Origin of the sequence: Runella salmonicolor (assembly GCF_024158025.1) — a bacterium.
Lineage (GTDB): Bacteria > Bacteroidota > Bacteroidia > Cytophagales > Spirosomataceae > Runella > Runella salmonicolor.
In genome coordinates this window covers 1-48,163 of sequence record NZ_JAMZEL010000023.1, presented here as the reverse complement: position 1 = coordinate 48,163, position 48,163 = coordinate 1, and the positions used below count along the sequence as shown (strand labels likewise).

Annotated in this window: 40 protein-coding genes; 15 read left to right on the top strand and 25 right to left on the bottom strand. The window is 41.4% G+C overall.

What is annotated here, in order from left to right; genetic code table 11:
- The 12 genes from NCI00_RS28355 to NCI00_RS28300 form a co-directional block, all read right to left on the bottom strand.
- The coding region (locus NCI00_RS28355; RefSeq protein WP_253533224.1) for a DUF8486 domain-containing protein at positions 1–706 on the bottom strand (706 nt) is incomplete at its 3' end.
- Positions 703–1,380: a response regulator transcription factor gene (locus tag NCI00_RS28350; RefSeq protein ID WP_253533223.1), complete on the bottom strand. Its 678-nt coding sequence runs from the start codon at positions 1,378–1,380 to the stop codon at positions 703–705. The genes NCI00_RS28355 and NCI00_RS28350, both read right to left, overlap by 4 nt.
- Positions 1,381–1,405: 25 nt before the next feature.
- Positions 1,406–3,838, bottom strand: coding sequence for a TonB-dependent receptor domain-containing protein (locus tag NCI00_RS28345; RefSeq protein ID WP_253533222.1), 2,433 nt, complete (start codon positions 3,836–3,838; stop codon positions 1,406–1,408).
- A 479-nt stretch (positions 3,839–4,317) separates the two neighbouring features.
- Positions 4,318–5,619, bottom strand: a complete 1,302-nt coding sequence (locus NCI00_RS28340; protein WP_253533221.1) for a hypothetical protein — start codon at positions 5,617–5,619, stop codon at positions 4,318–4,320.
- Positions 5,620–6,062: 443 nt separating this feature from the next.
- Complete coding sequence (locus NCI00_RS28335) at positions 6,063–6,713, bottom strand: ribbon-helix-helix domain-containing protein (protein ID WP_253533220.1); 651 nt, start codon at positions 6,711–6,713, stop codon at positions 6,063–6,065.
- Between the two features lie 20 nt (positions 6,714–6,733).
- On the bottom strand, positions 6,734–7,723 hold the full coding sequence (locus NCI00_RS28330; protein ID WP_253533219.1) for a DUF6371 domain-containing protein: 990 nt from the start codon (positions 7,721–7,723) through the stop codon (positions 6,734–6,736).
- A 206-nt stretch (positions 7,724–7,929) separates the two neighbouring features.
- Positions 7,930–9,312, bottom strand: coding sequence for a DUF3987 domain-containing protein (locus NCI00_RS28325; RefSeq protein ID WP_253533218.1), 1,383 nt, complete (start codon positions 9,310–9,312; stop codon positions 7,930–7,932).
- Positions 9,309–9,590: a hypothetical protein gene (locus NCI00_RS28320; protein WP_253533217.1), complete on the bottom strand. Its 282-nt coding sequence runs from the start codon at positions 9,588–9,590 to the stop codon at positions 9,309–9,311. The genes NCI00_RS28325 and NCI00_RS28320 overlap by 4 nt, the downstream gene beginning before the upstream one ends.
- A 61-nt stretch (positions 9,591–9,651) precedes the next feature.
- Positions 9,652–10,584: a hypothetical protein gene (locus tag NCI00_RS28315; protein WP_253533215.1), complete on the bottom strand. Its 933-nt coding sequence runs from the start codon at positions 10,582–10,584 to the stop codon at positions 9,652–9,654.
- A gap of 470 nt (positions 10,585–11,054) precedes the next feature.
- Positions 11,055–11,312 (bottom strand): hypothetical protein, encoded by a 258-nt coding sequence (locus NCI00_RS28310; RefSeq protein WP_253533213.1) that lies wholly within the window; start codon positions 11,310–11,312, stop codon positions 11,055–11,057.
- 1 nt (position 11,313) lies between these two features.
- Entirely contained in the window at positions 11,314–12,330 is a 1,017-nt protein-coding gene (locus NCI00_RS28305; protein WP_253533211.1) for a PDDEXK nuclease domain-containing protein, read from the bottom strand.
- Between the two features lie 464 nt (positions 12,331–12,794).
- Complete coding sequence (locus tag NCI00_RS28300; protein WP_253533209.1) at positions 12,795–12,992, bottom strand: hypothetical protein; 198 nt, start codon at positions 12,990–12,992, stop codon at positions 12,795–12,797.
- Between the two features lie 617 nt (positions 12,993–13,609).
- Between NCI00_RS28300 and NCI00_RS28295 the strand changes: the two genes are divergently transcribed.
- From NCI00_RS28295 to NCI00_RS28245, 11 genes are all read left to right on the top strand, one after another.
- The gene (locus NCI00_RS28295) at positions 13,610–15,103 is read left to right on the top strand and encodes a replication initiation protein (RefSeq protein WP_253533207.1); all 1,494 of its coding nucleotides are present in this window, start codon (positions 13,610–13,612) and stop codon (positions 15,101–15,103) included.
- Between the two features lie 204 nt (positions 15,104–15,307).
- A complete protein-coding gene (locus NCI00_RS28290; protein WP_253533205.1) occupies positions 15,308–15,910 on the top strand; it encodes an AAA family ATPase in 603 nt (200 codons plus the stop codon).
- On the top strand, positions 15,907–16,176 hold the full coding sequence (locus tag NCI00_RS28285; RefSeq protein WP_253533203.1) for a hypothetical protein: 270 nt from the start codon (positions 15,907–15,909) through the stop codon (positions 16,174–16,176). The genes NCI00_RS28290 and NCI00_RS28285 overlap by 4 nt, the downstream gene beginning before the upstream one ends.
- Positions 16,177–16,404: 228 nt before the next feature.
- Positions 16,405–17,112 carry an FHA domain-containing protein gene (locus NCI00_RS28280; protein ID WP_253533201.1) on the top strand — a complete coding sequence of 236 codons (708 nt, stop codon included), beginning with the start codon at positions 16,405–16,407 and terminating at the stop codon, positions 17,110–17,112.
- Complete coding sequence (locus NCI00_RS28275; protein ID WP_253533199.1) at positions 17,054–18,133, top strand: hypothetical protein; 1,080 nt, start codon at positions 17,054–17,056, stop codon at positions 18,131–18,133. Before NCI00_RS28280 ends, NCI00_RS28275 begins: the two co-directional genes overlap by 59 nt.
- Entirely contained in the window at positions 18,133–18,732 is a 600-nt protein-coding gene (locus NCI00_RS28270; RefSeq protein ID WP_253533197.1) for an FHA domain-containing protein, read from the top strand. The genes NCI00_RS28275 and NCI00_RS28270 overlap by 1 nt, the downstream gene beginning before the upstream one ends.
- A 6-nt stretch (positions 18,733–18,738) precedes the next feature.
- Positions 18,739–20,307, top strand: a complete 1,569-nt coding sequence (locus NCI00_RS28265) for a caspase family protein (protein WP_253533195.1) — start codon at positions 18,739–18,741, stop codon at positions 20,305–20,307.
- Positions 20,308–20,642: 335 nt separating this feature from the next.
- A complete protein-coding gene (locus NCI00_RS28260; RefSeq protein ID WP_253533194.1) occupies positions 20,643–22,649 on the top strand; it encodes an SBBP repeat-containing protein in 2,007 nt (668 codons plus the stop codon).
- A gap of 25 nt (positions 22,650–22,674) precedes the next feature.
- Positions 22,675–24,321, top strand: a complete 1,647-nt coding sequence (locus NCI00_RS28255) for a serine/threonine-protein kinase (protein ID WP_256498328.1) — start codon at positions 22,675–22,677, stop codon at positions 24,319–24,321.
- A gap of 2 nt (positions 24,322–24,323) precedes the next feature.
- Positions 24,324–25,412, top strand: a complete 1,089-nt coding sequence (locus NCI00_RS28250) for a tetratricopeptide repeat protein (RefSeq protein ID WP_253533192.1) — start codon at positions 24,324–24,326, stop codon at positions 25,410–25,412.
- A 2-nt stretch (positions 25,413–25,414) separates the two neighbouring features.
- A complete protein-coding gene (locus NCI00_RS28245) occupies positions 25,415–27,553 on the top strand; it encodes a hypothetical protein (RefSeq protein WP_253533191.1) in 2,139 nt (712 codons plus the stop codon).
- Here NCI00_RS28245 and NCI00_RS28240 read toward each other — a convergent pair whose 3' ends face one another.
- From NCI00_RS28240 to NCI00_RS28230, 3 genes are read right to left on the bottom strand one after another with little or no spacing between them, the layout of a single operon-like run.
- Complete coding sequence (locus NCI00_RS28240) at positions 27,554–28,138, bottom strand: anti-sigma factor (RefSeq protein ID WP_253533190.1); 585 nt, start codon at positions 28,136–28,138, stop codon at positions 27,554–27,556.
- Positions 28,135–28,746 carry an RNA polymerase sigma factor gene (locus tag NCI00_RS28235; RefSeq protein ID WP_253533189.1) on the bottom strand — a complete coding sequence of 204 codons (612 nt, stop codon included), beginning with the start codon at positions 28,744–28,746 and terminating at the stop codon, positions 28,135–28,137. Before NCI00_RS28235 ends, NCI00_RS28240 begins: the two co-directional genes overlap by 4 nt.
- An 18-nt stretch (positions 28,747–28,764) precedes the next feature.
- Positions 28,765–29,190 carry a hypothetical protein gene (locus tag NCI00_RS28230; RefSeq protein ID WP_253533188.1) on the bottom strand — a complete coding sequence of 142 codons (426 nt, stop codon included), beginning with the start codon at positions 29,188–29,190 and terminating at the stop codon, positions 28,765–28,767.
- 556 nt (positions 29,191–29,746) lie between these two features.
- Between NCI00_RS28230 and NCI00_RS28225 the strand changes: the two genes are divergently transcribed.
- A complete protein-coding gene (locus NCI00_RS28225; protein WP_253533187.1) occupies positions 29,747–31,456 on the top strand; it encodes a tail fiber domain-containing protein in 1,710 nt (569 codons plus the stop codon).
- A gap of 54 nt (positions 31,457–31,510) precedes the next feature.
- Positions 31,511–32,290: a hypothetical protein gene (locus NCI00_RS28220; protein ID WP_253533185.1), complete on the top strand. Its 780-nt coding sequence runs from the start codon at positions 31,511–31,513 to the stop codon at positions 32,288–32,290.
- A gap of 99 nt (positions 32,291–32,389) precedes the next feature.
- Here the strand turns inward: NCI00_RS28220 and NCI00_RS28215 are convergent, their stop codons facing one another.
- Positions 32,390–32,857, bottom strand: coding sequence for a hypothetical protein (locus NCI00_RS28215; RefSeq protein WP_253533183.1), 468 nt, complete (start codon positions 32,855–32,857; stop codon positions 32,390–32,392).
- Positions 32,858–34,846: 1,989 nt separating this feature from the next.
- Here NCI00_RS28215 and NCI00_RS28210 point away from each other — a divergent pair.
- Entirely contained in the window at positions 34,847–35,794 is a 948-nt protein-coding gene (locus NCI00_RS28210) for a bile acid:sodium symporter family protein (RefSeq protein ID WP_253533181.1), read from the top strand.
- A gap of 335 nt (positions 35,795–36,129) precedes the next feature.
- Here the strand turns inward: NCI00_RS28210 and NCI00_RS28205 are convergent, their stop codons facing one another.
- The 6 genes from NCI00_RS28205 to NCI00_RS28180 all read right to left on the bottom strand — a co-directional run bounded on the left by NCI00_RS28205 (position 36,130) and on the right by NCI00_RS28180 (position 44,807).
- The gene (locus tag NCI00_RS28205; RefSeq protein WP_253533179.1) at positions 36,130–37,101 is read right to left on the bottom strand and encodes an FAD:protein FMN transferase; all 972 of its coding nucleotides are present in this window, start codon (positions 37,099–37,101) and stop codon (positions 36,130–36,132) included.
- 41 nt (positions 37,102–37,142) lie between these two features.
- Positions 37,143–40,259, bottom strand: coding sequence for an efflux RND transporter permease subunit (locus NCI00_RS28200; RefSeq protein WP_253533176.1), 3,117 nt, complete (start codon positions 40,257–40,259; stop codon positions 37,143–37,145).
- 88 nt (positions 40,260–40,347) lie between these two features.
- Positions 40,348–41,394, bottom strand: coding sequence for an efflux RND transporter periplasmic adaptor subunit (locus NCI00_RS28195; protein WP_253533174.1), 1,047 nt, complete (start codon positions 41,392–41,394; stop codon positions 40,348–40,350).
- Between the two features lies 1 nt (position 41,395).
- Positions 41,396–42,652 (bottom strand): TolC family protein, encoded by a 1,257-nt coding sequence (locus NCI00_RS28190; protein WP_253533171.1) that lies wholly within the window; start codon positions 42,650–42,652, stop codon positions 41,396–41,398.
- A gap of 107 nt (positions 42,653–42,759) precedes the next feature.
- Positions 42,760–44,130, bottom strand: a complete 1,371-nt coding sequence (locus NCI00_RS28185) for a HAMP domain-containing sensor histidine kinase (protein WP_253533169.1) — start codon at positions 44,128–44,130, stop codon at positions 42,760–42,762.
- Positions 44,127–44,807: a response regulator transcription factor gene (locus NCI00_RS28180; RefSeq protein WP_253533167.1), complete on the bottom strand. Its 681-nt coding sequence runs from the start codon at positions 44,805–44,807 to the stop codon at positions 44,127–44,129. The genes NCI00_RS28185 and NCI00_RS28180 overlap by 4 nt, the downstream gene beginning before the upstream one ends.
- A 57-nt stretch (positions 44,808–44,864) precedes the next feature.
- Between NCI00_RS28180 and NCI00_RS28175 the strand changes: the two genes are divergently transcribed.
- Positions 44,865–45,662: a hypothetical protein gene (locus tag NCI00_RS28175; protein WP_253533165.1), complete on the top strand. Its 798-nt coding sequence runs from the start codon at positions 44,865–44,867 to the stop codon at positions 45,660–45,662.
- A 39-nt stretch (positions 45,663–45,701) separates the two neighbouring features.
- Here the strand turns inward: NCI00_RS28175 and corA are convergent, their stop codons facing one another.
- From corA to NCI00_RS28160, 3 genes are all read right to left on the bottom strand, one after another.
- Positions 45,702–46,766 (bottom strand): magnesium/cobalt transporter CorA, encoded by a 1,065-nt coding sequence (gene corA / locus NCI00_RS28170; protein WP_253533163.1) that lies wholly within the window; start codon positions 46,764–46,766, stop codon positions 45,702–45,704.
- A gap of 319 nt (positions 46,767–47,085) precedes the next feature.
- Positions 47,086–47,499 (bottom strand): EamA family transporter, encoded by a 414-nt coding sequence (locus NCI00_RS28165; RefSeq protein ID WP_253533161.1) that lies wholly within the window; start codon positions 47,497–47,499, stop codon positions 47,086–47,088.
- Positions 47,500–47,507: 8 nt separating this feature from the next.
- Positions 47,508–48,163, bottom strand: a 656-nt coding sequence (locus NCI00_RS28160) for a sensor histidine kinase (protein ID WP_253533159.1), incomplete at its 5' end; no start/stop codon positions are given.

Sequence of the window (48,163 nt, the reverse complement as noted above, 5' to 3'; positions counted from 1 at the left end):
CCTCCAATTGACTCATTCGGTCCAATTTGGATTGAATAATTCCCAACGGAGTTTGAATTTCATGCGAAGCATTCTCCGTAAATTCCCGTAGTGCCAAATATTCGCGGCGACTGCGCTCGGTGAGGTCTTTGAGCGAGTACTGCAATTCTTTAAATTCGGTGATCGTAGAATCATGCCAGTGCAGCGGTTGAGCCGAGCGAACCGAGAATTGTTTTAAATTTTCCAAGTTCATGAAAAACGGTCGCCAAATTTTTCGATTGGAGTAATAATTGATCAAAACGCCAAAGAAAGCCATCCATAAAGCCACGCCTAAAAAGGAGATAAAAATGGTCTTGTAATACCTTTCCCAGCCAATGTAAGAGGTCATGACCAAAATCCGATAATTACGTTGGTTGACATTTTTGACGAGGGTCAAATAATAATAGCCTTCGTTTTTATGCTGCAAACGGTCGAAAATCAACGTATCTCCCAAACGCTTGTTGGCAGCAAATGCAGCGGAAACTTCAGAGACTGAGGTAAGGGGAAAATTAACTGTTTTGCCTCGTGCCACTTGGTCAGCGATTAATTCAGCCTGTAATTCAAGCTGTTCTTTGATTTCATCCGTTACTTCTTGCCTTAATAACAGATACAAAGCAATGCCCGCAATAGATAAAATGACGGCCATTGCCAGCAAAAAATTTTGCGTGGTTTTAGAGAGCAGTTTCACGCCGAAGTAAATTTATAACCCATTCCATAGACTGTTTTGAGGTAGTCGATTCCCGTATGTGCCGCGATTTTTTTACGCAGATTCATCGTATGCACATAAACGGTATCGAAATTATCGGCCATGTCATAATGATCTCCCCACAGGTGCTCGGCGATGGATTGCTTGCTGACCACGCGATTTTTGTTGACAATAAAATAGAGCAGCAGTTCATACTCTTTTTTGGTAAGATTGACGAGCGCTCCCTGATAGAAAACCGTTTTTGCAATGGGGTCAATGATCAGGTCGTCCACGATAATTTGCGCATTTCCCTTGAATAATTTTCGTCTTACCAGCGCATTGACCCGCGCATTCAGTTCTTCCAAGTGGAAAGGTTTGGTGATATAATCGTCGGCTCCGAGATTAAGCCCAGTTAATTTATCGTTCAATGAATCTTTGGCTGAAACGATCAGGACGCCGGCTTCGCTATGCTGCTTTTTGAGCATTTGCAGCAGATTCAGGCCATTGCCTCCAGGCAATGTAATATCCAGAATAATGACATCATACTCATACAATGCTATTTTATCCTCTCCCGCTTCAAAGGACATCGCTTTTTCACAACGATACCCCTGCTCCGTCAGATAAGCGTCCATTTCATCCAGTAGCAACGGTTCATCCTCAATCAGCAATAGTTTCATAGATAAGCCTCGCGTTCAGGTTCCATTAAAATTTATAGTTATAGCTTACTCTAACCACCTGGGTTTCGTAATAGTCTGTACTAATATAGTTAAAACCGGCACCTTGGATATTTTTTTTGATTTGCATCGTGTTCAGCAGGTCGGTGGCATTGAAGTAAAACTCCCGTTTACCGTTCTGCATTGACTTTTTTATACCCATATCCAACGAAAAACGCTGCCCTATTTTTCCCTGCGGAATCAAATCGGGGGCTAAGTAAACGGCGGTTATTTGCAGATCAATTTGTTTTGGTAAACGAAACAGGCCATTCCATTTTACATTGCCCGATAGAAGTTGCTCGGTAGGGGCGGTAAATGTATTGAGCGCAGGATATTTGTTTATTACACTGAAAGCGTTAATTTGATTACGGTAACCGTTAAGGTTCAGGTTAAACGAAAACCATTTAGACATTTCCTGCGACCACATCAATTCCAAGCCTGTATTGTAGCTTTTGCCGGCGTTTTGCATAATGGAATAGATTAATGTACTACCAGAAACGATGCTCGCAATGCGGGTAATGGTGCCCTTTGCCATACGATGATAGGCAGCCATGTACAGGTAGCCTTTTGCTAGATTGGTTTTGTAACCCAGTTCCAATGTGTTAGTAAACTGTGGCGCTAAAGCGGGATTTCCCACTTTGATGATTTCGGCGTCATCGTACTTGGGGAATACCCGAATATCTACTTCATTGGGTCGATCTACGCGGCGATTGAAAAATAGAGAAATTTTGTTGCTTTCATTGATTTTATAAGCCATTCGTAAGTTAGGAAACGGCTGTGTGTAGTGATAACCGTCACTTTTATAGGTGTTGTGATTGGGGTCGACAAGGTAGCGAACATCCACGTATTCCATACGAAGTCCCGCCTCCAGTTCTACCTTTGTGTTCTCATAGACGTAATTGCCATACAGTGCTGGAATATTTTCTTCGTAAGTAGCCTTTCCTCCCGCGTTGACATCTAAGGGTGAATTTTGCCCTGGGAAAAACTGCATATTGGTGGGAATTTGTCGCCAACGATATTTCATTCCCCCTTCCAAACGACCGTATCGTAGTGGACGTACATAATCAACCGTAAAGTCGATAACGTGCTCATCTGACAGCAGTTTGAACGCATCCAAACCCGTGAAGGTAGGCATGATATTGGTAAAAAAATACTTTTCATCTTCACGGTGAAAAGTATAGTTAAGTCCAAAGTTAAGTAAGCGCCCAGGCTGATTGAATTTGTGCTGAAAGGAAGAGGCCGCAGTAACGGTGGTTTTTAATTCATCTTCCAAAAATTGCCACAGACGTTTGCGCTCCGTCAGGGTTTGATTGAAAAAAGGCTCATCGCCATCATCCAATATCTTTTCACTGCTGAACAGTCCCGAAATGGTAAATAGGTTATTGGGATTGATCGTCCAATCCATTCCTGCGCGTAATGTGCTGATGGTCGTTTTTCGGTTGCGTTTGGTTTGTTGGTTGATCACTTCGCCTGTATCGTAGGTACGCGTAACAAACTCGTTTTTGCTGAGGGTGGGCGTGTATAACACATCGCCCTGAAAAAAAGTGTTGATATTCTTTTTACGGTAATTCAGGGCCAGCGACGGATTAAGTTTTGGGGTATTTTGAAATTGAGAACGAATACCGGGCAGGTTGCCTCTTTTTATCCACAACGCCCCTAAGCCCGCCATCATTCCCACTTTGCCGTTGAATCCTTCCTGCTTATTTTTTTTGAAAATAATATTGATGATTCCCGCATTGCCGTTGGCGTCGTATTTGGCGGAAGGATTGTTGATGATCTCAATTTTGTCGATGGCCGAGGCGGGAATGTTGTCCAGACTCGTCTGATTGCCAAAACCCGTCAGTGCGGTTTGTTTGCCATCGACCAACACCGCTACTTTATCGCTTCCCCGAAGCATTACCTTGCCTTCCTGCACCGTAATGCCCGGCAGATTTTGCATTACCTGCAAGACCGAACCGCCGCTCTGAGAAATATTATTTTCCACTGAAAACGTCTTTCGGTCTAATTTCTCCTGAATTTCATCGGCCTGTCCCGTAACGACCACTTCATTGAGCATACGGGTATCGGTTTGCAGTTCAATAATGCCTAAATCAATGAATTCCGATAAATTTCCGACAAAAAGCGGTTGCTGCCCTGAAACATAGCCTATGGAAGAAAATTGCAATGAATACTTTCCGGGTTTGATTTTTACCAGTGTAAAACGCCCGTCATCGCTGGTGATGGTTCCTGCGGCAAAAGAACTGTCTTGGGCATTTTTGATAATGACATTGACGAAAGGAACAATGGCCTTGGTTTGGTAATCTTTGACTATTCCCGAAACAGTAACGGCGCTATATTGGGCAAAAAGCGACGTTTGACTCATCAGGAATAAGCCAAGCCAAAATGTACATTTCAATGAAATCAATTGGGGTCTCTGTGCCATATTGTTAAGATTTATGGCTTAAAGGTGATTCCCAATTTTAAAGAAATTTTAAATTTTATTTCCGTGAAGGGGCCTTGCACATAAACTTTCAGTCTCAAACCGTATTTTATTGAACATAAAATTCATTAGAAAACTGCATTGCAGGTCGCTTTTGCGGGAGGTATACCTATTGAAACACTGGTTTATTTTGGTACATTTTGGGTGGCAGGGGTTAGAAATCAGGAACGGTCATTCCAGAAACGTAACCCCTATTATATTTGGGTAAGTGTCCCTCAATTCACGAATAGTTTCAAACATGAGATTTTCATAAGCGAGTCAAGAGAAAGTTAGTAATGAAAAGTTTTAATCTCTGGATTTACCAAGGTTGTTTCAATCTTTTTGTCAGTTAAAGCCTTGATTTCTCTAGTATATCACAAAAATTATTTAATCTTGATTTTATAAAAAAGCCCAGATAAATGCGGAGGGTTACTAAAAGGTAGCTAAAAAGGAATAGTATACGCATTTACAACAGCGTCTGCTGAATAATCGGAATAATACAAATTGAGTGTTTTATAGTATTCATTCCATTGTAAACCATGAACCACAATCGGGCTGTTACTTAATCGTTTGGTCAGTGGCCGGGCTTTTCGGGCTACCATGTCATACAACCACACGGAAGCATATCCAGATACCTTATCGATATATGCTATTTTTGAGGATTCCTGATTTACGGGTGTTAGAAAACCCATTTCATGTAATTGGGAATGCTCGGGCAAGCTTTCATAAATGCCTTTTGGTAAGTTGTAAGTAATGGGTTCGGTGGAGCTTGAAGTTGCCGCCACAACATCACTTCTGTAATTATAGACGCCTCCATTCAAACTGGTAAACCCTCCAAGTAGCAGGCGATTGTCATCAAGCCATACAAAACTATGCTTGTTATATCTTGTAGGGGCACCCAGTACGACAAGACTGTCATTGGAAATAAAAAGTTGGTGGATGGGTGATGGAGAGGGAATGGGTATATTCAGAAGGATTGACTTCTCATCCCTACTCCAAATATAACCTGCCAGCCATGAACTCGGAAGTTGGATACTTTTCATCAATGCAATGCTGTCCTGCCACTTACTATAATCAAAAATATCAATAAACGCGGGGGTAGATTTGAAGTCCCCATAATTTCGGCCAATAGCCACTTTTTTATTCGACCTATCCCAAGCTGGGTATCCTGTTCGTTCAGTTAGTTTTACCCATCGATTTGTTTTTAAATTGTGGAAATAGGTACCTGCGTCCCAATAGCTGACCAGTAACTTCGTGGTATCTGGAAAGTAAGCTATGTATATCAGATAATTTTTGTTAAACGTGCTGATGTCCTTGGGCAAATGTATCCGTTTCAACGGATTGAATTTGCTGGGAATTGCCATTACCCCTGACGCTGAAGAGCGAAAAGCGTTGTTAACGATCAATCGGACACTAAAGTAGTAGGGCTTGCCCGTAACCAGCCCCGTAAACTGAAGTAAAGAGTCGGTCTTTTCAAGTGTTTTGTAGAGCGACAATTCCGTGGGAGACTCGCCAAAATATATTTCTATATGTTCAGGTTCAACTAACGGTATGGTTGACGGCTCGTTAGGGGTTGAGGAGTAATCATATTTCCATTGCAGAGTAATGGAGGACTCCGACGGATCAGCCCAGATACGGGTTATTTTTGGGTAAGGATCGGGCTCGGGTTCGCGTTTGAAGCACCCTGAGAACAGAAGGCAGAGTATCAGTCCAATAAAGATGTATCGCTGTAATGTACTGTTCATCTGTTGCCGCATTTTCCCGTATTCAGATCGTAGTCCAGGGAGACCTAAAAACTTTTGTGTAGAGCCGCTCAAATCTTTCTGCATTATCAATCTGTTCGTCGTTGGAGATGATGGATAGATTCAAATTTCATCATTTTTTTACAAATCAAATGCAGAATCCGAGATTTTATACCTGGTTTCTACACATTAAGTATCTGACAGCATTTCTTCATCGACTTGTTAAGAAAGTATGTAGTTTCAAGAGCTTTAGAACTGCCGATATAATCGTAGTTCTACACTGTATTTTTTCTTCACACCTTTACAAAACAACATCTGTACATACACTGCGTACACACATCCTGTACACACATAAATTTTAAAGCGTTTTCAAAGGCTTCAACCCAACAAAAAAGCGCCAAAAAGCGACGAAAAAGCGGCTTTTTGGCGCATATAGACCTATTGTCCTAGGCGATTGACTGTCTGCCAAATGAGCGTACAGCTGTACCTGCACTGTCCTTGGACACGGGCAATTGTTCCTCGTTTTTTTGCGATTTACCGATTATCGTTGTCCATCGCCAGAAAAAAACAGCACCCAGTAACGTCGCAATCCCGATGAGCCAAATCCAATGACCTGGTAACCAACCAGAGACATTCGGGGACGTGGGCACCTCCTCCGAAAGCGGTGATTGACTCAGAGAGACTGGGGTACTGGCTTTTAATTGGACCGTCGGCAAGAGCTCTTTGGTCTCAGTATCTTTGGTTTCTTTGCTCAATTCCACCATTGTTTGATTGGCCATCAGGTGTACCAAATCGGCTTTATGACGAATCAGGGTTCCCTCCATAATTTGGCCTTTGTACCGCTCAAAAAGTTCGGTCAACTTGGGCTGCTCCTCATAGCGTTTCAGCAACTCTTCCCTCTGGTCGATGTATTTCTCCATCTTAACCAGTTGTTCCGCGTGGTTTTTGGCGGTGGAGGCGTCTTTTTTGAGGCTGGTGTACTCCAAAATGACACTGCGTATCCATTCACTTACGTTCATTTTTTGTCGGCGGGCCAATTCGTCCAACAGGTTACGGGTAATGCCGTCGAGGCGTAATTGCAATCGTTCGTCTTTCATGGTTGTGTTACAATTATTGGTTAAAAATTAGTGTTCCAAAAAACAGGGTAATCATTTTCTGTCAGCGCCCAACCGAAACCAGGGTCGCGTTGAATGAGATAATCCGCCAAATCAAATCCCTGTTGGCGTTGGATTTCCGTGGCGGCTAGTTCTACCAGCGTAGAAACACTGACATCATAATCCGCTTTCTGCAAGGCTTCGGCTTTGATTAGCCATTTTTCATAGGGTGTGCCCTGTCCTCTATCAATACCCGCATCTGGGAACAGAATAATCTTCCGTTTTGCCAAAGGTTCAAATTTGTCTTCCTGAAGTCCCATGCCCCCCGAGGCCAACCACACGTATTTTGGAAAAATCAGGGTCATTAAAATGGCCGTTTTTTCGCTTTCGACGACCGCTATGGGTTGATTTGTAGGCGCATTTGCCAATTGATGCAGGCCAAAAAAGCATTGTTGCAGCCTAAAATCGGGCCATTTCTGAAGGGCATGTACCCACTGGATATGGTCGTACGGCTTTTTAACCCTTTTTCCCGAGGAGGCATCGTACAGCATCACCTTTCCCGCATGAATCTGCCCCTTTGCATTGATTTGCCAAAAGATGACCGCCCCAGGCCAGTGTTTAGAAGTACCGATTTGAAACTTTTCGGCTAAGTAGCCTGCTGGTTCGGGCCCGAAAAGGGTCTTTAGGTAACTTTTAAAGTGATTATTCGCGTTGGCCGAAAGCGTTCTTTGCATTAAACCCTTGTCAATAAACGTTTGTGCGGGCGGTTTTCGGGGAAGCTGTAAAATGGCATTGGGAGGCCGCTCAGGAAGGGGAAAATGATCGGAAAAATAGTGTTTGGGTGTAAAATGATACCCACAATTAACTTCCCGATTGCACCTTCCTACGTCCTGAGGCAGATATTGATTATTCTCCTCGTCCACATAGCGTTTGAGGGTCTTATGGTTACAGCTTGGGCAAGTGAATAGCCTGTTTGGACGCGTGTCGTCCAAATGAAAACGATAGTGATTCATGATTGAATGAAATGGGTAAAGTGTGTAATTGGTAGGGTGTGTAATTTTTTACACGGCGGTGTTTTTACACACTTCAGTATTGTTTAATCAGTTACGGATGGTTTTGTGTTTGTCTTTATCGCCTAAAAACAATACCGCAATTTCACGCGTGAAATGGGTAAAGTGTGTAATTGGTAGGGTGTGTAATTTTTTACACGGCTATGTTTTTACACACTTGGGTTATTGTTTAACCAGTTGCTGATGGTTTTATGTTTGCCTTTATCGCCTAAAAGCAATTCCGCAATCTCACGCGTTTTTTTACCATTTTGAGTCATTTGGATGGCTTCCCTGATTTTCGCGGCTTTGATTTCCTGACTACTGAGAACAGAGGGCTTCTTTGCCAAGGCGTGATACATCTTTACGGCATGACCAATCAGGACTTCTGAAAGAGTAAGGGCAGTCATAAAGTCATCATCTTGACAAATCACTTCCGATTTGCCGAGTTGATCATTTTTATTCCGAATCATGGTAAGAATCATTGCGATCCGAAACGTAATCAGCCCCAATCGACGGATGGAAGCAATCAGGTTATCCCCTATTTCATCCACTAATTCTAGCTGCCAGCGTTCAAAAGTTTGGTTGAAAAGCGCCTCCTGAGCGGCTGTCAGACCGAAAAGCAGAGGGTTTTGCGCACGTGTCTGAAGGTTATCGTACAGCATCAGCAAGTCCAAAGCGTATTCATCCACTTTGTCATCGTAGGAGCCGTGCGAAGTTTTGGCAAAAACAGATTTCCAACTTAATTCGTACTCGAAGGAATAAAAGCAAAAGCGGGAAAAAAGCCCATTCTCCGTGTTGGGAATCAGTTTTCTGACTTGGGCGGGGGTGCCAGATAAAATCACGGAAAGAAAAGGGTGCTCCATTTCACTGAATTCATCGTTGGTTTTGCGGAGTTGTGAAATGGCTTCGTGGTGAAATGCTTTACGGAGCATATCGGAGTAATTGCCCCAATCCTGATTGAGCGTGGCAGAAAGCGTATCGGCTTCGCTCTCAAACATCATACCCCGCCCCTGATTGTCGTTCAATGCCTTCAGTACGACAGCCGCGCTGCTGTTGGCGGGAATAAAAAGCATCTTATTAACGGGAGGCGAAGGCTTTTCAGGCGGCTCTTCTTCCTTGTTTTTCATGGCTTTTTGGTACTCCCGTTCGTCTTGTTTAAACGCCTCCAGCTCATTGGCCGTCTGCAACCTGAGTAACCGGTGAATACCAGCGGCCAGTTGTTTGGCCCACTTCATCGGGCCTTTGCCCGCAGCGGGCGGGGCGGAGATAAACAGATACAAATTTGCGCCTACTTTGGAGTTGTCGTAAAGGCCGTAAACGTTAGGCAGACACCCGCTGATAACCCCTAAAGTGGCAATGAGAAAAACATCTCTTTCCGTCCTGTTTTGAAAGATGTTGCAGGCGCTTGCCAAATAAGGCGGCAGTTTTTCATATACGGAATCAGGAATAGCCACTGCATCGGTTAGCTTGGGCCGCTGAAATGAATTCAGTTCAGCTTCCAGGTCGGTAGGGCTTATCTGCCCTGCCGACAAAGTCGTTGCATCCTGATTCATTGACCTAAGAGGTTAGAAGATGAACAAACGTCTAAGTCAATCGTCAAAAAGTAACCGCGAGAATTCTGCCTGTGATCATGATGATGCGCATGACGATAAATCGTTTTGATGAGGCCCGTGATACCAGTTGGACACTTGGCAATGGCCAACTGGTGGCGGCATTCGGGGGCGGTGTGGAGGTGGCTTTGGCGTGGGCCTTTTGTGAGTTCCCTGAACTCATGCTTGGAGAAGGCTACCATGATGGTCTTTGTCATGTCTTTGTTTTTTATTTTTGACATGCCAAAGTTGGATTATAAAAAAACAGCAAGTGATACGAAAACCCATACGGCGTATTTCGTACTACTTAACTTGCTGATTCTTAGTGTTGCTCTTTATGTTTTCAAAGTGGGGTTCGTATTCTTCTGAATACAATTTATCATACATGTCTATCTTTGTTTTTTTGTCGGTACATGGCGAGAGGGGTTGTTCAATACTATTTGACTGAGTAAAATAAGCTTTAATCAGTTTAGTTGGTATTTGATTTATAAATTTCTTACGTTTAAGTTCAATGAACAATTCAGCCAATTCCTTTTGTGTACCTCGCCACTCAATCTTTTCAAGACTATTATTAGTTACCTGAATTGATTGGGTTTTGTTTAACTGGTCAATTGCTGCTTTTTTTAACTCAATCAGTAAATTAACATACAACAACTCATAATGATATTCGATGGCTCCGGGCGCTTTTGCAATGATAAACTGCTGCAATTTCTTCCCTAACTTTTCCCCTCTCCGCGCTAAATTTTCAAGGTACTCAACCGAGTCAATCAATCTTTTTTTCTCAGCGGGTAACAATTGTAGGCTGTAAGGCTGTAAAGGATGGGCAGATTCATCCTCTAATGGCTCTCCCAGTAAGTCCAGATACATTTCAAGCTGATCAAAAAAATCAACATACATTTCCTGACATACACTGTACAGTTTTCGCAAGGACTGATTTTGAATTACTTTATTTGATTCGTGTAAAGCCGTTTCAATGACCGCCATTTCGGACAAATCTAGTTTTTGAGCCTGCTCCAGTTCAGCCCTCAGGGCTCTCATTTTGACCGTATTATTCAGTCTGTGTTTCTCGGCAATACTTTCTCCAATCTCAAGCAGCACATCTATGACTTTCTTCTCCATTAAATATCTCTTTTTTGATTCCCTTGTTTGGTCAATCTCATGTAGTATCTGATTGACTTCATCGGGTGATTCTCGACGCATAATGCTAACGAGTTCCTTTATTTCTTCTTTGGTCATATTCATTTCTTGTGATTTTGCAGTGTCAAACTATTGAAAAATTGAGAAAAATTTCGTGGTTTTTATTTTAAAGTGCTCAATTTGAGTTAGTAATGGTGAATTTTGCATCAGCTTGCGTATTTATATAATCTTATTTTATTTTACTAGCTATTCGTGCCCAATGGTTGATTCAGATATGCCTAAATCTGCATCTTTATAGGTAAGATTCGCATTGTTTTTTACAGTGTTAATAATGAAAGTGATAGTGTTTTAATTGATTCTGAAAGTTTTAGATAGCTAAAACAGTTATCGAGACCCATCACTAAAACGCTTAGGGGCTTCAAACCCTAGCTTTTTTCGGAACATTTCTGACCGTTCTTACTATTTTACTGAACTTAAAATGGTACTAAAACTATTCTGGGGACTGGTTCATCTCCTACCCCCTCACCACAATGCTCTCACCCACCGCATCATAATGGTACTTCACCACCTCACCCGTCCGAATCAATTGTATGGCTTGCTCTATGATGGACAGCGGCGGAATAAACCATTCCTGGGGCGTGCACCAGTTTGTCCAACGCAATAAACATCAGCGCCCGGGACTTTCCCGAGGCCGGCGGAGCTTTGAGCAGCAAGAAGCGGGCATCGCGGGCCTGATAGGCTTTTTCCTTCATTTCGCGCATTCCCAGTGGATTGGTGCGGGAACTTTGACCCGTTTGGGCATAACTGACGTGGACTAAATCGGGCATTTTACTTACTGTTTTTAAGCTCGGTTTCGATTTCTTCGATGGTGGGCAAACTGCTTTTGAACTCTTCGGGAAAAAGGCGGGTCAATTGATACTCCGTCACACCAATGGGCTGATTGATGTTTTTCAGGGAATATTCCGCAATCACGTTGTTTTTGTTTTTACAAATCAACAGTCCTATCGTTGGGTTGTCGGTCGGATGGCGTAAAATATCGTTGGCTACCGACAGATAAAAACTGAGTTTGCCAGCGTATTCGGGAATAAAGTCGGTTACTTTCAGTTCTATGACTACATACGCCCGCAGTTTGAGGTGATAAAACAACAAATCGATAAAATATTCCTGATCACCTACCTGCATCGGCACCTGCTTGCCCACGTAGGCAAAACCAGTACCCAGTTCGAGCAAAAACTTGGTTACATTATCAATCAGGGCATTTTCCAGTTCCCGCTCTTTGTAATTTTCGGTCATGGCCAAAAAATCAAAATTGTACGGGTCTTTGAGCAACTGAGTGGCTAAGTCTGACATAGGATTGGGCAGCGTGTCTTTGAAATTGGTGATGGCTTTGCCCTGCCGTTCGTACAGATTACTCTTGAGTTGCATTCCGAGTACATCACGGCTCCAACCGTTTTCAATGGTTTTTTGGATGTAAAAACCCGCTTCATCTATGTTACCTGACTTGGTGAAAATCAAAATGTTATGTCCCCACGGAATTTGGTCAACAGGCTGTTGACCAAATGAGGATTGATAGAAAGTATAGAACCGTTTACAGTATTTAAGGTTTGAATTTGACAAGCCAGCCATGTCCGGAAACTCTGTTTTTAAATCTCTTGCCACTTGGTCAATTAACTTATCTCCCCATTTTGTTTGGGACTGTTTCTCCGTTATCATTCGGCCCAATTCCCAATAAAATTCAATCAGCGCACTGTTGACTGCAACGGCCGCTTTCAACTGCATTGACCTGATTTTTGATTTCAGACCCAAGAGCCATTCTTTGTATTCATCATCCAATATCATTTCCATACGCTACATCTTTCGAGTTCATAAAACATTTTTTTCTCCCTTTACATTGGGCAACAGGCTGTTGACCAATTTGCCCTCATTTTTTCTTCCTTTTGGCTTTGCTCTCGGACTCAAACACCGCGCGGGTTTATTCTTCGGCGATCATCTGCTCGTCGCTCTCAAATGGGCGACCGCCCAGCCTACGGCAGAAAGAAATCGAAATATTTGGGGAACTCGCACAGGGGTATGTCGAGAGCATCAACGTTTTTGTGGTCGAGTTGGGCAATATTCATATGTTGGTAATCAATTTCAAAAGCGAATTATTCATAAAAATGGGACTTTGCCCGAAGGTACAATTTTAAGTTGTTTTCCTGATTTTGGCAGTAAATAAACGCTCCCAAAATCTGAGGGGAAATTTTATGATTGAATTCCGGCTATGGAGTTGTTTTAAATTGTGGCCTTTATTTTAATTTTAAGCAAACTTATTAGTTAAATGACTTGGAGTGCGTCAGGTAGCAAATAAATTGCTGTACGTGGCTAAAAATGACCTTTTTTGAGCTGTAGCCGATGTTTGTTGGGTATTGTAGTTCATTTTTCGACAAAACGTCGTTTTTTAATGCCCATTTGGACAGCGATTGGCTTGAAATGGGGACGATTCGCAGGTCTGTTAAATTTGCTGGCATGGTTATTTTGTGGACAAGTTTTAAAATAAAACTAAATCACAATTTAGCGAATGGCCAAATTTGATTTTTACTAAGACCAAAACTGGAGTTAATTCTACCGAAAAATCCCCAGTTAGTTATCAAACGGTCGCAAGAATAGTTTTTGTAGTTTGTGATTTTTGAAAAAACATAATAACGAAATAATAACGTTAAAAAATTAATAAATACAAAACACATACTTTTTTCATCTTCGAATCGACTGTTTTGATCTGCAAGCAAGTTTGGCAAAAATTAATTTTTTTAGGAGAAATGGGACCTATTTTTTTTAAAAAACACACAAAGAAAAATTTGTTTTTTCTTTGTGTGAAATTTGGAGTTAAAGTTTGTAAAAAGTTTGTAATAGTTTGTAGGGGGGCGTAATCAACTGAAAACCAAATTTTTATAGCAATAAAGCGGGACAGATTTGGGAAGCAAGCGGGACAGATTTGGGAAGCAAACGGGACAGATTTGGGAAGCAAACGGGACAGATTTGGGAAGCAAACGGGACAGATTTGGGAAGCAAACGGGACGCAAAATAATATTTGTCCCGCTTTTGTTTTTTTTATAGTTTTGTCCATCACTACCCTTTTTCCATTCCCATGACCGATGACCGAGTGCTTGAGCCCTTTAAGGATGATAATTTAGTTATTCTCAAAAATCCCATTGCCAATGCTCGCTTCGGGCTGTCTGTTATGCAGACCAAGGTGTTGTTTGAGGCCATTGCTTTTTTTAAGTCCAATCAGGACCTCCGGACCATGCGGCTCTACATCAAAGAGTTTCTGAAAAATGTCGGTGCCGAAACCAACAACTACGAATACATAGCCAAAGAAATTGACCAAATGACTGAAATCCCGTTGAGGATTCAGCGCACTACCAAAAAAGGCAGGTTGGACTATTTGAAAGTCCAGTTGTTTTCAAGTGCAGATTACAAAATTGATGCTTCAGGCTTTGGTTTCGTAGAAATTGAAATTTCAGATAAGCTAAAGCCCTATTTTTTAGAAATTGCAGAGGGAGAGTTTTTCTACTATCACATTCTCAATACAAGGGTTTTAAAGAGTAAATATTCAATCAAGCTTTATCTGTTTCTCAAATCGTGGAAACGTAAAGGTCAGGTGGAGATAAGCGTCATGGATTTGCGCTCTTTGGTTGAGGTCGAGCCTAACGAATACACCGAGTACAGGTACTTCAAAAAACGAATTATTGAATCTGCGAAGAAAGAACTGAGCGAAAAATGTGATATTACCTTCGAGTACCAAGAAATCAGGGCCATACCTGGCAACACCAAAAGTGAGGTAGTAAAAATCCGCTTTTTTATCCGTGAGAACAAAGAGACCTGGAACAAATTCCGAGAAAAACGGGAGCTTGAAATCGGCAAGCCAGAACCAGTAAAAAGGCAGATACCCATCAAGTCGGTAGCTGTACCTTCGATAAAGATTGAAACCGTTCCCCAAGAAATAGTACAAGATTCGGCGATTGATAAACGAATTTTTGAGCTGTTCCGAATCTTTGAACCCGAAGCGGAAGATAATGAAATCGGCATTTATTTGGAAGGTATTCAAGCCGACCGCGCACGAGTATTGGAGGTGTTGCTTTTTGCCAAACAGGAAAAAGCTAAGAACATTACTATCAAAAGCATTTATTCCTACATTGTCTACGGGTTAAAAAATAACATTGGCGTTGGACTAGCGGATAAGGAAAACAAGGCCAAAACCAAAGTGGCTCAAACTGCTCTGAACCGGCAGGCCCAGCAACTCAATAAGCAAATCAAACAATGGTTTGAGATTGATTTTGTTTATGTTTACAATCAGCACCTTATAGAGGTGGGCGCATCGGCCGACAACGAACAAAAGAATGCCTATGTATCACACATACAGCAACTTATAGCCGACACGCCTTCTCTTAAATTTATGTACTACAACCCCGACCAAACCCTAAAAGCCGATGAGCTGCGTCGGGGGTTGGGAGTTGTGTTAACCAATCAAAGAGGTGAAACGATAGAAAGTCTCTTTGTGGATTGGGTACAGAAGGTGAAAGGAATTAAAGTAGAACTGTTTGAGGGAGCTTGGCGACAAGTATCTGAGCCGCTGTTTTAAGCAAAAAATCATTTGCTTATGTAAATATTTATATAAATAATCAAATAATCAAATAATCAAATAATCAAATAATCAAATAATCAAATAATTTTTTTGCTTATGTAAGTATTTGTTCGTTTATGTATTTATATAAATAATCATTTAATTGAATAAGTATTTGATTTTTTATATAAATGATTAAATACTTATGTTTATTTTTGAGCCATGAAAATAATAACCGTCGCCCATCAAAAGGGAGGTGTTGGAAAAACCACCCTTGCCCTAAATATTGCCTACTGCCTTTCAGAAGACCTACGTGTGGGTATAACCGACACCGATTTACAAGGGTCAATTTCGGAGATAGAATCATTTCTCTCTGGTATTGACTTGGTACCGCTCGATAAAGTTATCAAAGGAGAAGAGCTGCCCTACGATGTCATTATCATTGACACCCCGCCCTACCTCACTGGAAGCCTCAATGAGATTTTCCAGATTTCTGATTATGTATTGATTCCCACCAAACCAGGTTTTCTGGACGCACTCGCCATCAAAGCAACCATTTTCCTTTTTAATAAAGCCAAAAAGGATAGGCCAGAATTAAAGGGAGGGATTGTAATGAACATGCTCCAAGGACGAACGAGCATCACCGAAGAAGTAAAGACCATTTTAAAGGAATATTCGATACCATTGTTGGAAACAACGATCTATCATCGAGTAAGTTTGACGCGCTCACCCATGACAGCGGGAGTGTTTACGGGGGAGGATACCAAAGCCAAAACGGAGATTACAAATTTGACTTACGAAATCTTAAACGATTTGAACCAATGAGCAAGGAGAAAGAGGGTTACGCCGAAAATCGGTCGAAGCTGGCCGAAATGATTAAGAAGACACCGACCAAAGCCAACATTCAGGAGGTGAGACCCGTGGCAACCAAACCCACCCAAAAGGAAGAAGAAAGTCACGTAAATATCTGGATACCCAAAACATTATTTATGAAGCTAAAAATGGAATCAGCCCGTACGGGCAAAACCATCAAACAGCTTACGATTGAGGCTTATGAAAAGCATCTTGGAGTTGATCAAATATATAAATAATTAAATGATTATTTATATATTTGATTATTTTGGTAGGTATTAAATCCCGTTCTTGAAAAGGACCAATGATGAAGTCGAGTGAAAATCATTGAATTTTAGTTTGTAAGTTGAAATTCAATGACACCACTCTGAAAAAAACTCTAAATGCTACCATTCTATTAATGGTAATAAAATCAACATCATACCAACGTATTTCATCATACTTAAAAGTGTTAAATTAGTATTCCTATGTCCTTTAATGAAAATATCCCCTCAATTACGATTATTTCAATTGGACGTGACAAGGAAAACGATGTAGTAATCGAGAATCCTCATGTAAGCCGTCAACATGCTAAATTAACAGTTTGCTCTTTGACCAGCTTTATCATAGAAGACAGCGGCAGTAAACGGGGGATTTTTATTGAAAATGAAGGGGAACTAACCAGGATAAGCAGAAAATTGATTGATATTCAAGATAAGATATGGCTGGCGGATGTGGAAATTACTGTAAAAGATTTATTACCTAAAGTTAAATCTGTTTCTCAAAGTCAGCCAAAGTTGGAAAAAGATCCACTTGATTTTACAGTGCAATTTAAGGCATTACAAAAAGTTTATGAAGACTATCCTGTTTTGCGTAAAGCCTGCCGTGACCGCGATAAAATGATACGGCTATGGAGTGTAGTTGGCGGTTCAGTTATTGGGGTCGGTACGGTAGCTACAGCAGGAGCTTTTGGTATTTTAGCAATGCTGTCAAGTGCAGGGCTTAGCATTTTAATTCCTACACTTTCCTCACATTTGCTATCGACGGATGAAAAATTAGAGCTTATAGAGAAAGAGTATCGGCAACGGTATCGTTGTCCCAATCCTAATTGTCGCGACCCGTTTGGAAATCGAGAATATGAATTATTGGTTAATCAAAAAAAGTGTGGAAAATGCAAAGCAACATGGGTCAAATAATTTTTATATCCTCTTTAAAACTTACCTTTTACAAATTTATTTGATAAAGGGAAAACTATCAACTATCATGCAAAATACGACTACTTCCGACCAACAAATGACTGACGTATTTCAAGCTGCACAACAAAAACTGTCAGCCCCAACAACATCCTTAAACACTAAACTAAGTAATCGCCAAAAAGCGTTTATATCTACTGCCACAGTGCTACTGGGCGGTGGGGCAGCGTTTACAGCAGTTAGGTTGGGAGTATTTGGAGAAACAACAACAAATGAGTCTATACCTCGGATACAACCAGAACCAATCAGTTCAAATCAGCCTGTCAAACATCATAATATTTCACCTGTGCAAAACGGCAGTATCAAACCGGGTCCTAATATTGATATTGCAGGAGGTATTAATGAAAGTATGACATTTGAGCAAGCGTATGCAGCAGCCCGTGAAGAAGTAGGTCCTGGTGGCATTTTTTCATGGCATGGTGAAGTCTATAATACGTATACTGTCGAAGAATGGCAAGGATTATCATTGGCTCAAAGGCAAGATTTTTTGAGCGATGTAGACTTTAAACCAACGGGTATGAGCAGGGAAAAGCCTCCTGTCAGTAATCAAGAGCCACTAGGACCTGAACCAATTTACGTCGAAACAATTATCAATGGTCGCCCTGCATTGGGAATAGACGATGACAGAGATGGTGTTGCAGACGCTATTGTTATTATGGATATAGATACAAACAGTATAATTGCTGTTGTGGATAATGAGGGAGATGATCGTTTAGATACTGTGATTCAAATAGACATAGCCACGAATGAAATAATTAAACAAGAATCTTTGGATACGCCTGCCTTAACCGCAATGAGTAGTTTAGAGCCTTCTAACCAGCAATCTGATTCAATAGTGACGGCCAATGCCTATACGGCCTCAACAGAAGAAGAAACAGATGAAATCTCAAATGAAGACGAAAGTAACGATGAAGCTACTGATGAAGGATATATCAATGATGCTGAAATGCCCGAAATGGAATAATGACAACCTTTAAAAATACAATTGTTCCTTGTCAAAAATGTGGCAAGCTCATAGCAGTCAAAGTGCGTGACTTTGAAAATGGTGCAATTCAGTGTACTCATACTGGGTGTGGGCATATCAATCAACTTACCTTACCCTATTATGATGAACGCATTTTGCAGGGTTTACCTTCTTTCGGATACTTAATATGTCACAATAACCCTTCGATAAGGTATCCATTGCGTTTTGGAATAAATGTAGTGGGACATTCTTCATCGTGTCATGTGCAAGTAGAGCGTTTTTTACATGAGGGTAAATGCTATTTAAGCAGGCGGCATTGTACTATTGAGGTCCTGTTTGATAAATGGGATGGGAATCTCCGTTACCAAATACAAGATGGTGCCATAGATTCCGAAACGGGTGATTATAAAAATAGCCTCAACGGAACGCTTCTTAACGGTTATTTACTCCAAAATGGCGAAAAAATAGACGTAACCGATCAAGGATTAGTGTGTTTAGGTGGAATAGATGTATTTCGGTTAGAGGTATATCAAATTCCTCAAGCTATGCGTCAAACTTACCTTACATTCAAGCCTTTTGAGCTTGATGAAACACAATAAAAACAGATGACCATTATAATAAGGCAACCAATTACTTTCTCTTTTATAGGTCAACGTTCTAACAATGAGGATTTTGTCCAGCCCGTGACTCAAGATAGTCGTTTATTTATGGTATGTGATGGAATTGGTGGATGGGACAAGGGCGAGGAGGCGAGTCGTTTGGTTTCGGAGGCGATAGTTCATTATTTTGAACGCCACCCTCCCGATACCTTAACAGAAAAGTACCTTACCGATGCTATTCAGCAAGCTTATTTGAGTCTTGCTGAATACCTCCAACAGAATCCACTACTTAGCCGAATGGGTAGCACTCTGGCGTTATTATATTTAAACGAACATGGAGTGTTTATTGCCCACGTAGGCGACAGTCGCGTATATCACTTGCGCAAGGGGTGTATTTTACACCAAACCTTAGATCATAAGTATGTGTTGGAGCTCGTTGCGGAAGGGATTATTACCGAAGAACAAGCACAAACACATCCTCGTCGAAACAGCCTCAGTCGTTCGATTGGGGTTGATGCCAATAATTTAACGCCTAAAATAGATAAACCTGCAATTACTTATCTTACTGACGTACAGCCAGGGGATTACTTTTTTCTGTGTACTGATGGGGTACTGGAACAAATCAATAATGAAAAATTAAGTACTATTTTTCGCGAAAACAACACTGAGGAATCTATTATTGAAGCAGTTTTAGTAAGTTGCAAGGACAGGACCCGTGATAATTATTCAGGCTGTTTAGTACCTGTGAATGAAGTTATCAAGGAAAATGAGTTAAATTTTGCTCTGCCTTCTAAAAAAAATCGTTGGGCATGGCTGGGGTTTATGCTCTGTTGGTGCATAACACAGTTGGGGTATGCTCAAAAAGGTACGACTTACGCCGTAGTAGTAGGCATCGCTGATTATAAGATTGCTGATTATCGAACGGGTGATCTCCGCTTTGCTGACAAAGATGCCCAACGATTTGTTGCCTTTTTGCAAAGTAGTACGGGTGGAAGCGTTCCTGCACAAAACATTAACCTACTTACAAACAGTAACGCCTCTAAAAAATCGATTTTAAATGCTATGCGTATTTTTGAAAAGGCAACGTCTCAAGATCGGGTGTTTTTTTATTTCTCTGGTCATGGTATGAAAGGGGCGTTTATACCGCATGATGTAAGTACTCAAAATCCAAATTCCGTCCTTACCCATGCCGAAATAAAATCCATTTTTAAAGCATCAAATGCTACGACCAAATTCTGTATTGCCGATGCGTGTTTATCAGGCAGCATGACTGCTCGACAGTCATGGAACGTGGTTGAACCCAAAACTCTTGCTCCTTCCAATGTTGTTTTGATGCTCTCCTCCCGATCTACCCAAAGCTCCGTAGAAAGTGGTATAGTGCGAGGTGGAATTTTTACTTTTTATATGCTTCATGGACTCCGTGGTCAAGCTGATACTAACCATGACCACATCGTCACCATTAAAGAACTCTACAATTTTGTATCAAAGGGGGTAAAAAGTACCACTCCAAACAAACAAGCCCCTTTATTTTATGGGAAATTTTCTGATGATTTACCCATGAGTTTTCCAAAATGACTTAATTGACTAATTTTGTTTTCTTGCCATGAGACGTAATAAATATTATTAAAAGATGTACCAAGATTCCAAACCAAGCCCTAATCATCGAAAATACTTAGAAACTCTCAGGCAAATGACAAAAGGCGATTCAGTTGATGAAAGCCTTGAATTTCCTGAGTTTGGTCAGGCATTGTTTAAGGAAGGCTCACTATATAGATTTCCTCAAAAATACCCGATGAAATCCATGAGTTGTTCTTGAAAAGATTAGATAAATGTCACTCCAGAATTATTAAATGGGGAATTATAAAATTTCTACAAAACAAGCCCCGAAGATACCATTTCTTACAAACACCATGAATTTGAAATCTAAAAGCCTATACAAGCTTATATTTATTCACCTCACCTTATTAGGACTGGGAAATTTCTTCCTAGCGTGTGATTGGGCTAATCCTGTCCTAAAATCACTTAGAAATTGCACGCTTCCTACCGATATAACTATTACTAGAGACACTGTCGACCTGCGAAAATACACCTTTTCGATAGCTACGATTGCACCTTCAGATGTAAAGACTGTGACGTGGAAAGTCTTAAATGGAACTACGGTATTAATACAATCTACCCTCAACGCTACTCAAACGTATGCTTATACTGCATCTTCCAATGGAAATTACACGGTAAGTGCTGAAATAGAGTCATTTTGTGGAGAAAAAAAGACGCTGAATAAAGCTTTATCTGTTAAGGCCTGTACTCAACCTACTGCTATTAATACACTGATTGTCAGTAACAATACTTATTCGTTTGGCTTAGTTACTAATACTCCTGCTGATGTAAAATCGGTCAGCTGGAAAGTGATAAGTGGAAGTAACACAGTTAACCAAGAACAACGTAATGATGCCAGTGCGTATAATTATACATTCAATTCCTCGGGTAGTTACATCATTAGTGCTGATATTATAACCGTTTGCGGAGAAAATCTAAATCGTACCTTAGCGGTGACTGTTACGATTGCAGGTATTTCATCGGCTTCTAATTTTAAAGCTTGGAGAAATGGCGGGGCGGGAAACGATGTTGGAAACGGCGTTGCGGTAGATGGTTTAGGAAATGTGTATGTAGTAGGAAATTATGGATCTTCTATTGCATTTGGAGCTACAAACCTGAATGTAGCAGGTTCCAACGACGTTTTCATTGCAAAATATAATAGCAACGGTGATTTAGCGTGGGTCCAAAGAATAACTGGGGATGGAACAGATGAAGGTAAAGGCATTGCAGTGGATTCGAATGGTGATGTCTATGTAGTAGGTCAAGTGAGTAGCAATGCAGGTTTCTTTAACACAACTGGAAATGTTATTACAAACACTCCTGTCAGAAGGCAGACTAATGGGCCTACGGATATATTTGTGGCAAAATATAGCCGAGATGGTCAAATGTTATGGAATAAGTTGTATGGGGGAGGCAGTCCAGATCAAGGAGTAGGAATCGCCCTGCATTCATCTGGTATTTATATTACTGGTTTTTTTAGTGCGCCGTCGGCTAGTTTTGGGTCAACAACCATTCAAGCTTCTGGAATAGAGGGTAAGTATGATGCTTTTTTAGCTAAACTAAATGGAAATGGAGATGCTCTTTGGGCTGTTTCCTGTGGTGGTTTTGAAAATGATTATGCAAGCAGTGTAGCCGTAGATACCGAAGGAAACGCGTACATAACTGGAAATTTCTCCTCTCCAGCTACTTTTCGGTCCGTTTCTGGAGCTTCCACAGTCTATACTTCCAATACCACCCCTGATATTTTCATTGCTAAATACAGCTCTGGTGGTAATTTAATGGCTTTTCATAATTCGAATTCAGGGACTCCTGCCTTTGGCAGTAGCGTTGCAGTAAGCGGCAATTCCGTTTATGTAACAGGTATTATACAAGGGGCAAATTATGGGAACACCCCTGTGAATTATCGTGGTGGTGGAGATATATTTTTGGGAAAATATAATAGTAACAACCTAAATGTACAGTGGATAAGAACTGCTGGTGGACTAGGTTCCGAAGCTGGGAATAGTGTGGTATTAGATAAATCAGGGAACGCCTATATAACAGGGCTATTGAGCGATAATACTTTGTTTGATAACATTGCCGTCAGGTCATCAGGGAGTACGGACGTATTTTTGGCACAATACGATGTTAACGGAAATTTTCGATTTGTTAAAACGACTGGTGGCAGTGGCTCAGATGGAGGTACCTCGATAGCAATTAATACTACAGGGAATTTATTGATGCTTGCAGGATTTTATAGTAGTTCTTTTGTATTTGGTACGCCACCTGCTTTGACTTATTCAGGTGGATTAGACATTTTTATTTCAAAATATCCAGACTGAAAATAGCTCAAAAATAATCCTCAGTATGAACCCTACTTTTACCACTTTTCAAGATTTCAAAAAACGCTATCCAATTGAGTTTAGGGAGAAAGGTACGTGGTTGGGCAGTGGAACGTACGGCAAGGTGTTTAAAGTAGAAGACCAAGTAGAAACTGAATGGGTGGCCATAAAAATAAGCGAATATCGTCAAAACGATACCAAATCACTCAAAGCCGAAGTAGAACTTGCTCAGAAGGTTCCCCGTCATGCTAATATTGCTCGCTATGATGCATGTTACCGTCTCGAAACGGATACTGGTGTCAGCGATTTTGCCGTGATGAAATACTATCCTGATGGTAATTTAGCTGATTTACTGAAACGCAATAAACTCTCTGATAAAGAACTCCGTGACATTATACAAGGTATCCTTGAGGGACTGAAGCATTTGCATCAGCAACGAATTGTACACCGTGATTTTAAACCTGCTAATATTCTGATTTCAAGAGGACAGAATGGTCGATTTGTAACCAAAATCGCTGATTTTGGCCTTAGTAAACTCGTTAGTCAAGACGAGGTAGATAGTTCTGATTTTGATTTGAGTGATGGGCGTGGCACACCTTCTTACAAAGCCCCCGAACAAATTGAAGGCGGGAGGGTGAGTTTCAATTTGGACCTGTGGGCATTTGGGGTAATTTTGTACGAAATGCTCACTGGGGAAAAACCCTTTAGTGTAGGCACGCAATCCAGTGAACCTACGCTTCGCCGTGAAATTGAACGCAAAATTACTTCGGTTCAGCTTCCTGACCGTCTCCATACCATACCTGAGCCTTACCAAGGGATGATACGGAGGTGCTTGGTTAAAGACATTAGGCAGCGCGTACGCAAAGCCGATGAATTGTTAGAGTTATTAGACAAACCACTTATAAATTCGCCACTACCATCCAAAACTATTGAAAAGCCAAGTGTTTTGCCTGCTGACGCCACAGACGTTTATGTAAAGCCTAAGCGCAAAGTACAGGAAGCCCAGACGGATGTGTATTCCTCGAAAGTCGTTGTTAAAAAGCCGGAAATTCAGTCCAAATCTAAAAATATGTGGTTTTGGGGATTGATTGGGGGCGTGGCAATAGTTCTATTAGGGATTGGGTTTTTCCAAAAACAAGTAAACCAATTAGATGTTAGACAACCACACATAAAAAATGCGGTAGAAACAACGAAAAATGCTGATAAACAGGTCAGTAAATCTGAAAGTTTGCCGAAAATAAAGCCTGAAAAATCTAAAAAAGTGCTGGTAAATGAATCTAATAATCAATTAGACCAACAAAAAGAGTTAGAGCAAAAAAAGAGAAGATTGGAGGAGAATGAAAATCAGAATAAAGCTGCTATTGCCTTAAAAAAACAACAAGCTCAACAGGAGTATGATGATTTGATTGAGAAGGGAATGCTTGCCATAAACAGCAGTAATAATAAGGGCAATGCAATTGCTCAATTCAATCATGCAAGTCGGTTAGCTGAAGCCGATGAGGTTGTTACCACCAAAGCTGCAAATGCTTACGCCATTTATTTGGCAAAAGGCGACCGCATTTTTGCTAATGGAGAATACGAAGGAGCAAAGGCTTGGTATAGGGTGGCCCAGTCGCTCCGAAATACCGAAGAAGTACGACGGAAAATCAAAGAATGTGACGATAATTTATAATTATGCAAAATTTACTTTTACTTACCTTCATTTTTGTGTTGTGCGAGCGTTCATGCTTCGCTAATCCTCGCGTTTCCGATTTTACTACTGGCATAGTAGCTATGGACGAAGAGTACGACCGTTATAAAAAACGCGGGGATGATTTTTTTGTTCAGGGGGATTACTCCAATGCGCTCAAACAGTACCGTAACTGTCTTGAAGTACCTAATTTTGACAATGACCCTTACGCCAAAGGGCGAATTACTTTAGTGACTAAACTAACAAAATTACGAGATGATGCAACTAAATTGCTCAACGAAGGAAAAGGTGAAGAAGCTGTTGGTTTGTTGAAACAAATTTTGGACGAAAACCCTAACGACCCAGTTACAAAAGTCACTTTGACTGATTATTGGTCTGACGAAGCCACCAAATTATACGCCCAAAAAAACTATATTGAAGCAAAAAAACGCTACCAAGAAGCTTTGAAATATGCTGCTAAACCCGACTTAATTCGGGTACAGATTCAAAACTGTGATGAGTTTATCAAAGCCCAACAAAAACCAGAAACACAGGCTCCTGTTGTACAAGAAAAGGCTAAAGTAGAAACCCCTGTCCCAGTTCAAAATCCTGTAACTACTACAAAGCCAACACAAGACAAGAAGGATGTGGCTGTAGAGCCTAAAAAAGAGAGGGTAAAAAAAGAAACAACGCCTCCAATAACTTTGAGGCAGACTCCTGCCCCCAAGCGACGTATTATCCCCAAAATTTTAACGGCAGTAATAGGTTTAGGTGCAGGAGGCTATGCCTACCTACTCAACAACCAATACCAAACAAAACTCAATAACCTCAATAGTGTCTCCCAAACGACCGATCCCGACGGCGACAACGTGATTTTGACACAATCTGCGTTTAATCAATGGGAAATTTCTTACAAAGACGTCAAAAGTTTTCAGAGCAATAAAACAACTATGAATGCTTGTCTGGGAGTGGCAGGTGCGGCGGTTGTTGCAGAAATTATCCTTTTTGCTTTGCCTAAACCTAAAAAACAAACGGGTTTCCATTTTCACCCTACCACTAAAAATGTAGGGCTGGCCTTACAATATCGTTTTTAAGCATGCAAAAGGCACTATTTTATTTGTTCTTGCTAATTTTGACGGGCTGCAAATGGGCAGACCCCACGCTCAAAACGCTCAAAAACTGCCAGAAGCCAACCGCGATAACCGCCACTCCAAATGTGGTCAATCCCAGACAATATACATTTGTTCTGACGGGTACAACTACTGACCTATCTTTTCCCGTTACTTGGAAACAAGGCACAACTACACTCGGAACAAGTACTACTGCTACTTTTGGCTATACCTTTGGAGCAGATGGGAACAATATTATTACTGCCGAAATGACAACGGTATGTGGAGAGAAAGTGACGCTTACGATTAATGCCACAATAAAAACCTGCGTATCGCCTACTGATATCAACATCACGGCCAGTGCACTTGATTTTAAAAATTTGTTATTTACGCTTGTTACAGATACACCAGCCGATGTAAAAGTAATAATATGGAAATTAAGAGCTGGGAATAATTTACTAGTTGAAAAATCATTAAGTATTGCAGAACCATTTATATATACAGTTCCTACTGGAGGTGACTATGTTGTTACTGCAGAGATTACAACTATTTGTAACGAACGAAAAATATTGAGCAGAGATGTAACCGTAAAGTTATGCGCAGTGCCAACAAAAATAGTAAACAATAGTAACACTAATAACATATACACCTACTCATTAGCTACAACCGCACCGTCTGACATCAGAATCGTGACTTGGAAGGTGTTAAACGGGAGTAATACCTTGGCGCAAGAACAACTAATGGGAATTAGTCCATTTATTTTTACTTTTACCACGACTGGCAATTATACAATAACGGCAGAGGTAGAGACAGTTTGTAATGAGAAAATAACCTTTAGTTTGAATTCAAATGTACAAGTGCAAGTCGTGACAGAAATTTGGGATAAAACATTTGGAGGAAACGACCGTGATGAGCCGTATGCTGGGATAGTACCTGTTTCTGGTGGTGGTTATTTAATTGGGGGATTCTCAAAATCGAATGTATCGGGTGATAAATCTGAAAATGGGAGAGGAAATGAGGATTTCTGGGTTATAAAAATAAATTCTAACGGCACAAAGCAATGGGATAAAACCTACGGTGGAATAGGTGTCGATGTGATGACGAGCATTGTTGCGACTTCAGATGGTGGATTTTTGTTGGGCGGATATTCAAATTCTGATGCCTCCAGAGAAAAATCAGAAAATAGTTATGGAAGTTTTGACTACTGGTTAGTTAAAATTGATGCTAATGGTCAAAAACAATGGGACAAAACACTTGGAGGGGGAGCAGATGATATTTTGACAGGGATTGGCCTTGCCCCAGATGGGGGATTTGTATTGGGAGGAAGTTCAAGCTCAAGTAGTTCAGCCCTGAAATCAGAAAACAATAGAGGGATTTCGGATTATTGGGCAGTAAAAATCAGTGCCACTGGTCAAAAACAATGGGATAGAACATTTGGGGGTACAGGTTCCCAGTCGATGACAACATTAGCTATTGTTTCTGATGGGGGCATTTTGCTTGGAGGATGGTCTACTTCTAATGTGTCAGGAGATAAATCAGAAAATAGTCGGGGAGGTTGGGATTATTGGATAGTTAAACTTACTGGTAATGGCCAAAAACAATGGGATAGAACATTTGGGGGGGGGCAAGATGATATTTTAGAAGTAATATTACCTACTACAGACAGTGGTTTCTTATTAGGAGGAACTTCCCCTTCAAACAACTCTGGAGATAAATCAGAGCCGAATAGGGGGGGAGCTGATTTTTGGCTTGTAAAAATCAATTCTAATGGACAAAAATCAGTGGACAAAACATTTGGTGGTGCGGGTATAGATGAAATGTGCTCCATTATAGCTACTTCTGAGGGTGGTTTTTTACTTTCGGGAAGTTCAACGTCTAATTCCTTTGGAGAAAAATCAGAAAATAGTCGTGGCAGTAAAGATTTTTGGATTTTAAAGATTAATTCAAATAATGAAAAACAATGGGATAAAACCTTTGGAGGTGTAGGTGATGATAATAGACCAAAGATTATACCAACCTTAGAGGGAGGGTTTGTTTTAGGGGGATATTCTGACTCCAACATCTCTGGCGAAAAATCCGAAAGCAGCCGTGGTAGCCGCGATTATTGGATAATAAAGATAAAGTAATCAAGTGGTTTTTAAAATCTTTTTAGCTTGTTGACAATATAAATGCTGCGGATTACTTGCTATGCGTTTCAACAGGGTTTGGGCTCGACTTATTTGCCCTTTCTTTAAATAAACCAACGCTACATACCACTCCGCTTTCTGGCGGGTACTGCGTGTAGGAGCGGACTTAGAAAGATTTTGTAGAGATTCAAAAGGTAAAGATTTGTATTGAACGTCAGTCATCTCTTGCTCCGCGAGTGCCATAAATTGATGCTCATTTTGGGACGTATTATAATTCAAGCCCCACCAGCTTACACCTAATATTACTATAATAGAAGCTGCAGCACCCCAAGTTTTCCACTGTATTTTGCCCCAAAATACAGTTTTTGTTTGTGATAGTTGCTCCGTTTGGGTACGTTTTTTTGCGTTGAGAAGTTGTTTCTCAATAGCCAGCGCTCGAAGCCCTAAGCGAAGTTTTTGCTGAGTTTCAACTTCTACTTGCAACGAAGTATCTGTTTGTATGTCAGCTTCAAAGCTTCGCCTGTCAGTTTCTGAAAGCCGATTTTGAAGGTATGCTTCTATACGTTCGAATTGAGCGACATTCATTTCTTTATTTGTGTCAGTTGTAGGTAATTTTTTTTGAGTTTCTCGGTGCAATCGTAACGTTTTTGCTTGGTCGAGGATTCTTTTATTCCCAACTTTTCGGCAATCTCGCGCAACGAAATATCATCTATATAAAACCACTCAATCAATTGGCGGCAGTCGCCTTTAAGCTGGTGCAATGCCGCACGTACTTGGGCAATTAACTCTCCGAGTTCGAGGTCTTTTTGTAAATCGGTGTCATTTGCGGGGTCATATAGAGTGAGGGTAGTTGCGCGAGTTGTCAAACGGCTCGAAGCTAATTCATTGAGCCAAATTTTTTTACAATAATCAAATACAACTGTTGTAATTTTAGTACTTACTTGGAACTGATATTTACCTGTTTCGAGGTTTAATAAGAAATTGAGCAAACCTTTCTGAAATGCATCTTCGGCGTCCATTTCAGAGCCATTATTACGTCCGACCCAATGCCTAAAAGTGCTAAAGAGCTCGCAATACAGATAGTCATAAGCCCATTCTTTTCGCGACACCAAGGCTTCGTAGAGTTCAAATTGTGTAAAATTTGTAGAATATTTGGTGGGCATGGATTGAAGAACATTTGTGCCGCCAAACATACGTAAAGTTTGTTTTAATCAAAAAGGGTTGTTACTCGATCGTTTGGGTACGTACGTTTTCCTGCCGTTTTCGTTTACATAATACTGTCCACCGCGTGACCCTGTCTGGATGGTTTGACCTTGACCGTAATTGAGTGCCTCTGACGAGTAATCTTGAGCTCGTGTACCCGATTGGAGCGTATAGGGATTGGTATTACCTTGAGTAGAAAAATTATCTATGTTAGTTGCGTTAGACTCGGTTTTGTAATGACCTTGTACATAAGTACCGTTGCTCCTTTGGTATCCTTCCTGATATTTGACGTTGGGATTGGTACCATAAGGGTTGTTAATACTACTCGAAGAGCGAATTGTGCGTTGGGTGCTGTAAGGATTATACAACGACTGGGCGAACGATGTAATTGACACCAAAATTGTCAGAAGGAGCGGAAGAAGGATTTTGTTCATCGGAATAGTTTGTTTTAGATTAATTTCCCTCTTTAATCAAAACATACAGAAAAAGGTAAGTCAATAATTTTAAAAAAGATTTGAATATTTGAATTGGCGCCAAAATGAGTATTCCAGTAAGAATTTAAATCGCAGGGCTTTGTTCAATTTCATCGGAATAATCAACTAAGCTTGCCCCCCCGAAAACCTGTCCAATACTTGGGGATTACATACTGTTTCCTAATGAATTTTATGTTGAACAAGAGGCGCATCAAAAGAGGGGAAGTAATCATAATTCTTTAACAGGTATGTTCACAAAGGTGGTTACATTCCTTTTGTCAGTTAAGGTCTTGATTGACACAGTAACGGTTACCGATAGTATGATACAGCTGTAGGTAAATCCTTTTGAAGTAGGCGGCATTATCAAATTAAACCATTCATACCTGTTCAAGTACAGTTTAGAAACACCCTGCAATTAACCGTTCACTCAATTTAATGCCGGTTTCTAGGAATAGCGGTTATGGAATTTTAGCTTAGTGTAAAAAATTCATAATCAGGGTGTTAAATATATACATGTATGAAAAAGTTTCTGCTTACTTTAATGGTTGTGGCCATGACTCAAATAGTATCGGCACAATCTATCACGTTATCTCCCAGTAACCCGATCAGTCCAACGCAGGGAACACTGGTCTATGACAGTGGACTCAATCAACTTAAATATTGGAACGGGACGGCATGGATACCTCTAACGGGAGGTGGGACAGTGGGATGGAATCTCACCGGAAATGACCTCTATAATACCAACGCAGGGAATGTTGGAATTTTAACAGGTACTCCAAGAGCGGCTTTCAATATCGCATCCGGCAAGACCGTTTTGTTCGGGACGGACACGTCAGGGGCAGGTAATAAACTGATTTGGTATCCTGCCAAAGGGGCATTCAGAGCCGGAGTCAGTATTTCAGATCATTGGGACTATTCAAAAGTGGGGTATTATTCTACTGCTTTGGGAGGAGGTAATACCGCAACTGGGAATTATTCTACCGCTTTAGGAGGCAGTACGACCGCCAGTGGGAACTTGTCTACTGCTTTGGGAGGAAGTAACACCGCCTCGGGCGAGCTCTCCACGGCAATGGGCGGATTTACATTGGCCAATGGCGGGTATGCAACCGCTTTAGGAAATTCCACGATCGCAACCGGCTACAGTGCCACTGCTATGGGCTTTGCGGGCGTTGCCTCCGGCAATCATTCCACCGCTATGGGCTATAATACAAGGGTAAGCAGTATTAATGCTACTGCAATGGGTATCAATAATATAGACAGCCCGAATGCACTTTTGATTGTGGGTAACGGCCTATTTGACAATGAACGTTCTAATGCATTAGCCGTATTCAGTGACGGGAAGATGGTTTTAGGGAATGCAACTCCTCAACAACGACTGCATGTGGTAGGAGGTGGTTATTTTTCCGGGTCGGTCGGTATTGGGGTCACCAATCCGATTGCCCCGCTGCATATCGGAAGTTTTTCCTCATTGAATGAGACCAATACGCGCTATTTCAGTTATGGAACAGGGGGGACGATTCCCGTCTTACCCAACGGAGCCTACAATGTTGGCTTGCTTGTGGAGGCCGATATTGTCACTAAAAACTCGTTTGTGTCTGCCCAGACGGCGACTACTTCGGATGCCCGTCTCAAAACCATCACCGGAATATCGGATTCGCAAAAAGATCTGCAAACCTTACGGCAATTAAAAATTACTGATTATCACTACAAAGATGTAGCGGTTTGGGGGAAGCAACGTTTTAAAAAAGTCATTGCCCAACAAGTGGAAGAGGTCTTTCCACAGGCCGTACGCAGGCAAAGATCAGTTATTCCGGATATATATATTTTGGCAGAGAAGATTTCATATAATGAGCCCGCCAAGGAGCTCACTGTGAGTTTACCCAATGATTATGGTTTAAAAGTGGGTGATAAAGTGGAGTTGGTTCATCAAAAACAGGGGAAGATTCTCGCAGAGATTATATCTTTTTCCGGAAATGATTTCACCGTAGGTAATTGGCTTTTTGCAACAGATAAGATTTTTGTATTCGGGCGTGAAGTGGATGATTTCAGAGTCGTGGATTACGAGGCGCTTTCGATGCTTGGGATCAGTGCCATACAACAACTGGCCTCGGAAGTGGATTTGCTGAAAAAACAACTTTCTGAAGTGAGTTCCCTTAAAAAACGGCTGGATGCACTGGAAGTAAGTTTACCTTCTGCCCCGGCCATGAAGCAACATTCGGAATATTAGAGAGAAATACTGAAAAGTTAATTCTTTGTACTATTAAAAACAACTGTTTTTATCATGAGTAATCTAATCAGACAACAAACATTTAAACGACTTTCTACGGTCGGAACAACACACATCTGGCAATTAAAAGCTGCTTTGGATGCATCCGCCTTTTTTTACGAAAGTGCACTGTCAGTAGATGCAGACGGTGCTCCGAAAGCTTATGGTCCACGCGGCCTGCCAGGCACCTTGGATAATCTGGGCAACGCAGGTCATCCGGGAAATTGGTGGGGAATAGTAACTGACAAACAGGGAAATCCGATTCAACAAAACGGAATACCGCCGCAACAACCTTACAGAGATTATTATATTTCGCCGACAAGTCTGATCAATTTAGGATATGTTGAGACAGACGTACGTCGATATGCCGATGCGACGGTCATTCCTTATTTGGCTCTGCCGCCCGCTTATTTTCGTGTAACGGGATTAAAAATAGGTGATTTGGCTTTGGTTATTAACGGAATTAACGGCAGATATACTTTTACTATATTTGCCGATTCTAAAAATAAGCCCACTTTAGGGGAAGTATCCATTTGTAGCGCAGTGGCTTTGGGGGCCCCTGCCGACCCGCGCCATGGCGGGCTCAATAAAGGTATCATTACGTTGGTATTTCCAGGGTCAGGGATTGGTCAGGGATGCATTCCGGATGCACAGGCTATTAATGTGGCCGGTCGGGGACATCTTAAACATTTCTCCAATTTCAGAGATAAAGAAAATAAACTGTTGACGGCATTTCCTGAATATCCGTTATTTGCCAAAGCACTGACCGACGCTGGATATATACGCAGAGAATAGGGGATGGAATCAACTTTTTTAAATAATTATAAAAATAGCTTCAGCAAAAAAGACCACACATCTGCTGTTAACTAATGAATTTTATGTTAAGCAAGTTTATTAATTCGTTGATTTAATAAATATATACTTATCTAATCCACCTTTAACTATACTGTCGTTTTGGATTCTACTTACATATAAATATGCTATACTATTTTTCTCGTCCGGTACTATAAATTTTATCTCTAATTGCATCCCTTTATCTGTATGAATATAAAAACGCCCTTTCTCTTCGGTTTTATCAGTTTTGGCCACTCGATCTCTATAGACAACCCTATTGTCTTTTTGAAAATATATACTATCTAAACCTTTGTGAGGCTGTGTCAACGTCCACCCTGACCAAGTACGGTTAAATAACTGATTCGGCTCCACTGCTACCGTTTCCTTTCCTTGAAAATCTACCTCACCAACTTTACTCCAGGTAGCATAGGTATGAGCATTATAGCTGTCATTTTCAATCATAGTTCTTCTCTCGCATGAAAAAAGCGAAATCAACAGCAAGTAGATGCTCAAAATCAGGTTTTTCATAGTTTTGATGTTAATGTCTAATACCTGTTAACACTCTCAAAGACATATTGAAGTGTCAACTTCCTTAATTTTTTGGCAATTTAACTATTGAAATTAGAACTACGGTTGGCAATTCACATCCAAATTTCCCGTCTCGCAAAACGGGGATTTCTGTGAGACAAAACCCAATGCTGAAAAATCTTCCGAATAGGCCCTTAGAATTGTCGCAACTCATCGTCTCACGAATCAATGTCCGGCTTTGTGTTTTTTTATGAGTTACTGAGACATTTTTAGCTTTTACCCTGTTTGAGGCGTTTTATAAACGGTCGTTTTTGAACGGCCACAAATACTCCGAGGAGTATGATTTTTTTAGGTAACCTATCGGCAGGTAACCTAAACGTATAGTCTGGTAACCTTTTCTTGCCCGATTTCAGGTAACCATAGGTTACCAACGGGTTACTTAAAGGTTACCTTTGGTAACCTGAGGTTACTTGAAGAACCGGATTAGTTAGGTAACCTGATTTTTCAGTGTACCGGAAAATCTTAGGATACCTACAGGTTACCTCAGGATACGTATAGGTTACCTAAGGTTTCGGATGGCAGGTAACCTACATTAACATACCTTTTTTCTAACCTCTGCCAACTGTTTTTAAGGAGTCGACATTACGTTACCCTACTTACGTATTCTTGCGGTATCATTAAGGTATCATTACGTTTCCTTACGGTATCATTACATTGGGAATTACCTGCTAAAACAGGAATGCTTTCGGCCCTTTCCAGATTTTTTATGACAACTCAATTTGCGAAGTTGAGAAATCATCTTTTCCAATTCAGGACGGCTGGCTTTGTTACCAGAATCTTTTTCCTAAAAAATCATTTCGCAGCCTGCTTTGGTGAGGACATCCTATTGCAATTCCAAATTTTAGTCTTTTACGGTCGGTCGTTGACACTCTGGGGTAGCCAACCAACATTTGTATAGGTTTATTCGTTGATTTTTTAAATTAATTATACATTGATTAGTATACAAGTTTATTTTACAAAATGGTCTTAAAAAAGCTTGATTATGGGTACTTGAATGTTTGCTAGAATCCTTGCTCAGTTTGTACAATTAGACCCGCGTTTGTTTGTACAGGACAAGAAGCTTGTATCGTCCTAAAAAATGTTGACCGTTTTTAGTTAATCCTGAAATATGTTTACCGTTTTCTTCTTAGTCCGAATTCAGTTCTGGTTTCTTTCTTCAGTTTAGCAGAATCATATTAATTTATTATATCCAGAAAAATAGACCATGCAGTGGCGGAAGCATTACTGCCGCAACAGCTGATCCCCCATGTAATGTAACGTAATGATACGTAAGGTAACATGGATGTAACGTAAGGAAACGTAATGATACGTAAGGTAATGTAACGTAAGGATACTTAATGTAACGTAATACTGACGAGGAAAGCAGGAAGCAAAAAAAGGTATGATACGTATAGGTTACCTGCCCTCAGAAACCTTAGGTAACCTATACGTATCATAAGGTAACCTGTAGGTATCATAAGATTTTCCGGTACACTGAAAAATCAGTTAACCTAACCGAGGCGGTTCTTCAGGTAACCTCAGGTTACCAGACTATACGTTTAGGTAACCTGCCGATAGGTTACCTAAAAAGAAAGATAGTTATTAGCGTATTTGTGGACGTTTACAAACGACCGTTCGTAAAACGCCACAAAGAATTTAACCTCCTAAATATGTCTCATTAACTCATACTAAAACTGCAAAACTAAACAGCGAGGCGTCAGCATTGATTCGTGACAGGGCACGGTACCGCTGCGGCGACCGTCTACTGCTGCAGGCCGGGCCGTCGCGGGCCTGTGCGGACAAAATCAAGACCAAAATTGAATCTATATATTGTAAATTGCTGATTTGTCAATTATTACTTTCAATATGAATCTTGAAAGTAATTTTAACTGCACTTTCGCTTTAGAGAATGCGGCTTTTTGCTGCTAAACCATTCCCTTCATTTAACTCATGAAAAATTACCTATACACGCTTTCAATTATCCTGGCAGTTATCATTGCCTATAATTTTCCGCAATATTTTATTGAAATCAATGGCTTTAAATTGAAAGGATTGATTGTGCCATTGTTACAAATTATTATGTTCGGTATGGGAACTACCATGAGTTTTGAAGATTTTGCAGGCGTAGTCAAAACCCCAAAAGCAGTGATGATTGGCATCGTGGGTCATTATCTTATTATGCCCCTTTTAGGATTTACTTTTGCCAATCTTTTCAATTTTCCACCCGAAATCGCCGCAGGCATTATCTTGGTAGGTTGCTCGCCAAGTGGATTGGCTTCTAATGTGATTTCTTATATTGCAAAAGCCAATGTGGCGCTTTCAATCACGGTTACGTCGGTTTCTACGCTTTTGGCGCCAATTCTTACTCCTGCTTTAATGAAACTGCTGGGTGGGCAGTTTATTGAAGTTAATTTTTCGGAGATGGTTTGGGAGATTTTTAAAATCATTATTATGCCCGTTGCAGTAGGTTTCCTGATTAATAAACTATTGAAAGACCGGGCGGCATGGCTTCAAAAAATTCTGCCTCTCATATCCATGGCGGGTATTAGTCTTATCATTGTAGTGATTACAGCTGCCGGTCAAAAGGATTTACAAAAAGTGGGTGTTTTGTTAGTGGTTTGCTCGTTGTTACATAACTGTTTCGGTTATTTCTTCGGTTATTGGGCCGGTAGACTTATTGGCTTAAAGGAACAGGATTGCCGAACTACGGCCATTGAAGTAGGTTTACAAAATGCCGGCTTGGCTTCAGGATTGGCAAACCAAATGGGAAAACTCGCCACCGTTGGGCTGGCCCCGGCACTTTTCGGCCCTATTATGAATATTACGGGTTCACTATTGGCGAGTTGGTGGAGTAGAAAGCCGGTAGATAGTGAGCAATTTACTGTCCACTCAAGATAATTCAACGCCAGCGACGGATTAAGTTTAGGCGTATTTTGAAATTGTGAACGAATGCCGGGCAGGTTCTCTCTTTTTATCCACAATGCGCCCAAGCCCGCTATCATACCGAATTTGTCAATTTGTTGTTGAATCCTTCCTGTCTTTTCTTTTTAAAAATAATATTGATGATTCCCGCATTTCCACCTATGACCACATTACAAATGAACGCACATTCTGGACGAGATGCCAAAGCTGCGTAAAATTATAAAACGCGGTAAAGTAAAGAATACAAAAACTGTCTTTGTGACGCCATGGTATATGTTCCCAAATAGGCAGAATAACTGCCAAACGGAAATTTATCGTAAAGTATCCCATTGAAGTATCCGTTTCTTGTGTTTTTCCACCAGCCACACATTAATGCCCGGAAAGTACTTGGCATAGCGTTTGGCTTTTTTAATTCCTGATACACTGAAAGCCGTTGCCAGTGCATCCGAAACCGTTCCGTCGGAGGCGATAACCGTAGTTCTCACATGAAATCGAAGGCCGACTCCCGTTTTCGGATTTACAATATGCGAATACCTAATTCCTTTATAGTCAAAGTAACGATACGTTGGTCCAGAGGTGGCTACCGTAGTGTTAGCCAACTCTAAGGTAGCCAAGGAATCACTGCCGTTTGAAACCACTATTTTCCACCCTTTTGACCCGGGTGGGGCATTCGTAAGCACCACTTTTCCGCCTGCATTCATCATGGCCGATTTGATTCCGTATGAGTTTAAAATTTTAACAGCTTCTTCAGCGGCATATCCTTTCCCGAGCCCGCCTACGTCCAAACGCATCCCCTGTTGAGTGAGTAAAACTTTCCGGGCGGCAGTGTCAATTTTCATTTTTTGAAAGCCGGTTCGGTTCAGTGCATCGGCAATTTCACTTTTGTCCGGAAACGCTCTTTGCCGAACGGCCCGCCGCCATAACTGCACCACGGGACCAAGGGTTACATCAAATGCTCCCTCCGTTTTTAGACTTATTTCTTTTGAAATCCACAAAATTGTTGCCAAGTCTTTGCTGACCGGTACCCATTGCCCCGACCCTGACTGCGCCGACAGTCGATTAATTTCGCTTCCATCGGCATAATCACTCAGTAATTCATTTAAATGTTCGATCCGTTTAAAGGCATCTTGGGAAGCCAATGCTGCAATGGAATCACTGGAAGCATAAAAAACCAGTTTAAAAGGAGAACCCATCAACCCCCTTTCGTAAGTATAGCGTTTTTCCTGCGCTGAGAGTCGGTGAAAAAGGAAAAACAAAATCGTACACAGATAATAGTTATTCATTGAACTGCTGTGCTTTATGATTAAAGATAAAATCGAAAGGTTTACATTTTCCTTTTTTTCTCAATCCAGAGATATAAAGGCGGAATCAAAACAGGGGCAAACAGTAATGTACTTGTCAAGCCGCCGATGATAACCGTCGCTAAGGGGCGCTGTACATCTGAACCGATGCCTGATGAAATCGCAGCGGGAAACAATCCCACAATAGCCACAATCAGGATAGACAGCAGTGCCGTCAGTTGCTCTTTAGAGGCATGTAAAATTTGCTGACTTAACGCTTCCCCTTCCATTGAGCGGGCTCGGTTGATAGCAGACACAAGTAATACCCCAGCCATGACCGAAATGCCGAAAATACTCACAAATCCGACCCCTGCCGAAACATTGAAATAATAGCCGCGCAAAAATAAGGCCACCACGCCGCCGCCAACGGCAAATAAGACACAACTCATGGTCACAAGGGTATGTGCTAAGTTTCGGAAAAGCAAAAATAGAAACAAAAAAACCAACAGAACAGTCAGGGGAATGGTAATGGCAAGTTGTTTACCGGCCCGTTCCAAATTTTCATACTGTCCGCCGTAAATGATGCCGTATCCTTTTGGTAAATGAATTTTACCTTCCAGTTTTTGTTGCAATTCCTTTACAAATCCGCCCTGATCACGTCCGATGATATTAGTGCGTACCGTTGCCATTCGCTTGCTGCCGTAATGGTAAATATTGGTCTGTCCTTCGACAAACTGAACATCGGCCAATTGTCCCATCGGAATCAGCGCACCATTGGCTGAAGGAACCTGTAAATTTTTGATGGCGTCAATGGAACTGCGGTATTCCGGCAAAAAGCGCACGACGATGTCATAACGTTTGGTGCCGTCATAAAGCGTAGAAATTGTTTTGCCTCCGATGGCCGTTTCGATCATGTTCAGCATGTCGGCGACGTTGATACCAAAACGCGCGGCAGCTTCTCTTTTTATAGTAATTGCTAACTGTTCCTGCGCTCCTTCCTGTTCAATATTTACGTTTTCCGCTCCAGGGATCGTTTTGACGATTGCAGCAATGGAATCTGTTTTTTGACGCAGTTTGGTCAAATTCTCACCGACGACCGAAACCGCAAGATCGGCGGCGCTGCCAGTTACAATTTCCATGACCTGATCAATGATGGGTTGGCCGCTCGAAATCTGTACGGCGGGCAGGGCTTGCTGCAAATCGGTTTTAATTCGGGAAACCAGTTCTTTTTTGGAAATGGTATCGCTCCATGATTTATATTCTTTCAGACCGACCAATATCTCATTTCGATTAGCGGGGAAAGGGTCAGTACCGTCATCATTGCGGCCCGTTTGGGTAATTACAAAAGCAACTTGCGGGTATTTCGCGATAATTTGACGGATTTTTGGGGCGAAGCCCGCATTCTCCTGAATAGTAATACCTGCCGGGAAATTAGCCCGTAAAAAAATCGAGCCCTCATCAAGTGAAGGTAAAAATTCAGTACCCAAACGTAACCCAAGCAAAACCATGACCAGCACGAGCGAAAACCCAATCAAAACAGATTTTTTATACCCTTTCAATAAAATTGAAATAAACTTCTCGTAGTAGCTTGAAAGGAATTCCAGTACAACGTTCCGATGAATTTTGATGGGTTTATCAACGTTGTTAAAAGATTTTTGGTAGGCAAACGAAATCAATACGGGAATAAATGTTAGAGCTGCCAGCATGGAACCGATGACGGCAAAAGCCAAAGTCAACGCCATGGGGGAAAAAAGTTTTCCTTCAACCCGAGTCATAAGTAGGATGGGAACATAGGCCAAAATAATGATGGTTACTGAAAAGAAAATCTCCCGCCCCACTTCCTGGGCTCCGATAAGGGTTGTGGCAATGATTCCCCGCTTTCTTTCGTAAAAGGCTGAGGTCTGATATTTTCGGATAAGATGTTCGGCCATTACACAGGCTCCGTCCACAATAATTCCGAAATCAATCGCTCCCAGCGAAAGCAGATTGGCCGGAATATTAACCAGCCGCATCAATATAAACGCAAATAACAGCGAAAACGGGATGGTCAGGGCTACGACCAATGCACTGCGAATACTGCCAAGAAAGAATATAAGTAAAATAACGACAATCGTAATTCCCTCCAGCAGGGTATGTGCCACCGTCTCCAGGGAGTGGTTGATAAGAAAACTGCGGTCGTAAAGGGTTCTGAGCCGGACTCCATCTGGTAGTTCAGTGGCCTCCAATTCATTGATTTTTTCTTTCAAAGCAGCCAATGCTTCACTAGGGTTCTCGTAGCGTCTGAGCAATATAATTCCTTCTACACCGCTGCTTTCGTCCAGACTGTCGGCGGTGACGGTGTATCCTAATACCCCGCTTGGTGGGGGTGGAGTAATCTCAACCGTTGCGACATCACGTACAAAAATCGGGACACCGTTTTCTGACTTTAAGACGATATTCCGAATGTCTTGCTCATTTTTAATGGCCCCGATTCCCCGAACGGCAAAGCTTTGCCCACCTCTGGCAATGGTATTACCACCAGTATTTTGATTATTTGCCTCTACGGATTGAATAACGTCCTGCAACGTCAGGTTATATTTTCGTAGTTTTTCGGGCGAAGTTATCAGGTGAAATTGCTTCAGAGGACCACCAAACGTGACCACATCAGCAATGCCCGATACCTGTAACAACGCAGGCTTGATGACCCAATCCTGTAAATCCCGCAACTGTGCCTTACTAAACGAGGGCGGGGCTTCCACCACGTAGCGAAAGATTTCTCCCACGGCCGTACTTAGCGGAGCCAATTCAGGCGTGACACTCTCCGGCAATTCTACCGTTGCCAGACGTTCAATGACCTGTTGTCGGGCGAAATAATCATCGGTACCGTCTTTAAAGGTAAGTTGAACCACCGACAACCCAAAGATTGTGCGACTGCGACGGTCCAGAACATTGGGTGTATTTTGCAGTGCCCGTTCAATCGGAACCGTTACCTGTTGCTCTACTTCTTCCGCCGCTCGCCCTTCGTATTGAGCCACCACGATCACGTTCGTATCAGCTATATCGGGATAGGCTTCAATTTTGAGTTGCGTAAAACACCAATAACCTACCCCAAGTAACGCTATACTGACGACGATGATAACCCAACGGTGATTGAGCGAAAACGTGATTATTTTTTTGATCATTAATGTACAGAGTTATCCTTTCGGGGGTAAATGAAGGGTAGTAAAAGGCCGAAAATGTTCTTGACAAAGGGGCTATAAAGGCTTGGAATCAATACCCGAAACTTAATCCTTTCAGTTGCATTACTCCTTTAACGGCTACCTGTTGGCCTGCCTGCAAGCCCGTCAGCACAATGATTCGTTGACCGATTTGAATACCTGTCGTTATTTCTTCGCGTTTAAAGGTGTTCTCATTCAGTTTGATAAAGACATAATTTTTGCCTTGAATGGTGACAACGGCCTCCTTACTGACGCTGATGTGCCGACCTTCATTGACGCCAAAGGAGACGGTGGCAAACATTCCGGCTTTTAGTTTTCCTCGATTGTTTTTCAGACTGACCCTCAGTTTAACCATGCGGGTTGTTTGGTCTATCATGTCGGCGACGTCGTCTATTTTTCCTGTAAGTTGTTCATTGGGGAAAGCCGTAAATTCCAAGAGACAACTGCTTCCTTCCTGCACTTTACTGATTTGACTTTCGGGGATATCACAAATAATGTACGCGGTACCGGCCGGAGCTCGAAGTAATTTATGCGGCTCAAAACCTCCCTGTTTCAAAGCCGCTTCATGTTCAATAATAGCGGCTCGCTCATTATTCAGTTCGTTTTGAGAAATTTTTAACTCTGTCTCGGCCATAATCAGATCCGTTTTGGCATCTGATACATCTTTCCCCGTCCCCGCTCCGTTTTGGGCTAAATCTTGGTAACGAGCCAATTCTATCTGTTTTTGTCGGATAACTGCCTGTTTCTGCTCTATGATATTGGCTTTTTGGGAAACATTGATCTGATGTTGGATGAGTGCGGTATAATTGCTCGCCAGTGCCGGATTTTCAAATAAAATAATGTTTTGCGAAGCTCCTTCCTGCGAAGGCATGACCGTTGCCGATACATTGGCAGGTGCACTAATGTCGGCCGTTATCGTATTATAACTCAGTGTTTCCGTTTCAAAAAAAAACGTTGTTTTCTCATTGGGGAGGCGGATAAGGAGACCGCCATTCTGTACAAAAGGCAGGAGATTTTCTTTCCCTTTCTCCTGTTTTTTTTCTGAACAGGCACTGAAAAACAATCCTGAAAACGCGATAAAAAAGAAGATTTTTTTCATTTTATTGTGCCAATTGATGAATGAGACCTGAAGTATAGAGCAATTGAATATAACTTGACCGAAATTGTCGAAGCGTATCGTAATACTGCTGCTGGGTATCCAACCAGCTGCGCTGCGCTTCTAAAAAATCAATAATGGATGTTCCTCCTCGCAGATAGGCATACCGAACTTTGTTCAAAATATCCTGAGATTGCTGCAAAACCTTCGTAAAATCCTGTACGTTCTGTCGTTGGGTTTGGTAGGTAGTATACGCATTTGTCAGCTCCGTTTGCACTTGCCTTCGGGCAGCATCGAGATATTGTTCTGCCTGTTGTTTGAAAAAATAAGATTTTTTGATTTCGCCTTGATTCCTCGAAAAAAACGGTAAGTCAACGGTCCCATAGATACCCAAATAAGGCATGGTATTTTGGGGGTTATAAATAATGCCAAGTTCAGGCTGAGGCAACGCCAATGCCTTTTGGAGTTTGATATTGGTTTTGGTGGCATCAATGGTCGACTCCAAAACGTCCAAATCACTTCGTGCCGAGAGTGCCTGTTGCAGAAGCTCATTAAAAGAGTCAGGAAAGGAGTAAGAGAATTGGTCGGTCGTATCTATTTGAATTTCGTCCTGTGTGCCAATCAATAATTTAAGTTCATTGAGGGCATTTTGGTATTCTCGCTCGGCCGATTTGATTTGCAATAAGTATTGATTGGCCAGTAATTCGGTCCGTACAAAATCGGTTTCTGAAATAACTTCACTTTTCAGGCGCAGCTTATTAATGGTTACCAAGGTATCAATATTTTTTTTTGCCGATTGAAGAATATCGAGTTGCTTACGTTGTGCCCACACATCCAGCCATTTGACAGCGGTGGCTTGAAATAGATTACGCTCCGCTTCGATATATGATTTTTGGGCTACTTGGGCATTCTGCGTCGCGATTTCAATTTTATACTGCCGTTGTTTGGGCAATTGCACAGGTTTGGTCAACTGCCACCATACCTGTCGATTGGAGGCGTTGCTCCACTTTGAGTCGTTGGGATATACCGAAGATTTGACCAATTGCAGCGATTGATTGTTTAAAATCGGATTGGGCCGCAATTGGGCCGTTACAATGTCTGATTCTGCAATATTGATATTGAATTGGTCTTTTTTCAGAAAAGGATTATTGGACTTAGCGGTTTGGAGCGCCCGATGTAATGAAAACAGGGGCTGTGCCGAGACGGACACGGCTCCCAATATCGTGAGCAGAATGAGCAGGAATGTATCGCGGTTGGGCATCACGTTTCATTTGAATGAATAATTGCGGTGCAAAAATCCGATTAATTGCGCTGACGAGTCGTTAGAAAACGAACAGAAAAAAATTAGAATTTTATTAGAAAATCGTTTCAGCCGTGGGGAAGTTCAACCGTGAAGCGGCTGCCTCGGTTTTCAAGGGATGAAACGCTGATTTTTCCTTTGTGGAGTCTAATGATTTTTTCGGTCATAAAAAGTCCGATGCCGTTTCCCTCCGCATACCCCTTATTGTCGCCCCGATAAAAGGGTTTGAAAATATTCATCCGATCCTCCGCGGATATTCCTATGCCGTCGTCACTGAATTGGATACTGATGCGGGCATTGGTGAACGAAATGGCCGCCGCACACCGGTGGTTGGGAGAGAATTTACAGCCGTTTTCAAACAAATTGGCGAAAGCTACCTTTAAAAGGTATTCGTTTCCCTGAACCAGCATTTCGCTATCTTCCTCCGAATCGTTTTCAAAATGAATATCAATGCGGTAATCGGCATTGGCTATTTGTACCTGCTGTCTTGCATCCAGCAGAATTTCGTCAATCCGTACCTTTTTGATAGTGATTTCAGCCGGGTCGTAGCTGGCTTTGGCTAAATCAAGTAAACTGTTGGAGAGTTTAACCAGTTTTTTGGCATCCTGTAAGGTGTTCGCAATAACCGTTTTATATTCTTCGGTGGAGCGATTTTTATTGGCCGACAATTCCAATTCGGCAATAATGGCTGCCAAAGGGGTTCTTAATTCATGAGATATATTGGAAACAAAGTGTTTTTGAGCATCAAAGGAGTTTTCAAGGCGATTGAGCATTTCATTAAAAGTACCCGCCAATTCAGAGAGCTCATCTTTGTTGCCGTTGCCCGTTAACCTTAGATCCAGATTGGTAGCGGAAATGGTTTTGGCCTTTTCGGTCATTTCCGTGACAGGCTCGAATGTTTTTTTTGAAAAAAAACGTCCTGCGATATAGATAAATAAAATGGAAATGATGAAGACAATGGCACTGTTTCTGAACAAAAGAGTCAATTTTTTGTAGCCATACTGGTCATAGGCTACGGCCGTAATAATGTAAATTTTCCCCTGAAACGGATAGCGCAGTCCCACTACCTGCCAATCATTCTGTTCAAACTGTAATTCTCCTTTTCGATAAATATCATGAATCATCTGCTTTGTTTCCTTGACGGCATCAATTTCAACGGCATCATGATACAGCAGATGAAACACTGTATCATAAATAGCCACTTCTACTTCGTTATTTAGGAAAACCCGATTGTTTTTATAAATATCCTGAAGTGTTTGGGTAGTTACTTTTGCGTTGAAATACAGGTTTGCTTTAGTGACCGCCTCTTTTTCTAACGCAACATAAAACTCTTTTTCCCGGGCCTCTTTAGCTGAATAGTAAATAATAGAGGCAAACAACAGCAGAATAGTAGCAGTGATGAAGGTAAACAGCAATGTTATTTTTGTCCTGATTTTCATTCCGCTTTCAAAATAAAGCCCATTCCGGATTTGGTATGGATGAGTTTTTTCTCAAAATCCTTATCAACTTTTTTTCGTAGATAGTTAATGTAAACATCAATAAAATTGGTACCTGTATCAAAATGAGTATCCCAAACTTTCTCGGCAATTTCCACTCTCGACAGCACCCTTTCCGAATTGCGCATCATGTATTCAAGCAATTTGAATTCTTTGGGGGTAAGGTTTATTTCATTTTCCCCGCGTTTGACAATCTTGGTATGCAGATTCATTTCAAGGTCGTCGAACCGTAAAACAAAAACGGCCGTATGGGATGTTTTAGAATTACGCTTCAATAACGCACGAATCCGTGCCGCCAACTCCCTCATTTCAAAAGGTTTGACTAAATAATCATCTGCTCCTGCATCAAATCCTTCTACCTTGTCATCGGTTGTTCCCAAAGCCGTAAGCATAATAATGGGCATGTCGGGTTTTGCCCGACGAATTTCACGACATAAATCCAACCCATCCAATTTGGGTAAAATAATATCTGTAATAATAAGTTCGTAGGAATTACTCAGGGCCAATTTTCTGCCGGATAATCCATCATAGGCTAAAGTGGGAGCAAAGCCCTGTTCTGTCAAACCCCTTTGGATAAGTTCGGCGACTCGTTGGTCGTCTTCAATGATCAGGATATTCATTGGTTCAACTGATAAATCGGTTAAAGCGTTATTTTTGTGCGACTGTTTACCAAAATAATGTTCAGAAAATACGGCTTTCTATTGTTGAATCTATCTCTGCTGCTGAGCGGCTGTTCGCACATACGGCAACGCTCAAGCATTCTCAGCCTTGACCGAACCTACATTATCAAAAAAAATCAGACAGTCTACTCAACGGCTGAAAGTGCACAACTGAAGGCAAAACGATTAACCGTTAATACGCCCGGAGTTTTATACGAACGCAATGATACCTTATTTGTAGAATTTTCAGTCACCAAACTTCCTGTGTCCAACGGGCTGAACAATACCGTTGACCGGTCTGATTCAGGAACCGTTTTTTTTACCTATCCGAATGATTTTTCAAAGTCATCATTTGAACGTACTACTCCTTGGTTCACGTATCAATTTACCTCGTTTGACATTGATTTGTTCACTATTCCCTTTAAATACCGTTTTTCACAAGTTGGATTGCCGGGGCAACTGGTCACCAATACTAATTTAGGAGTCTATTTTGGGATTCGTCACGATATCGGTCAATACCGTAAAATGTTTTTTCAAAGTTTTCGCAGAACAGAACTGCGCTCTTTCAGTTTTGGCGGCGGCGGCTTTATGAGCTTCAATCCCGTAACGCTGAACGATTTTTATACCAACGGAAAAATTGCGTACGAGTATGAGGCAATGGGTTACAGTTATGGATTGGCGGGCATTATCGGGTATAAAGCCCTGACGGTGGGGCTGGCCCTTGGTTTTGAAAACCTGGCAGACCGCAATAATCCCTACTGGATTTATCGGCAAAAACCGTGGTTGGGCGTGACGATAGGGTTGAATTTAAACTGAATTTATACAAATGCCTGAATCTTTGTTTTAAACGTTGACCTACATCCATCCCCGCTTCCTGAAGTAAAATAACAACCCTGCGGCCAGCACGGCCATGCCTGCCAGTGTGTAAAAATACCCGTTGGGCTGACGCAGCTCGGGCATGTTATCAAAGTTCATCCCGTAAATCCCCACAATGAATGTCAGGGGCATGAAGATTGCCGAGTAAATGGTGAGCGTTTTCATGACGCTGTTCATGCGGGAGCTGAGCGTAGAATAGTGAATGTCGATCAATCCCGTCAACAGTTCCCGGTTTGAGTCAATGGAATCAATGACATTGGTGATGTGATCATTTACATCACGAAAGTAGGGAAAAGTACTTTTATTAATGAGTTTGGAGTTTTCGCGTAATCCCTGACTGAGCATATCGCGCAGGGGCCACACATACTTACGCATGAGGGTAAGCTGGCGTTTAAAGCCGTACAGTTGATTGATAGGGTCTTTGTGTTTGGCGGCTAAGATCAGTCCTTCCAATTCTTCCAGCCGTTCGCTCATTTTTTCGAGGATTTCAAGGTAATAATCCACGATAAGATCAACCAGCGAAACCAGCAGATAATCAGCGCCGTTTCGACGTGTTTTGCCGACCGAGGCTTTGATACGATCAATAACAAGTCTGAAAATGTCATTGCTTCTTTTTTCCTGAAAAGAGATGACATAGTTACTGCCCAGAAAAAAACTGATGTGTTCCGCATCAATTTCGCCTGTTTTATCGTGCCAATACAGCATTTTAAGGGATACAAAAACGTAGCTGTCGTTATAAAATTCAATCTTGGGCTTTTGCCGGGTATTCATCACATCCTCCAACAGTAAAGGATGAATGTTATGTAACTGCCCTACGGCTTCAATGACATCAGGTTCGTGAATTCCGTCCACATCCAGCCAACTGACAAAGGGTTTATCATTTGAAATTCGACACTCGGAGATGTCTTTTATTAGGGTTTCTTTATGGTATTCTTCGTTGTATTCAATGAGTTTAATGGTGGTATCCTTGGCTACTTTTGGGCCAATGTATACGAGTGACCCGGGAGCAAGGCCGAATTTGGAATTAACAACAGATGATGTCATGATAATTTACAATTCTATATATAAATATAATATGCATGAGTATTTTAATGATGATATAATTGAAAAGGCCAAAATAAGACAGGAAAATAGAGACGTCTAATGTGGATAGCTCCCAAAAATACGAAAATCAAAATTATGTTATATAGACAACCCGGTTAACAAACGTCTCAATAACAAGCTAATTTATTTCGGAAAGCTACTTATCTGAAAGGAGTAAAATTGTTTAATACTGTAATTTACTCAAAGCAAATTCTTATAATTGCAGTTTCTATATTTCAATTAAACAAAAATTAATTAGTACACATCACCCCATTTTTCTTTACTTCATTACAATAAGCGTTCCCGCAATAATGAAAATACAGCCAATGACCACTTCCAAACTAATCGGTTCTCTTAGCAATATAAACGCCAGAATCAGCGTAAGCGCTAAACTTGATTTGTCAATGACAGCCACTTTTGTGGCTAATCCAGTTTCCAGAGCTTTGAAGTAAAACAACCATGACAAACCAGTTGCGCCTCCTGAAAGAATAATAAATAATAAACTCCTTTTTGAAATATTAATTATCTGCCTGTGCTCGCCGGTGGCGACAACAATACCCGAAGCAATCACTAGAATAACTATTGTTCGAATGGCCGTAGCAATGTTGCCACTAACACCACTAATGCCTATTTTTACCAATATAGTCGTAAGTGCGGCGAAAAAAGCGGAGAAAAGCGCATAGTATTTCCACATGTTGAAAATCAGTTAAAATCAATTGAAAAATAATGAATCCCCATCCGATAGTTGTGAGTAACAGTCCAGCCGTTTAATAAACAAATCTGATGGACAATGGCCAATCCCAACCCCGTGCCCTGCGGTTGATCGGCACTTTTGGTGAACCGATCAAAAAGATGTTCCGAAGGAAAATCCAACGCTGCGCCGGGATTACTGATGATGAATTGTTGCTCACTTAAAAAAATGGCTATTTCACTGAGAGAAAAGGTATAGCGCAGCGCATTGGAAAGCAGGTTTGAAAGCAGTACATCACATAAATATCTATCTGACTTTACCTGAACGGGACTCAGGGTTTTGTTAAGAGTAATGCCTCGGACCGAAAACAGTTCCTCCATTTGCTCCAGATGTTGATTAAGCAGCTCATCTACGTAAATGAATTGCCTTTCGGAATATACTTGATTATCTAATTTTGCCAGCAGCAGTAGGTTTCTGTTCATTTTACTCAGTCGCTCTACCCCCGACTTTGCCTGTACAATATAACGTGCCATTTCTTCACTGACCTCCAATTGACTCATTCGGTCCAATTTGGATTGAATAATTCCCAACGGAGTTTGAATTTCATGCGAAGCATTCTCCGTAAATTCCCGTAGTGCCAAATATTCGCGGCGACTGCGCTCGGTGA

Excerpts from the sequence above, each read along its gene's own strand:
- NCI00_RS28350 (WP_253533223.1), bottom strand. The coding sequence starts at position 1,380 with ATGAAACTATTGCTGATTGAGGATGAACCGTTGCTACTGGATGAAATG.
- NCI00_RS28345 (WP_253533222.1), bottom strand. The coding sequence starts at position 3,838 with ATGGCACAGAGACCCCAATTGATTTCATTGAAATGTACATTTTGGCTT.
- NCI00_RS28340 (WP_253533221.1), bottom strand. The coding sequence starts at position 5,619 with ATGAACAGTACATTACAGCGATACATCTTTATTGGACTGATACTCTGC.
- NCI00_RS28335 (WP_253533220.1), bottom strand. The coding sequence starts at position 6,713 with ATGAAAGACGAACGATTGCAATTACGCCTCGACGGCATTACCCGTAAC.
- NCI00_RS28330 (WP_253533219.1), bottom strand. The coding sequence starts at position 7,723 with ATGAATCACTATCGTTTTCATTTGGACGACACGCGTCCAAACAGGCTA.
- NCI00_RS28325 (WP_253533218.1), bottom strand. The coding sequence starts at position 9,312 with ATGAATCAGGATGCAACGACTTTGTCGGCAGGGCAGATAAGCCCTACC.
- NCI00_RS28320 (WP_253533217.1), bottom strand. The coding sequence starts at position 9,590 with ATGTCAAAAATAAAAAACAAAGACATGACAAAGACCATCATGGTAGCC.
- NCI00_RS28315 (WP_253533215.1), bottom strand. The coding sequence starts at position 10,584 with ATGACCAAAGAAGAAATAAAGGAACTCGTTAGCATTATGCGTCGAGAA.
- NCI00_RS28310 (WP_253533213.1), bottom strand. The coding sequence starts at position 11,312 with ATGCCCGATTTAGTCCACGTCAGTTATGCCCAAACGGGTCAAAGTTCC.
- NCI00_RS28305 (WP_253533211.1), bottom strand. The coding sequence starts at position 12,330 with ATGGAAATGATATTGGATGATGAATACAAAGAATGGCTCTTGGGTCTG.
- NCI00_RS28300 (WP_253533209.1), bottom strand. The coding sequence starts at position 12,992 with ATGCCAGCAAATTTAACAGACCTGCGAATCGTCCCCATTTCAAGCCAA.
- NCI00_RS28295 (WP_253533207.1), top strand. The coding sequence starts at position 13,610 with ATGACCGATGACCGAGTGCTTGAGCCCTTTAAGGATGATAATTTAGTT.
- NCI00_RS28290 (WP_253533205.1), top strand. The coding sequence starts at position 15,308 with ATGAAAATAATAACCGTCGCCCATCAAAAGGGAGGTGTTGGAAAAACC.
- NCI00_RS28285 (WP_253533203.1), top strand. The coding sequence starts at position 15,907 with ATGAGCAAGGAGAAAGAGGGTTACGCCGAAAATCGGTCGAAGCTGGCC.
- NCI00_RS28280 (WP_253533201.1), top strand. The coding sequence starts at position 16,405 with ATGTCCTTTAATGAAAATATCCCCTCAATTACGATTATTTCAATTGGA.
- NCI00_RS28275 (WP_253533199.1), top strand. The coding sequence starts at position 17,054 with ATGAATTATTGGTTAATCAAAAAAAGTGTGGAAAATGCAAAGCAACAT.
- NCI00_RS28270 (WP_253533197.1), top strand. The coding sequence starts at position 18,133 with ATGACAACCTTTAAAAATACAATTGTTCCTTGTCAAAAATGTGGCAAG.
- NCI00_RS28265 (WP_253533195.1), top strand. The coding sequence starts at position 18,739 with ATGACCATTATAATAAGGCAACCAATTACTTTCTCTTTTATAGGTCAA.
- NCI00_RS28260 (WP_253533194.1), top strand. The coding sequence starts at position 20,643 with ATGAATTTGAAATCTAAAAGCCTATACAAGCTTATATTTATTCACCTC.
- NCI00_RS28255 (WP_256498328.1), top strand. The coding sequence starts at position 22,675 with ATGAACCCTACTTTTACCACTTTTCAAGATTTCAAAAAACGCTATCCA.
- NCI00_RS28250 (WP_253533192.1), top strand. The coding sequence starts at position 24,324 with ATGCAAAATTTACTTTTACTTACCTTCATTTTTGTGTTGTGCGAGCGT.
- NCI00_RS28245 (WP_253533191.1), top strand. The coding sequence starts at position 25,415 with ATGCAAAAGGCACTATTTTATTTGTTCTTGCTAATTTTGACGGGCTGC.
- NCI00_RS28240 (WP_253533190.1), bottom strand. The coding sequence starts at position 28,138 with ATGAATGTCGCTCAATTCGAACGTATAGAAGCATACCTTCAAAATCGG.
- NCI00_RS28235 (WP_253533189.1), bottom strand. The coding sequence starts at position 28,746 with ATGTTTGGCGGCACAAATGTTCTTCAATCCATGCCCACCAAATATTCT.
- NCI00_RS28230 (WP_253533188.1), bottom strand. The coding sequence starts at position 29,190 with ATGAACAAAATCCTTCTTCCGCTCCTTCTGACAATTTTGGTGTCAATT.
- NCI00_RS28225 (WP_253533187.1), top strand. The coding sequence starts at position 29,747 with ATGAAAAAGTTTCTGCTTACTTTAATGGTTGTGGCCATGACTCAAATA.
- NCI00_RS28220 (WP_253533185.1), top strand. The coding sequence starts at position 31,511 with ATGAGTAATCTAATCAGACAACAAACATTTAAACGACTTTCTACGGTC.
- NCI00_RS28215 (WP_253533183.1), bottom strand. The coding sequence starts at position 32,857 with ATGAAAAACCTGATTTTGAGCATCTACTTGCTGTTGATTTCGCTTTTT.
- NCI00_RS28210 (WP_253533181.1), top strand. The coding sequence starts at position 34,847 with ATGAAAAATTACCTATACACGCTTTCAATTATCCTGGCAGTTATCATT.
- NCI00_RS28205 (WP_253533179.1), bottom strand. The coding sequence starts at position 37,101 with ATGAATAACTATTATCTGTGTACGATTTTGTTTTTCCTTTTTCACCGA.
- NCI00_RS28200 (WP_253533176.1), bottom strand. The coding sequence starts at position 40,259 with ATGATCAAAAAAATAATCACGTTTTCGCTCAATCACCGTTGGGTTATC.
- NCI00_RS28195 (WP_253533174.1), bottom strand. The coding sequence starts at position 41,394 with ATGAAAAAAATCTTCTTTTTTATCGCGTTTTCAGGATTGTTTTTCAGT.
- NCI00_RS28190 (WP_253533171.1), bottom strand. The coding sequence starts at position 42,652 with ATGCCCAACCGCGATACATTCCTGCTCATTCTGCTCACGATATTGGGA.
- NCI00_RS28185 (WP_253533169.1), bottom strand. The coding sequence starts at position 44,130 with ATGAAAATCAGGACAAAAATAACATTGCTGTTTACCTTCATCACTGCT.
- NCI00_RS28180 (WP_253533167.1), bottom strand. The coding sequence starts at position 44,807 with ATGAATATCCTGATCATTGAAGACGACCAACGAGTCGCCGAACTTATC.
- NCI00_RS28175 (WP_253533165.1), top strand. The coding sequence starts at position 44,865 with ATGTTCAGAAAATACGGCTTTCTATTGTTGAATCTATCTCTGCTGCTG.
- corA (WP_253533163.1), bottom strand. The coding sequence starts at position 46,766 with ATGACATCATCTGTTGTTAATTCCAAATTCGGCCTTGCTCCCGGGTCA.
- NCI00_RS28165 (WP_253533161.1), bottom strand. The coding sequence starts at position 47,499 with ATGTGGAAATACTATGCGCTTTTCTCCGCTTTTTTCGCCGCACTTACG.